Consider the following 57,671-nt stretch of genomic DNA (forward strand, 5'->3'; position numbering starts at 1 on the left):
CCACTTCCAAACTTTATTCATCCTTTTTTTTAAAGTATTTTCGATTTAAATCGCAACTACCTACTATAACGCCTCTTACATCGAAAAGTTTTTTGAGCTTTTTTCAAGGAGTACGGGAACAGTTCGCTTTTTTGCAGTTTTGTAAGTCGCCTTTTTGTACAATACAGCAAATAAAACAAGATTTTCCCCTAGATAGAAAACAGTTTTTTTAACTGTAAACTCGGTTTTGTGGTTTAAAACAGTAGTTTTTTCTGCAATACACCAGGTAAAAAAAGATGATCATTTAAAAAAATGGCCCAATACGGCAATAAATGACACCTTGCTCCTACCTATATATAAGGAGAGCATCAAACAACTTTACAAAAAAGCAAAAAAACCCTTCTATATATAAGGAGAGAATCTAACAACTTTACAAAAAAACAAAAAAGCAAAAAAAACACTCCTAATATATAAGGAGAGAATCAAACAACTTCACAAAAAACAAAAAAGCGAAAAAACATCCCACAAAAAAAGGAGAGCGATGCTCTCCTTTTTTTATATGGAATACTATTAAAGTATTATTTTTTTACAATACGCTCTGTCTTGTCAAAGCCATTGCCTTTTATCTTCACAAAATAAGTACCTGAAGATAATCCTTTCATATCTACTTTCACTTCATTAGAAGAAAGCGTTGGTAAACTTTGTACCAAACGACCTGTCATATCAAATACTTGAATAGACATACCTTTCACATTAACCTCTTCTGGAATCGTTACATTCAACTGATCCACTACCGGATTTGGCCAAACAGCAAAAGATAAATCTGTCAAATCAAATTCCTCTGTAGATAAATTATTGAAATCACTACGGCTCATAATAATTGAATACTCTTGGCTTCCTCCTCTTAACACACCTTTATGTGTCACTTTTGCAGTATAAATACCAGCTTCTGCTCCCTCAATTTCAATTTTTTCGATATTATCCACGTTATTATCTCCTTTTTGAGCTATTAGATTATTGAAATCTTTATTTAATCTCCAAGGTAAATACTCTACTCCGTCTTTGAATACACGTAAATCTAAATCATTCACTAAAGAAGGATTATTCTTTGCATAATTTTCATCCGAGTTATCGCCATTCGTTAATGAACCTTCTGGATCAGTCCAAGCTATTGTAACGATTACATTAATTCCACTCTCACCTACTGAAAATTGTTTTTCATATGTTGCTCCTTGTACTAATACATTCTCTTCTAAAACAACGCCACTCACTTTACTTCCTTCCAGAATTTGAACACCTCCTTTTGCATTGATTAATCCCCATCCAAATTTATGATCAGGTCCTTTTGCACTTCCAGCTTCATCTGCAGTATGTGCCATTAATGCACGAATTGTAGCTGACTTGAATGCATTATTGTTTTTTTCCATAGCCCATTGTTGCCACAAGGCAATCACACCTGTCACTGAAGGAGCGGCCATGGATGTACCACTAGAATTTGAATATAAATTATTTCTAGGCACTCCTGTTACTGGTGTTGGCAATTGATAAGTACTTGAAAATACTCTTACTCCTTTAGATGAAATATCTGGTTTAATACGAAAATCATTCGTAGGCCCATAGTTACTAAATTCAGACATCACTACACTTGCTGGCCCAGTATAATTCGCTACTTCTTGAACTGCTGCAACAACAATCGTGTTTTTAGCAACTGCAGATCCTGTAAGTAAATCATTTCCATTTTTAGCAGGGTTTATAATTCGATAATTATCTCGATCATTTCCTGCAGCAACAACGGGTTGGTAATATTTATATTCAAACGTAAGATTATCAAAGTCTGCACTCGTAAAATCATATGTCCCAAAATCGCTCACTGCAAGCACTGCATTTCCGCCATCGTCGATTGCTGTGTATCCGTACGAGTGATTCGATACCAATAATGCATCTGTTCTTGCTGCTTGACGCATAAATTGTGTATCTCTATCCCAATCGTAACTAATTATTTTTGCAGCAGGCGCTATTCCTTTTGCTGCAGCATTTAGTCCTTTTGCAGCGATTGTTCCTGACACGTGTGTAGCATGTGAACGTCCACCTTCAAAACGCAAACGGTCATCTTGTGAAGCTGTACCAAGATTGAGCAAAGGCTTTCTCAATGTCATACGACTTCCCCCTGCATCACCTTGAAACTCCACATGGGTATCCAAAGCTGGTTGACCATCCCATACCCCAACAAGCATTCCAGTTCCATCTAAGTTTAAACCTAAACTTCCACCTGGTGCGACATCGTTTACTCTTGTTGTTTTTCTACTTCCTGCATTACTTGTAGTATAGTATATATACGAACCGTTTTCATTAATTCGCTGTAAAGAAAACACTCTACCATCTTCCGTAATTCCTGCAATGGGTTTATTGTTTTCTTTAGCCATTTGATAGGCGAATTCTCTTTCTTGAATTCTCGCTTTTTCAAAGGCCTTAGCTTCTTCTACATTTAACTTATCATAAGTAGAAATAATTTTTTTACGAATTTGTTCCGTTTGTGCATTCATACTCACTCCCCACAAGGAAAACAAGCTGAATAACAACAAGGTATTTTTTTTCATAAACTCTGTATTTGGGTTGTTTCTAATTTTAGGTTGTGAAAGTTAAGCATAAAACCAACAATAATGCTAATTTTAACTAAAAATCTACTTTATTGCAAATGTGATTAAAAAAAGATACACAAAGCTCAAGTTCAACTAACTAAAAAAAGGTTTTACACAAAGAAATCATCGAATATACACGATTTAAATAAAAAAAGGTTCGATTGCGAACAATCGAACCTTTTTATACATTTCTTATAACAAAAAAGAAGAGTATTATTCCTACAAAGAGAAATGCAAACGTATTGCTAAATCCAAATCGTTGCATAAATCTTTTATTCTTCATTATATAGCTTTCCACCAAGAGTACATACATATAGATGATGACTCCTAGATAGAGATATATCAGTTGATTATAATAGAATGCATCTTTAAACTTTCCTTTAATAATAGCGTCAACTGCTCTTTGTCCACCACACCCTGGGCAATCCCATCCCGTATAGTCTTTTATTGAGCACGTTACAACGGCAGGAAAATAACTCAGTCCTTTACTTACAGCTACTATCACTGCTAGAGGAAGTATAGCGTAAAAAAGAATCCGATAAAAAATCTGCATGCTATTAGTCTTACATTCCAGCTGCTTGTCCTTGTCTCATTGCTTCTTGAATAGACTCAATATAAGCATCCCATCCACCTAACTGTTGGATATTGTACCAACTGTAAGCAATGTGAACAACAAAAATAGCTAATACAATAAAGCTAATAATTTTAGCATTTTTTGCAGCTTTTACTGCACCATCATAATCTCCTTGTTCATATTTTTTACCTGACTGTGCAGACATTACAATTGCAACAATACCTAGTAAAAGTCCAATACACGAACAAAAACCTAAAATTGTTGATACGATAGACAAAGCTAAATAATTATTAGGCTTCGCTGGCATTTGATTCTGCTGACTGCTTACAGCATGATCAAACTGTTGGTTAAACTGATTGTGATCCATTTCTTAAAATTTTAACGCAATATACTACTTTTTGGTCTTTCTAAACAAAACGTTTGATATACTGCTCTAATTTTTCTTGATAAGTTGTTTGAGCATGATCAACGACAGCATCTACACCCTCGATTGTTAAGATAGGTTTTAACTTTGCATCTGTTCGCAACCAATCCAAATACTCTGTACAGAATTCAGCAGGATTAAATTCTCCTTCCTCTTCTAAAACTTCTTTATCTTGAAAATAAAATTCATCTTCAAATACGACAGCTTCCACATCATAAGCAGCTATCTGCAATAATTCTTGAATATTTTTAGCAACGACAAAAACACCTCCTTCATCGCCGAATGCAACAATAGGAGCTTGAGTTAAATCATCTACTTCTGTGTTATTAATCCAAAAAGCATAAATACTTCCTGAGCTATTTGCTTCAGCAAAAGGAATAAATGCTTTTAGAAACTCTTCCTCTGTTGAAAAACTTTCAATCAGTGGGGTTTCTTCTGTCATTAAATAAATAGCATTTGAATAATAAGAGGGAATGTTTTCGGATACTTGAAACTCTAATAAGCTCTTTAATTCCTTAGGAATTTTGTATCCTTTAAATAATGCAGTAAATTCTTGTTTTACCATTGTACTGTTCATTTTCGCCCTGGATATAGGCTCTATTTTCAACTTAAATTAAATTAAACTATACAAAACCTCTTCCGTAGTTGAGGATCTTGTTTGATTGAATAAAGATAAAATTTTTTCTTTTACAAAAAACAATTCTGTAAACATTCTTATTTTTTTCTTTATTCATACTATAAAATTATGATTTTCAATTAAAAAAACCCCATACTTCTTCACTTTTAACAAATCTAATGGGGTCATTTCGTGAATATTCATTTAAAACCTTCAAGTAACTTTCTTCTTCTAATGCCCGAATTCCCTTACTTTTGGGGGTAAAATCTATACTATGTCAACTGTCCAAACAATTTATCTTGCTTCAGCGATGATAATTAATACCGATGGAGCACTCTTAACGGTTCGAAAAAAAGGATCCCGTTATTATATGATGGCTGGAGGTAAAATTGAAGCTGGAGAAGAACCAATAGAAGCCTTGCTCCGTGAATTACAAGAGGAACTCAACCTAACCGTCGATGCAAGCGCCATCCATTATCTTGGTACACATCAAACCCAAGCAGTGAATGAAGCAAATACCCTGGTTCATGCGACCATCTTTCAATTAACCCTCACTCCCACACATTTTACTCCTCATGCAGAATTAGAAGAGATTAAATGGCTGACCTATGAAAACTATCAACAAGTTCCCTTGGCTCATCTTTTAGAAGAATTCAGTATTCCCCTATGGTTAAAAAACAAAAAATCCCAGTAACCACTGAGATTTTTTATTTTTCTATCCTTGTTTCTTTACATATTTAGTAAGAATAACAATCATCTGTCCATCCACTTTACCTTCTATATACTCTACGTTATTTGGATCCAATCGAATATTGCGAACAGCAGTACCAATTTTAGCGTTCAATGAAGATCCTTTTACATCTAGATCTTTAATTAAGGTAACGGTATCTCCAGCTGTCAAAATATTGCCATTGCTATCTTTGTGTAATTCAACAGAACCATCTCCTGTATGGTCTCCAGTTGCTTTAGCAAACTCCATCAATTCATCATCCAAATACATCATTTCTAAATTATCCGCAGCCCAGCTTTCTTGTCTAAAACGGTTCAACATACGCCAAGCGACTACCTGAACAGCAGGTACCTCACTCCACATTGACGTCGTTAGACATTGCCAATGGTTGCTATCTAACTCTTGTCTTTTCTCAATTTGATCTAAACAAGTCTCACAAATATAAATTTCTTTATCTGCTTCATTAGCAGCCACAGGCGGAACCTCATAAACCTTTAATGGTCCTGTAGATTCACATAGTTCACATTTATTTCCACTTCTGTCTTTTAACTCCGCTTCTGTTTTCATAATACGTATAGAATATAATTTAAAAGTGCAAATATAACTTTAAATATCTATTTATAAAAACCAATAAAACCCCTTTATATTAAAAATAAATACACTGGAATACCTCTAATTTGATAATCGCGAGGTTTGCTCTTTGTGCTTTGCTCTTTGTGAGGTCGTAAGATTTATCGATTAAAGAAGAAACGTTGTTTTAATTAGAAAATTTACTTCTCTCCCTTTTCTCCTTTCCCCTATCCAATTGCTTTGTGAGGTTTGTGCTTTGCTCTTTGTGAGGTCGTAAGATTTGTCGATTAAAGAAGAATTCTCTTTAGCTAGATAATTTACCTCACCACCTCCCCCACTCACCCACTCACCACCTCATCATCTCACCACCTCATCATCTCACCACCTCATCATCTCACCACCTCATCATCTCACCACCTCATCATCTCACCACCTCATCATCTCACCACCTCACCACCTCACCACCTCACCACCTCACCCACTCATCACCTCACCCACTCATCACCTCACCACCTCATCAAAACAAACCACACCAACTCTATTTCAATATTCTATCAAAAGACTTAACTTTACTCCATAACAACACATTTCTATATACGATGAAAACAGATATTGAGATTGCAAGAGAGAGTGAATTAAAGAACATTTACGAAATTGCTAAAAATATCCAATTACCAGAGGAGTATGTGATTCCTTATGGTAAAAATATGGCAAAAGTTCAACTAGAAGCCCAACAACAAGAGCAACAAAAAAAATCAAATTTAATCTTGGTTACTTCCATTACCCCAACAAAAGCGGGAATTGGAAAAACTACGGTATCTATTGGTCTAGCCCTTGGATTAAATAAAATTGGAAAAAATGCTATTGTTGCGTTGAGAGAGCCTTCTTTGGGTCCGTGTTTCGGAATGAAAGGAGGGGCTGCTGGAGGTGGTTATGCTCAAGTATTGCCGATGGAAAATATCAACTTACACTTTACAGGGGACTTCCATGCGATTACTTCTGCACACAATACCTTAAGTGCCTTATTGGATAACTACATCTATCAAAATAGGGCGGAAGCCAATGGCATCAAGGAAATTTTATGGAAAAGAGTATTGGATGTCAATGACCGCAGCTTGCGCCATATCACAACAGGATTAAGAGGAAATGCCAATGGTATACCCCAAGAAAGCGGTTTTGATATTACGCCTGCATCGGAAATTATGGCCATTATGTGTTTAGCAACTGACATGGATGATCTACGCAGACGCATTGAGAATATCCTTTTAGGGTATCGTCACGATGGCAGTATGTTCACGGTAAAAGATCTAGGTGTAGCAGGAGCTATTACTGTTTTGCTAAAGGATGCCTTAAATCCGAACTTAGTTCAAACAACTGAAAATACCGCTGCTTTTATTCACGGGGGGCCTTTTGCTAATATTGCCCATGGTTGCAACTCTGTACTTGCGACTAAGATGGCGATGAGTTATGGAGATTATGTGATTACAGAAGCTGGATTTGGCGCTGACCTAGGTGCGGAGAAGTTTTTTGATATTAAATGTAGAAAATCTGGCTTAGAACCGAAGTTAACTGTAGTAGTTGCTACGGCTCAGGGATTAAAGATGCACGGTGGTGTTGCCTTAGAAAACATCAAGGATAAACATATTGACGGAATTAAAAAGGGCTTGAAAAACTTGCAAAAACACGTCGAAAACTTGCGTTCATTTGGACAAAGTATTGTGGTCGCGTTTAATAAATATGCAACAGATAGTTCAGAAGAAATCCAATTGGTTGAGGACTATTGTCGTACAAATGGATTAGGTTTTGCAATAAACAATGCTTTTGTTGAGGGAGGTACAGGGGCTATAGCATTAGCAAATGAAGTAATCCAGATGATTGAAACCAATCCTAGTCAGCCTTTACAATTCCCTTATTCAGATGATTTGACGATTGCTGATAAGATTAAAGCTGTTGCAACTAAAATTTATGGAGCCTCTACTGTTACTTTTAGTCCAATTGCCTATAAAAAATTAAATCAGATCAAAGGAACAAAACTAGATTTATTTCCTGTTTGTATTGCCAAAACACAATATTCCTTCTCTGCAGATGCTAGTGCATACGGAGTAACCCATGATTTTACTATTGTTATTAATGACCTTGTGATTAACAATGGTGCTGAATTCATCGTGGCTATTGCTGGTGATATTATGCGTATGCCTGGACTTCCTAAAGTACCACAAGCAACAAAAATTGACTTAATAGATGGATTAGTTGAAGGTTTAAGCTAATACTCATCCTTTATATCCTAGTTAAAAAAGCGAAAAATTGAATTTTTCGCTTTTTTTATTCTCTAAACTAGGAATTAAACAAATAACCCATACTCTTATTTATAATTTAATTTCTAACAAATTGTCATTAACAATTAAAAACTATATTCATTATATTTGAGAAAATTTAGAAAAAATAGCGTATAAAAATACGTATATCACCTATTTTTAATGAAAGATATAATTCACCACTTATTTCTCCCTATTTCTAATGCTATCATAACCGTTTTGATGATTATATCAGTCATCTATTGGTTATTTTCAGCCCTTATGGGGGAATTAGATGGAATCGGTCTAGATACCCAACCGGATGTAGACGTCAATGTTGATATAGATACTGATTTTGACTTACAGCAAAACCACATAGATATCCTACAGTATAAAAATGCTGATTTTGACGAACCTACCTTATCCTCTAAGTGCCAGTATGGACAATGCGTATCGTACAGAACCGGCTTTTAAATTACAAGGTTCTTATCGCGATATGAATAAGATGATTAGCAAAATCATTCCATTAATGAATGAGAAAGAAATTGAGGAATTGATATTGACCCATTATGAAAACGAATCGCAGACCTTAACGTCAGATACAGAAGCGAATTTATTAAAATTAAAAGAACTGGCAAATCAACTTTCCGCAACGGAGCGTGAACGTTGGGAGAACATTAAAACTATATTCATCAAGCAAAACAAATTGAGTCTTGCAGGTCCGGATAATCAGGCGGCCCAAGTAGTTGATCAGCTAATGGATTTCAACCAAAATTTAGCTAGCATTGCTCAAGCAATCAAAATAAAATAATACAAGAACGATCTGAACTACAGGTCGTTCTTCTTTTTTATACCTTTGTCACCTAAAACAAACGCTTTTACAATCCTCTAATTCAAATTTATGTCCAAACATTTGGCTCGAATAGCTGTCACCGTTTTATTCTTCTTTTTTGGTGGTATATCTGCCTCATGGGCTTCGCGAATACCTACCATTAAAGAATATTTTGAAGTAAATGATTCAGCATGGGGTTTTGTCCTATTGTATATTTCAATCGGAACGTTGATTTCTTTGCCTTTTGCAGGTTCCATTATTGCTAAATTGGGAAGTAAACGCTCTACGTTGTATTTCTTACTTTCCTATTTTGTCCTATTGGTTGGTATTGGTTATTGGGACATCCTTTGGCAATTGAAAATAAACTTGGTTCTATTTGGTGTTTTTAGCAACCTTACAAATATTTCCATCAACACCCAAGCGATTAATGTATCCAAACAATATAAAGGACAAATTATTGGATCTCTTCACGGTACTTGGAGCATTGGCGGTTTTGCGGCTTCTTGGTTAGGTGCTGAAATGATTAGCAGTTACGTTCCGCCTCTCGACCATTTCATCTATTTTTCATCCGTAGGTATTGTAGCTTCGCTATTCCTGTTTAAATTTTTGACCCCTGATGCAGCTCCTTTAGAAAAAGAATCAACTACACCACAAAAAAAATGGCAGTGGCCCGATAAGAATTTAACCGTTCTAGGTTTACTTGCCTTCTTTTCAATGGTCACAGAAGGTACTATGACCGATTGGTCTAGTGAATACATGAAGCATATCGCTTTAGCTCCTATAGAATTAGTGGGATATGGATTAACAGCTTATATGTTTACTATGGCAAGTGGTCGTTTTATCTCGGATTATACGGTACGAAAATATGGAGAGCGCAAAACATTATCTGTTTGTGGTTTACTTATTTTTATTGGTTTAGGTGCTGCAGTTTTATTTCCACATGTCTATACAACTATTTTATCGTTTATGATTGTTGGATTTGGCGTTTCGGCAGTTGTCCCTATGGTTTATCATTTAGCTGGAAATAGCACAATAATGCCCCCGCAACAAGCGTTAACATTAGTAACAAGCATTGGTTTTATCGGATTCTTTTTAGGGCCACCCGTGATTGGTTTTATCGCTCAGCAGGCTTCCTTACAGACTGCTTTTGCCATTATCGCTCTTTTCGGTTTGTCCATTACACTTTTAAATCGTTTTATCAAGCTAGATACTTCGAACTAAATTTATAAATTCTGTAACAATTGAATCACTAAACCTCATACGATTGTTCATTTTTATTTTTATATTTGATCATATTTTAAACTATCATTAATGTTTACATTTTTGCAAGCTTCACCAGATGCAATTACTACTGCCGTAACTGATTTAAACGAAGTAGTAACTCAAGAAAGTCAAATTTCTGCGTTAGATTTTGTTCTTAAAGGAGGAATCTTTATGATTCCTATTATCCTTCTGTTTATCTACACGATATACCTTTCCATTGAGAGGTATTTGTATATTAGAAAACAGACAAAATACGATGCAACTGTACTTCCCAATACGCTCAACCTATTGGAGAAAGGTCAAATAGATTCTGTGGATTTAACCTTGTCAAGAGACAATAATTCGTATACGAAAGTCATTCTAGAAGGTACACATTCCATTGGAAGACCCATTACTGAAATCGAAGCCAATATGGAACGCTTAGCGACTATTGAAATTGGAAAAATGGAGAAGAAGATGAGTCACCTGGGATTAATTGCTGGTATTGCTCCTACTTTAGGTTTCGTTGGAACAATTTTAGGGGTTATCCGTATTTTTTATAATATTAGTATTTCAGAAGATATTAGTATTGCTAATATTTCAGGAGGACTTTATGAGAAAATGATTAGTAGTGGTTCTGGTTTAGTAGTTGGTATTATCGCGTATGCAGCGTATCACTTGCTGAATTCATCTATTGATACTTATTTGTTGAATACACAACAAACGATTCTAGATTTTATTAATGCAATACAAAGACCAAATGGCAATCAAAAGAAATAAACGCTTTAAAGCGGAAATTGCGACTTCCTCTTTAAGTGACATTATGTTCTTCTTGCTTTTATTCTTTCTGATTTTATCAACATTAGCAAATCCCAATGTGATAAAAATGATGCTTCCAAAAGCAGCATCCAATGAGAAGACGAATAAACAGCACTTGACCATATCGGTTACAGAAGATAAACGTTTTTTCATTAATAAGACTGAAGTCCCATACGAGGAATTAGAACAGACTTTATTAGCAGAATTAGGAGGAAATACAGACCAATCGGTTGTTATTCGAATCCCATTTAATTCGCAGATTCAAGAACTTGTAGACGTTTTACAGATAGGTGTAAAAAACAACATTAAGTTTGTAATAGCTACACAAAAACAATAAAAAAAAGGAGCGATAAAATCGCTCCTTTTTTTTTTTATGTTAGTTTAAACTGATATACTATTTTTCCTACTTGTTTCGCAGGTGCCTTATCATTGGCTTGCCATTTCGTTTGTAAAGCAGCAATCTTTGCTTGTTCTAATAAACAACTAGCTGTATTGGTTGTTCCCTTTACTCCTGCTCTAGCTTCTACTGTATTTCCCGCTTGATCTACCCAGACTTCAACGACTACTGTTCCTATTTCATTACAAGTGTATTTAGGAATGGCTTTTACTGTTGCACTTCGTCCATCCAGTGAATAACCAATACCATCTCCTCTACCATCTCCATGTCCGTTTCCTACTCCACCACCTGATCCACTTCCGATACCTGATCCTGTGCCACTTCCTATACCACTTCCACTTCCTGTGCCATTACCAGTCCCTGTACCATAATACCCTCCATTCGTAGATAAGCCACCTTTTCCAGAACCAGTTGTTCCTCCACCTCCAGAACCAGTTCCTCCATTCATAAAGCTACTAATCGCATCTTTTGTCGTGTTGGAAACATCTGTTTTAGCTGGTGCAGTCGCTTTTTTCTCTGTTGTCTCTACTTTCTTTTCGGTCGTCTTTTTGGTTACATTCTCCACTTGTTTTTCAACAACGGGTTTCGCTTTTTTCGTTTCGTCCTTTTTATTTACAACAACCGTAGTTTCCTCTCCTTTTTCATACGCCAACACCTTATTGTCTTCTACTGGTTCTACTTTTGCAATTTGTTGTTCTTCTTGTACAACCTCAACGGGTTTCGACGAAGTTGTCAAATGATCTCCTGGAGTTCCCTCTAGTGAAATAGCAACACCATCTCCACCACCTCCGCCTCCACCAAAACTGGTATACGACGTGTGACTATCCATAAATTTGATAAAAAATAAAAGAAGGAAAAACAATAGGGTAATTCCCAAGGTTATAACGATCGACGTCTTTTCCTCTTTTGTATATTTTACATTCATATCAATTACTCGATGCTATTAATTCATTCATTTGTTCTAACAAATGTACTTATTTTTTTGATTCTACTCCTTTTCTTCACTTCTTTTTACGAAGTTACGACCCTACTTCCTTTTTCTTCATCTTTCACAATGGACAAAGACAGCGGAATTCGCTCTTGCAATTCATCCACATGAGAAATGATTCCAACGATGCGATTCTCTTTATGCAAGCTACTCAACGTTTCAAAAACAATAGTAACTGATTCTGTATCTTGTGTTCCAAAACCTTCATCAATAAAGAAAAAGTTCTTATTGGATTTGGATAAACTCTGTACACTTTCCGCTAATGCTAAAGCTAACGATAGCGATACTTGAAAACTTTGTCCTCCCGATAAAGTCTTTACGCTACGTGCTTTTCCATTATTTAAATAATCAATAATTTCAAAATCATTATTTTCATTCAATTGCAAACTCAGTTGATTATTCGTTAAACGATGAAAACGCTGATTGGCTATATCACAAAGATTACTCAAATAAATACTCGATACATAGTTGACAAATCCTGCACCTTTAAACATATTATCCAATAGATTGATATTTTTCAATCGCTTTTCCACTTGATCAAACGCTTGCAGTAAAGTACCTTTCTCTTTATACTCTTGTTCCAATCGTTCAATCTCGCCCCCTAGTTTTACAACCAAAGTTGTATGTTCCTTCACTTGTTGTTCTAAGGTAGCTACAACTGTCATTTGGGTTTGAAAACGCACAGGATCAAAAGCAAGTGATTCCAATTTAGCAGCTAATTGCTTTACTTGATTACGCAACACTTCTAGTTTTAATATAAACGCTTGAATCATGGTTCTTCTTGCCTGTATGTCTATATTTTTAGTGAGAATTTTTTCTACTGCTGTTACCTCCTCTAAATTAAACGTTTGAAGCAACTGAAAAATATGTCCTTCTATCCCTTCTACTGTTTTAGTCAACTCCTCTATTGCCTGTTGACTATTCTTCTGTTCGGTTTCTAAAGAAGCTAAAACGGGGGTTAGTTGCTGCACTTGCTGTGTTAAGGAACGGTAACTTGTTTCTACTCTTGCAATCGCTTCTTCTTTACTATGAATCTCTTGGGCAATCTTTTCTTTCTCTTGTACTAGGATTTCGTTGAGGTTCAACAATTGAATTTGCTTCGCTTTGGCCTCAATCTCTGCTTCCATTCTCGCCTGATCCAATTCGATCGCAGCTAATTTTGCGGTGTATAAGTCTACATTCGCGCGAGTGCTTTCTGCCTTTTTTATTTCTTGTTGTTGTTGACTTTCCAACTGTTCAAGCATTCCGTTCACTCGAATTGCTTCTTGTTTGACTTGCTCTAGTTGTGCTTTATTGCCTTTTTCAATTTCAGTCCAAACAAAGGTCATTTCCAATTGCTGTAATTGGTTCTGCTTTTCTCCTATTTGCTGGTTGATTTCTTGTTCTTGCACCATCAAAAGATGTCGCTTATCCACTAAGGCTTGTACTTCTCTTTCTCGTTGGTTTAGCTCCAGCGCTTCTTGTCGAAGTTTCTCTTGTTTACGTTCTAATTCTGCAATTAAACTCGATACATCTTCGCTCGTTAGAATTGTAGGATGTTCTAAAGCACCACATAAAGGACAGGCTTCCCCTTCTTTTAAAGTAGTCGCATAATGCGCCAATTGTTGAGACACGCGCAATTGATCCAATTCCTGAGTAAGCAGCATTTGAATTCCTTGACTGAGCTCTCTTTGTTTAGCCAAGTTGATCCGCCATTCTTCTTCTGTGGTAAAATCCAGCTTTTCCAAGGCACTACTCAACTGTTTAATTTCTCCTTGTACTAGTGCCTTTTTGTTTTGTAGTTCTTGGCTGTTTTGTTGTAAATACGTCCAATCCGTAAACCATTTATCCAAAGCCATCAAACGCATGGCATCCATTCGATTGGCTTTTAAACTTTGTATTTGTTGCTCAATTCCTACAATCGCCTGTTGAATTTCTTGTAGTTCTTTTTTGGTCTGCACCACAACTTCATTGCCCTTTTTCAAGCGTTCACCTAAGGCTTTTTGAGATTCTTCCGTCTCTTTAATACTCTGAATTAATTGCAGCTCTCGGAGTCTTGCCTTTTCTTGTTCAATCGTTGTATATTGTTTTTCAACGGCTACCAATTCCCCAGCAATCTGGGTATGCTGTGTTTTCTTTTCTTGAAAAACCTTGATTTGTTCTACTAAGAGTGTCTGTTTCTCAACTAACTTCGCTTTGTATTGTTGTTGCTCTTTTAATACGGAGCGAAAGGCTTTATCTACTTGCTCATATTGATCTAATTCCTTTTGTTGTGCCTGAATTTGAACTTCTTGAGCGTTTAATACTTCTACTTCTTTTTTACTTGTTTCTAGCAGTTCAAAGTCACTCTTCACAGCTTTTAATTGCTGAAAGAGTTCTTGTTCTGTTTTAAACGTTGCTGCCAGTTGTGTTAGTTGTGCTTCTTCTGCTTGATGTTGTGTCTTTTTCTCTTCAATCTGTTCTACTGTCAGTAAAGCGAAACGCTGCAACTGACCTTGTAAATGATCATAGCGCTGACGAGTTTCACTATATAAGGCTTTGGTCTTGCCTGTTAAATCAAAACGATCCAAACCAAAGATTTCTTGCATCATCTTCGTTCGATCCTTTCCTCCTAATTCTATAAACTCTTTGAATTTTCCTTGCGGAATGATGATGGTGCGTTTGAAATTTTCATAGCTTAATCCAATAACCCCTTCCATATTTAAATCAGGTAATGGAATCCACTGCTCCTCCTTCCATTGATATAAGACTGCGTCTCCGCGTTTTACATCATCAAAACGCTTAGAATTACGTCTAAACTCTCTGTAGATACGGTATTTTTCTTCTTTAAAATTCAGAAACTCAAAATCAATACTCATGCGGTCTGATTTTAAATTCATCATATTATAAGCCCGATTATCGCGGGCATTTAATCGTTCACTTTCGCCATATAATCCAAAAGATATGGCTTCTAAAATAGAAGATTTACCTGATCCTACTTTTCCGAAAATTCCAAATAAACCAGCTTGAATTAACTGAGTAAAATCAATAACTTGCTTTTCTTGATAAGAATAAAAACCTTCTAAAGTTAATTTAATGGGTATCATGAATCTTCTTAATTTATAATTTCATTGAACAAATCCATAATTTCATCATTGGGTTCTTGTCCATTGTTTTTTTGTTTAAAATAATCTGCAAAAAGTCCTTGAATATCTTGTTCTAAGTTGACTTGTTTTCTTCTATTCTCATCGGATTGATTGGCTAAATTCACCACGGGAATGATTGTAATAATTCCATCGTGCGCTTGGTGAATTCGCTTGATATCATCCGCCTGTAAGAACGTATCACTAACAAGCGTCAGTTCTACTAGGTGATGTGGGTGTTGTTGTAACCAAGCAACCGCATCATCTACGCTAGTGCATTTTTTTCGCGTTAAAGGACGTCCTTTTGTCAAGGGTATTTTCTGATAGGTAGCTGGTTGATTAGGTTCTACCTCAACCAGCATTGTATACTTTTCTTGTCCTGCCTCGCTAAAACTATAGCATAACGGACTTCCTGCATACACTACCGGGCGATCTGCTTCGCCAATTTGATGGGCACGGTGCAAATGTCCTAAAGCGGTATATTGAATTTGTATTGGAATACTGTCACTGTAAATCAAATCCGCATTTCCGATTTTTAACGGTTTTTCTCCATCAGGTTCTTCTAATTCTTCCCCTCCTTTTTTCATCATATACAAATGGGAAATCAACAAATTGACTCCTGCTGTATCACAATATTCATTGGCTAACGTCTGCCAATTACTAGCCAAAACTTCATTGAGAGCCGTTGTTTTATCCGCTACATTCAAGGCTTTTTTCAATCGTACTTCATTGGCATAAGGGGTGTGAATCACACGAATCGGAAAAGGAAGATGAGCCAGCTTTAGCTCAATAAATCCTTCTACTGAATGCGTTAATGTGAAAGCCTCATGTTCCTCTATGGGTTGTACTACAGTGTTGGGTAAACCAATCAAAAGGATTCCACAAGCACGGGCCAAAGGATCTGGTGCATCAATTCGCTCAGGGCTATCGTGATTGCCTGCAATTGCCAAAACGGGGCGCTGTCCATTGCGGGTTAAATGGCGAAGAGTTTTATAAAATAAATCTTCTGCTTCAATGGGAGGGTTAAACGCGTCAAATAAATCACCTGCAATCAAAATAATATCTGCTTGTTGTTCATCTGCCACTTGGCAGATTTCTGCTAATACTTCTTTTTGCTCTTCTATTCGTGAAAAATTATCTAATCGTTTGCCTAAATGCCAATCTGCAGTATGTAATATCTTAACTTTCATGCTTCCCTTGATGTTTAACTATCAAAGATACAGGTTAAATTAGGTAATCACTAATGTTTTTATTTCATTTCGACGTACCAAGGGAAGGGCAATAAAACACTACTTTTGTTTCAAACACCCAAAAAATGAAAAAACTAGTATTTTTAATTATTAGCCTGTGCTCTTTACTCTCTTTTATTTCTTGTAAAAATAAGGTGGAAGAAGCCCCTTTGCTAACTAATCCAGATGAAATAAACGCTCATAAAAAGATTTTTACCTCGCTTATGGACACCGTATATTATGCTTTTAAACATAGCGATGCTTCTTTACTCTATAATCATTTAGATCAAGAATCGATAGCCTACTATAACCGTTTACTCCAAAACACAAAAACAAAAAAAATACAAGGCTCTTATATGGAAAAGAGCGATTGTATAGTAGCTCTTATGTTTCTGTACGATGCTGAGTTACAAAGGATTGATGTCAAACAGTTCCTTCAAGTCATAGTAGACTATTATAAGCAACCTGAGTCAGACTCTAAACCAAAAAAAGAAAACAAGTCCATTGATTTGGAAGACCTCGAAGTCCGTGGTTCCTTAGCCACAGCAAATACTTCAACACTATCTCCCCTAAAATTCATTAACGAAAACAATCAATGGAAATATAATATCCTCCTGCGTTTAGAGCGAATGAGTGAAATAACGGTAGATTTAAAGAAAGTAAACAATACCAATGAAAAACAAACGATATTCAATATTATTACAACTGGTCACTATGAGAATAATCCGAATATAAAACGATCATTCGACGAGGTCTGGTTATTGATAAACAAATAATAATCACGTTTATATAATAAGAAATTCCTTTTAATCTGGGTGCATCATCCGCTGCTAATCTCCCGAAATAAAACAAAAAAAGACGAATTTTCATTCGTCTTTTTTGTTTTATTTTCATTGGATAGTCAACCGTGAACGGTCAACTGTTAACTAAATCTCACATCCATCAGGACCGCAAGCATTTGCATCTTGATCTCCTTTCATTTCGAATTTAGGCTGACTTTCTTCGTAAGCTTGTGTTAGTGCTTCTGCAAAAGTATCAATAGGTTGTGCACCCGAAATACCGTATTTGCGATCTACAACGAAGAATGGAACACCTGAAATCCCCAATGCTTGTGCTTCTTCAATATCATTTTTCACTTCTTGTGTTTGCTCTTCACTTTGCAATAAAGCAACTACTTCATCTTTATTTAAACCAATACTCATGGCTAAATCCGTCAATACCTCAAGATTCCCTACGTTCTTCCCTGCTGTAAAATGAGCGAAAAACAAAGCTTCTTCCATCTCATTTCCTTTGCCTTTACTTTGTGCAAAGTGAATCAAACGATGAGCTCTAAACGTATTTACTGGAATAGCAATATCTTGTCTAAACTCAATTCCTACTGCAGCTCCTGATTGATCTAAGTGATGCATCATCCCTTCGATTTGCTCTTTTGGCATTCCTTTTCTATTCACTAAATAATCAAGCGTTGATTGGGAAGCACCTTCTACAGGTAACGTTGGATCCAATTGAAAACTCTTCCACTCTACTTCTATTTTATCTTTAAAAGGCAATTGTGCTAAGGCATTTTCAAAATGTTTCTTTCCAACATAACAAAAAGGACACATCACATCGGACCATATTTCTACTTTCATGTCTATACTTTTTTAAATTAATACAAGGGAATTTTTAAACACCCTATTCTTCAAAGATACAATTTAAGTAGGACTATCCCCTACACATTTAACAGATACTACGGGGTTCTTGCCATCAATTCTCCTATAATAAAATAATTACCTTACAAATTGCCCTCATTTAATTTAACACAGCCTACTGTTGTTAACATTTTTTTAATACTTTTAATCCACCAAAATAACTGCAAATTATGAAACATTTTTACCTCCTTTCCTGTTTCCTATTGACTGTAATCATGTCCTACAGTCAGGTACGAAAATCGGTTTACTTTCTTGGCAATAGTTATACCTACTATAACGATTTACCGAGTTTAATACAAAAAACGGCACAGTCTGTTGGAGATGTCCTAGAGTACGAATCTACCACTGGTGGAGGTCTTTCTTTACAAGATCATCTCTATAACCCAGCAGTAACTGCAAAAATAAATAGTAAAGCTTGGGACTACGTGGTTTTACAGGACCAAAGTCAACGTCCTGCCTTAGATGATAGCTATACTTTTCCCTATGCAGCTGTCCTAAATGATCGCATTAAAAATTCTTCTCCTTGTGCTAAAACCTTGTTTTACATGACTTGGGGATACAAAACAGGAGATGAACGCAATTGCAATGCTGGTTTAACTTATATGTGTACGTATGAAGGCATGGATGACAAAATTTACGATTCCTATATGCGTTTAGCTCTTGAAAATCAGGCGCATGTTTCGCCGGTAGGAAAAGTATGGAGAAAAATACGTCAACAATACCCTGCTTATGAATTGTATAATCAAGATAAGTCACATCCATCCCCTCTAGGTTCGATGGTAGCAGCTTATACTTTTTACACCGTTATCTTCCGAAAAGACCCTACTTCCATCACCTTCAATGGATCCCTAACTTCAGAACAAGCACAAAACATCAAACGCTTGGTGAAAGAAATTGTGTACAATGATTTTGAAAAATGGTACATTGGTGTACACTACAATAAATCAGGGTTTACGTATGAAATCGTAGATGCTCCAAATGTACAGTTCAACAATACAACGCCTAATGTACAGCAAATTAGCTGGGACTTTGGTGATGGCACCACTTCAACAGAACTCAATCCACTACATCGCTACCAGCAATTAGGCGAATTCACTGTAACCTTAACCGTAACAAGTTGTAAGGAAACCTTCACTGTAAAAGACACTGTAAATATTGAAACTTTAAGTAGCACTTCTTTTGAAGAACGAAATTTTGCTATTTATCCCAACCCAACCAGTGACCATCTCTTTGTTCAGATGGAATCCGAAGCGTCTTTTACTGTTTTTGATCTAGCAGGAAAAAAGCAAACAAGTTCCGTAATCCACCAAAATGGGTTATATCAAATTGACGTTCATCATTTGCCAAAAGGAACTTATTTACTGTCTATCAAAACCTCGAAAACGCAAGAACATTTTAAATTTATAAGAAAATAATCAAGTTATTTAAGGTGAAAAAATAAATCTTTCAATTATTTTGTCTAGATTTACCCCTGTGTATAAATTAATTATTAATTCACCTTATACCTTTTTTATACCACATCTATTTATTACCAACCCATCAACTTTATAGATTAAAAAAAGGAAGCTGATTAGCTTCCTTTTTATCTATTTTTCTTCTTTATTTCACCCAGGTATCTTTTCCGGCTATAATTCCAGAAATTAAAAGCGTTGCGGACATGACTAACAAAAAGACTAAAGAATACATCCAATCTTTAGACAAGTCAAATAATGCACCAAAAATAGGAGGTCCACAAGCAGCAATCAGATAACCAAAAGATTGAGCCATTCCGGATAATTCTGCAGATTGTACTGTACTTCTAGTACGCAAGACAAAAAGCAACATCGACAAGCTAAAAGCTAAACCACTTGCTAATCCAATAAGGACACACCACAAGATGATATATTCTGTACGGAAGATTAGAATTCCGCTAATACCGACCATAAACAACACTCCAACAACAAGCGCCAACAATTTTTGATTGTTCATTTTACTCGCGATAATTGCCCCAATAAACGTCATGGGCAATTGTGCAAATTGTACATAAGACAAAATCCATCCCGAATCCTCTACAGACATCCCCCAAGTTTGCATCACTTTAGGTAGCCATGCTGCTAAACAGTAAAATAAGAGTGATTGTACTCCCATAAATACAGTAACAGCCCAAGCTAATCCTGATTTATAGAGATTCACGGTTTGTTCTTCAACTGCAAAATTCCCTTTGATTGGATCTTCTTTCTTTTTCTTGACTTGTGGAATCCACACAAAAATAGTCACCAGAGATAGAACCAACCAAATACCGATGGATCCTTTCCAACCCATTGTGGTATAAGAGCCTAAACTGATACTAAATCCCGCGGCTAAAGCAGCTGTTAAATTCATGGCTACGGAATAAATCCCCATCATGCTTCCTACTTTATGAGGAAAATTATTTTTAATAAAAGCTGGCATTAGCACATTTCCTACTGTAATAGCCGTTCCTACTAAAGCAGCACCTAAAAAAAGAGAAACAATAGTTCCTAACGGACGGATAAACAAACCAATACTCAACAGTACTAAAGAAAGTAGCAATACCACTTCCATTCCATATTTTCGAGAGAATTTAGGCACAATACCTGATAAGAAAGCAAAAGCCATCAAGGGAATAGTGGTTACTAAACCTGCTGTGGTATTAGACAAAGCTAGGGACTTACTTATCTCACCAATAACAGGCCCTACAGAAGTTAGTGGAGCACGGAGATTAGACGCAATAAATATAACCCCTAGCAGCATCAAGATTTCTTTCGTTTTTGAAACTTTTTCGATCTCTTTATCAATTGAATTACTCATATTAATGTTGTGCGTTTGTTTTACAAGGGCAAAATTAAACGGAATTAAATGATTATATTCGCCATATATCATAACTAAAACGACAAGTATGTATGGACCCGAATTAGTCGATCAAGTCAAAAAAAATGGATTTGTTTGGCATGCAGAAAATTGGAAACACAACAATGAATTCCACCAGCACCACAAAGCACAGCTTGTTTTTGTTGAATCGGGATATCAATACTTACACACCACAAACAATCAATTCTTATTGCCCCAATATCATGCTGCTTGGATTCCATCGGATCTTCCCCATAAAACCACCTCTGCATCGGAATCTGTTTCGTTGCGAACACTTTATTTTAATACCGATGGTATGCCTTCTTTTTATGATGATTTGTATTTATTTTCTGTTCCTGCTGTACTGCGAGAGATGATTATGTATACAGAAAAATGGTCGCTGAATATGGAATACCGTCAAAGTGAGCAAACCTTTTTACTTGCTATTTTAGAGGAGCTTCCTTCTTTTATCCAAGAATCTATTCCCTTAATTACGCCAGTGCCTAAATCGACCAATTTACTAGCTGTAACCGCTTATATCCATCAAGCATATAGCAAGCCAATTGCTATTGAAGATTTAGCTGCCAAAGGTTTTGTGAGTATCCGCACCTTAGAGCGTCAATTTAAAAAGGAGACTGGAATCAGTTTAGCAAAATACATTCAGATGGTCCGCATAATTAAATCGCTAGAACTCCTCAGTGAAGGAGACCTCAACATTGGTGAGATTGCCTTTCGCGTTGGGTATCGTAGTGCCCAATCATACAGCAATGTTTTCACCAAATTACTAGGCAAACGCCCGAGTGAATATTTTGAATCAAATCTGAAATAAGCATATAAAAAAAGCCAACTCAATTGAGTTGGCTTTTTTTATATGCTTTAGTTTACTGCAGGTAAGAAATTGTATTCTTTCGTGTAGTATAACATTTGCTCTTCAAAGGTTTTAGGTTGTTTAATTACGTAATCTGTAACTTCTCCTTTATCATTTGTAACAGGTACAATATAAGGGTTTACAAATCCTCTATATGGAGCTGAATTAAACTTCGCATTGCGCTCTAACACTTCTTTGTGAATCGCTTGATCTACTTTTACACCGTAGTTTTCAACCAACTGTTTTGCTGCATTGTAATCTCCTTCTGATTTGATTCGTTGCGTTTCTTTCAACAATTCACCAAACAAAGCGTGTAATTTTTCGTAATCCGTGATATTGAAATATGTTTTTCCATCGCGAACTACTTTTTCAATTACATTGTCTTTCTTTCCTTTTTCAAAAACCCATGCACTTACCCATTGGCGGTTTCTCATGTGTGCTTCTTCAATATCAGCTCCTGGCTCTAAACGCACTAATTGCGTCATTAAACCATTGCGGATATACCCATCGTAAGCAGCCATTCCTACAGCTTTCCAATCATCTACCAATCCTATTTCTTGTAATTTAGGATTGTATAAATAGAATAAACCAACTAAGTCAGCACGTCCTTCTTCTAAAGTAGAAGCATAACTTTTTAGCGTTTCTTTTGGTTGACCGATTCCTGGGTTGATTTGTCCAGAAGCATGTCCAATTACTTCGTGTAAAGCAGTATGTAACTTATCTGCTAATTCGCCATATTGTTCTTCTAGTTTCACTTCTTCCTCATCATGTGCAAACTCTTTTAGTTTACCTGATCCACCTGCATGGTTGTATGAGTCAATGATATTTCCTAAAGAGATTGATTTTGAACCATGTTCTGCTCTAATCCAATCTGCATTTGGTAAATTCACTCCAATTGGTGTAGAAGGCGATGAATCTCCAGATTCTGAAGCTACAATTACCGTTTTATACGTCACCCCTGTCACATTTTTCTTTTTGTGTTCAGGCATTAACGGAGAATTATCCTCAAACCATTGCGCTTCTTTAGATAAAACTTCCATTTTCTTAGACATATCGAAATCTTTGATCTGCACCACACTTTCATAAGAAGCTTTGTGTCCTAATGGATCGTTATATACTTCAATAAATCCATTGTTATAATCAATATTTCCATCCGTTGCTCCAACCCATGCTACATTGTAATCGTCCCATGTTTTTAAATCTCCCGTTTGGTAGTATTTGATTAATAATTTTAACGCATCTGCTTGTTTTTGATTTTCAGCAACTGTTACTGCTTTTTCTAACCAGTAAATGATTTTGTCAATCGCTTGACCATACATTCCACCGCTTTTCCAAACTTTTTCAACTAGCTTTCCGTTCTCTTTTACTACTTTCGAGTTTAACCCTGTTGAAAGTGGACGTAAAGGATCTGGGCTTTTCATTGCATTGTAAAAAGATTCTACTTCTGCTTCTGTAATTCCATCTCCATAAAAGTTTACTGCAGATCCTTCAACTAAACCTTTCGCTAAGTCTAAGTTTACTTTTTTACTGTCAACATCATTGAATAAAATAGCCACAATACCCGCATCTAATTTTGTTTTAGTTGCTTCTAACAATGTATTGAAATAAGCTTCTGTAAAAGCAGGCTTGATTTTATCATTTGAATAATGGTGGTGAATACCGTTAGAGAACCACACTCTTTTCACATAGACTACGAAGTTTTTCCAGTCTTCTGTTTCCTTATCACCTGCATAGTTTACATAAATGCTTTCTAATGCTTGACGGATTGCTAAGTTGTGCTTGTAGTTTTGATCCCAAATAATATCGCGCCCAGCATATCCTGCTTGACTCAAATAGTACACCAATTCTTTTTCTTTTAATGTCAAATCTTCCCAACCAGGAATTTGATATCTCAATACTTCAATATCAGCAAATTGATCTACACTATATTCAAAATTCTCAACTGCTCCCACCGTATGTTCTCCTTCTTTTTCTTTGTTTTTTCCACATGATAATGCCATTGCCGAAGCCAATACAATACATGCCATTGTGTTTAATTTCATAATTAATACTTTATTCGTCTTTCAACAAATATATAAAATATGGATATACCCTCCATCTTTTACCTCCGTCAAAAAACCTAATTCTATTTTTTTTCTTCTATTTTTTTAAATAATCGTCAGTAAAATGCGTGTCTGAATTTGGATTATTAAATTTTTCTTGGTTGTAATCCTTGGATTTATTGCGGGGAATAGACAAGGATTGCCAAGCTTCATTTTTGATGAGTTTTCCAATAAATACAATTTGACCAATATGATAAGGATAATGAGCCAATTGACGGTATAACGCTTCTCCAACAGTATGATCTTGGTTTCTAATTTTCACCACTGCTTCTACATTTTCTGCGGTAATCGAATCTAAAACGGTAAACAAAATGGTCCAGCTTTTATCCCAATTCGTAATTAACTCATGTCTATTGTAAACGCCTGTTGCAAATTCACCATCACGATCTCTCCATTCTTTTTCTCCATCTTCTGTGAAAAAATTTGTAAAACGAGAGGCTAAATTTCCAGTTATATGACGCATCAACATAGCAATAGAATTACTTTCTTCATTGTATTGCCAATTCAATTCTTCTTGAGAAAGAAGTAATATCGTTTTGTCGGCTAACGTACGATAGTACTCAAATTGTTTGCGAATGCCTTGTACTTCTTGTATAGTCATGCTTTATTAGGTTTTGTTCTTTCTAAATGTACTTCATTTTATAAAAATATCCATTAATTTACTCAAAAAAATGACCTCTTTTATACCAACGCCAGTCAAGTATTTTAACGCGATAATCATCCTTTTACTTTTCTTTTTTTGTTACAAATAAAAATTTGGCACAATAGTTGTATTTCTATTAGAAACTTTTTTTCATACTACTTTTGCCCTATACGCCCCCCAAATTTCGTATAGGGCATTTTTTAGACTTCATTTCATCCATACTTTCAATACTTTGTACCCTTGGTCGAAATAAAGAACAATACAAACGAATAATTTCATTTAGAAATACCGAACTTTGTAAGAAACACCCATTCAAATGAAACTACTAGAACTAGAGCGAACATTTTTTCGCCTATTAAACTCAGCAGATAAAGAGGCTTTATTTGAGATTTACTCTGATAAAGACGCTATGCAATATAGAACAACCGCTCCCTTTGAGACGTTAGAAGAAATTGACACCTACTTAGAACAAGTCGAACAAGAAAATCTAAGCGGAAAAAAATTTCGCTGTGCTATTGTACACACAGACACCAATCAATTAATGGGAACTGCTGTTTATACCCTACTTGATACAACCTCTGCAGAAATTGGTTTTTCCATTGGTCGATCGTTTTGGAAAGGAGGATATGGAACAGAAGGAACCTTGGGGTTACTTGAGCTTATTAAACAAAGAGAACCGCAGATTCAACGAATCGTAGGAATTGCTCAAACAGCTAATGAAAAATCGGTGCGCATGATGGAACGTATGAATTTCACTTTTGTCAAAGAAGAGGGAAATAAAACCCATTTTGAATATCTACTGTAGGAAAAGGATGAGGTGGTGAGGTGGTGAGGTGGTGAAATCGAAACGTAGTGAAGATTCATCGAACACCAAAAAAAATATAAAATAGGTGAGATATATTCATCAAACACCAAAGCAAATATAAAAACAGATGAGATGGTGAGGTGGTGAGATTGGTGAGGTGGTGAGATGGTGAAATCGAAACGCAGTGAAAATCGAAACGTAGTGAAGATTCATCGAACACCAAAAAAAATATAAAAACAGATGAGATGGTGAGGTGTTGAGATTGGTGAGGTGGTAAGGTGGTGAAATCGAAACGCAATGAAAATCGAAACGCAATGAAAATCGAAACGTAGTGAAGATTCATCAAACACCAAAACAAATATAAAATAGGTGAGATATATTCATCAAACACCAAAACAAATATAAAATAGGTGAGATATATTCATCGAACACCAAAAAAAATATAAAATAGGTGAGATAGATGGTGAGATGAAAGAACAAAGAATAAACCTCACAAAAAACAACGAGCAAAAAACAAAAAAAAGAACAAAGAACAAAGAACAAAGAACAACGAGCAAAGAACATCCCTCACAAAGCATCAACTGTAAACCAAAAAAGAATAAACCTCACAAAAAACAAAGAGCAAAAAACAAAGAACAAAAAAAAAGAACAACCCTCACAAAGCATCAACTGTAAACCAAAAAAGAATAAACCTCACAAAAAACAAAGAGCAAAAAACAAAGAGCAAAAAACAAAGAACAAAAAACAAAGAACAACGAGCAAAGAACACCCCTCACAAAGCATCAACTGTAAACCAAAATAATTGCTCATCCCGATTTATTCGAATAAATTTGCAGCAATTGAATTCAACTATGTCTTTACTCTCCCGCTCCGTGCACCCCATATACAACCTACAATTCCTGTTGGTTTGTTTAAGTTCTTTATTATTTTCTGCTAGTTTTAATATGCTAATTCCTGAATTACCTGATTATTTATCGAGTTTAGGTGGAGCAGAATACAAAGGATTAATTATTGGTTTGTTTACGATTACAGCTGGAATTTCAAGGCCCTTCAGCGGAAAATTGACGGATAAAATTGGTCGAGTCCCCATTATGGCTATTGGATCAATTGTTTGTTTCATTTGTAGCTTGCTTTATCCGATTTTAACAACTGTTTCTGGTTTCTTATTTTTGCGATTACTGCACGGTTTTTCAACGGGATTTAAGCCTACAGCGACTGCAGCGTATGTTGCTGATATTGTTCCAAAAGAACGCTGGGGCGAAGCCTTGGGGTTACATGGCATTTGTTTCAGTACAGGTATGGCTATCGGTCCAGCTATTGGAAGTACCATCAAGATTTATACTTCAATGAACTTCTTGTTTTATACTTCTGCTTTATTTGCGCTCTTATCCATCCTTATCTTACTCAACATGAAGGAGACATTAAAGGTCAAAGAGAAATTTTCTTTTTCCCTCTTTAAAATTTCCCGTCAAGATTTATTTGATTTCAATGTTTTACCAGCCGCTTTGGTGACCTTTCTGTCTTATATTGCGTATGGAGTTATTCTAACATTAATTCCAGACTGGACAGGACATTTAGGATTGGAGAACAAAGGAATCTTCTTTATGATTTTCACCATATCGTCCTTGTTGGTTCGCTTCTTTGCGGGGAAAGTATCTGATCGCTATGGGCGCGTACTAATCATTACTATCGGATTGGTTTTACTGCTTATATCTTTACTTATCATTGCTTTCTTTCAAACGGTGAATGGTTTGTATTTAGGCGCTTTTATGTATGGTATTGCCTTGGGAGTTTTATCTCCTGCGTTAAATGCTTGGACCATTGATTTCAGTACACCTGATCAAAGAGGAAGAGCTGTTTCTACCATGTATATCGCCTTAGAAGCAGGAATCGGTGGTGGTGCCTTTGCTGCAGGTTGGTACTACAAAGATCATCTTGAGCACATCCCAACCATTATGTATATCAGTTCGGCGATCATTCTGCTGAGTTTATTCTATATGTTTTCTAGAAAATTCAAAACAAACTAACGGGGGGTTTGCTTTTTTGTTGGTTGCTTTTTTGTGGGGTTTGTTTAGAACACATTTACAACGAGCAAAAAAACAAAATAGCGAAATAGCGAAAGAACAAAAAAGCATCTAGCAAAAAAACAACCTACAAAAAATACTTCGCGGGTGTTGTACCTGTATGATTTTTAAAGAACTCAATAAAAGCACTATTGGAAGAGAATTCCAATTGATAGCTAACTTCTGAAATACTAGTATTTTCTGCTAGGAGCTCTATCGCCCGATAAACACGCCATTGCTGACGCCAAGCTTGATAAGTCATATTGGTTTCTCGTTTGAATATGCGCGTAATAGTCTTCTCACTCGCTCCTACATATTGTGCAAATTCATGTAAAAAAGGAGGCATTTTTTTTTCTAACATAAAGGACATCATGTATGCTTGCAAACGATAATCTGAAGGAATATCCAACGCATACGATTCTTCTTTTGCTTCCCGAAATTCATCCCAAAACACTGCTAAAACATGTTGTTGTTTTTGCGTAGGTTCTCCCTCCCACTCCCACCAGCAAATACGTTCAATTATCTGTGCTAATAAAGGAGACACCACTCGTACTTGCAGCGCGATAGGCTCTAGTTTAAGCTTGCGTATATCCAAGTAAATCGAACGGTAGGTTACGACATTGCGAAAGGTAACACGATGTTCTAATCCTGCAGGAATATAAAGCAATTTTTGAGGAGGTAAAATAACCTGATGGTTACGCGTCAATAACGTCATACAACCACTTGGAGCATAGAGAATTTGCGCGTGTTCTAGATGTTGGTGAAATCCCGAATCATGTTGAACCAAATCGGAAGCTAAACCAATTACTTCTTGGTCGATTTGCCCTAAATTCAACTCTTGTTCTTTATTCAAATACGCCATTTGTCCGATTTTTGGTATTTTTTGCTTTTATACTGTTATAAAGATAATGGAAATTCATCAGAATTTTGCACGACAAATAACAATAGAAATGAAAACAAACGTACAACTGAGTTTTATGGTGCTCTTAATGATGTTTCCGCAATTTGTTGAAACCATTTATAGTCCAGCATTACCCTCTATTGCTCAATATTATCAAGTAACAGATACACAAGCATTACTTACCATCAGCACTTATTTTATTGCTTTTGCATTGGGTGTAATTTGGTGGGGGATTCAAAGTGATTACATCGGAAGAAGAAAGGCGATGATTTGGGGCTTAACTACCTATATGATTGCTTCTTTATTGGCTTTACTGGCTCCAACTTTCGAACTGGTATTGGCTGCGCGTATTCTCGCTGCCTTTGGTATTGCTGTCGGATCTGTGATTACCCAAACCATGATGCGCGATGTATATACAGGTGTAGAGCTGAGTAAGGTATTTTCAATTATGGGTATTGCGTTATCCATCAGTCCGGTTATTGGATTATTATTAGGAGGAATAACCGTTTCTACTTTTGGGCATGTTGGCGTTTTTGCTCTACTTGCTCTACTCGCCCTATTTTTGGTTATCAAAGCCTATTATCAATTGCCTGAAACCAAACAAACACAAGATAAAATTACGGTTCAAACGGTTCTTCAACTCGCCAAACAAATGTACACCGATCGAGATATTTGGCGTTATGCTTTGTTAGTGATGAGCTACAATGTCTTGCTCTTTAGCTACTATTCGTTTGCTCCTTTTATCTTTGAGTCTAATGGATATGATGCTTCCGTTTATGGCTATAGTGGTATTGTATTAGCTCTAGGATCATTTGTGGGAAGTTACTGTACTAAGATTTGCATCAGCAAGGGGATTTCTAGCAATAGACTAATTCTTGCCTCCGCAGCATTAGCTTTAGTGAGTGCCCTATGTGTTTGCCTCTTGCTTCATTCAATGTGGTTTTTGCTTCCTGTTTCATTGGTTGTAGTTGCATTTGGTATCGCAATTCCCACTATTTTAAGTCAGGCCTTAATATCCTACAAAACAGCCATTGGATCAGCAGGAGCTTTATTTGGTTTACTATATTATATCTTGATTGGTATAGGGTTATACAGCAGTAGTTTACTCCACCACTTTGGATGGGTATTGGTCTTATTTTCGAGTATTGCTTTTATTCTAGCCTTAACTATGACCCAAAAACGATAGTTATCGCTCGTTTAAAGCTAAACGCGTAACAATCGGAAAGTGATCAGAATTTTTAAAATCACTATAGGTTTTAAAGGACTTCACTTGAATACTTGGATCAACAAAAACGTAATCAATACGCATCGGATAATACGGAAAATCATAACTTTTTCCAAATCCACTTCCTGCCTCAATAAAGGCATCCTTTAAATCTCCCTTAATATTACTATACACATACGAAAAGGCGCTATTATTCATATCACCGCAAATTACCTTGCGGTGTGTGGCGTCTTTCATATGAGACTGAATCAACTCAGACTGCATTTGCTGCTCCTTGAAAGCACTAGCAATGCGTTTGAAAATGCGTTTTGATTTTTCCTCATCTAACTTTTCATGTATATCGGGACTAATACTTACCGATTGCAAGTGAATGCTGTATACGCGAATTGTATCTGCTTGTATCAATACATCAGCAAAAATGACGTTATTATTGGAATTAGGAAGATTAATTTCTCCTTTATCAATGATTCGATGTTTAGAATAAATGGCTTGTCCTGTTTTAATTTTATCTCCATGAGAAACCACATATTTATAGGGATATTGTTTAAAGTTTAATCCTGCACTTTTAGAATACTCTTGCAGACACAAAATATCGGGGTCTTGTAGATCGACAAATTCCTTAATTTTTTGCGGAACAAATTCATCGGGAATCCACTTAAACAAGTTAAACAAGCGAACATTATACGTCATCAATACAATATCATGTTGTTCCGTAGCTTCTTCTTTTCCTGTTATTTTATAGAACTTCGTAATAAAGGTAAAGCCGAGTAATAGAATCACCACAGATAATATAACCTGTTTTTTTACTTGAATGGCCCAATACAATAAGAAGAAGAAATTCAACAACAAAAGAGAAGGTAGAATCAGCGTAAAAACAGATAGTAGAGGAAACAACTTGGGTGCTAAAAAAGGCAATACATAGCCCAATAATGTTCCTATTGCAACGAGAACATTAAAGAAAAATATAACTCTATTAAACCAAGATAGTTTCTTCATATTTACTTATTTCCTTGACGAAAAAGAAAATCCTTTTCTTCTTTACTCAAACTTTCATATCCTGACCTACTGATCTTATCCAAAATGGCATCTATTTCCTTTTGTGCGGTCGCTTCCTTAGTAACGTTTTTCTCTACTGTTTTATTGACATAAACCTTTTTAAATGTTGATTTACTTTTTGCAGTGCGTTTCATCGGTTTAGCTAAATCCGTGCCTCTTTTTAGCAAGAAGATATAACCAAAGCCTACTAGGGCGCCACCAAGATGGGCTAAATGCCCCCCAACGTTGCTCGAAGACAGTTGAAACAAATCAATAAGGATAATAAACCCCGCAATATAAATCATTTTTATACGTCCTAAAAGTGCCAAACGCACTTCCATTTGTGGAGCAAAACTAGCCACAGCAATAAGTGGAGCCATAACCGCGGCTGAGGCTCCGACAAGTCCAGCCCCCATCGCGAAGAAAAAAGCACTCAAATAATATATGATACTTCCTCCCAATGCCCCTACCAAGTAAACAAATAAAAATTGTCTAGTCGTAAAAAACGTAAAGAATAGATTGCTGACAAAGAACAGCATGATCATATTCAAGAGCAAATGCCAAATGGTTGCATGTACAAAAGAATAGGAAATAAATGTCCAAAAGCGTCCCAGTGATGCAACTCCGTCTGCTACAAAAGCAAGATAAGGGAATACGCTGTGGTACACACTGGAAGAAACAACAGAGAGTCCGTATAACAAGATAAAGACAACAATATTGAGGATGATCAGTAGTTGTACTTTATCCCCCAATTTAATGTTTCGTTTTAAATCCTCTAATCCTTTCATTTTACAAATCCCAACGATTTTGTTTGAACTGGTTTTGTTTCCAGTACCTCACCAATAAGAAGCCTGTTAATGCACCACCTACGTGAGCAAAATGGGCAATTCCAGTTCCACCTCCAAAAATACTGAATCCGCCTGTTAATCCACCGATTAAGTCAATGGCTAAGATTCCAGGTACAAAGTATTTCGCTTTGATTGGCACAGGAATAAACATCATCATCAATTCCGCATTAGGAAACATATAAGCAAACGCAACTAGAAAGCCATAAACAGCTCCAGAAGCCCCTACTACAGGATTGTTGAATGCAGAAAACATCGATTCTACATTAGAAGGTCCAATTATAGAATTCCAGTGAACTATATATTGTCCACTAGGTAACATCGCATAAATATCTGCTTTGTTATAACCAGCTGCTACTAGTTGATTGACATTGGATACTACTGTATAATAATTCACTCCCATGTGTAATAAAGCAGCTCCTAAACCAGACAATAAGAACAAGACATACAATCGCTTCGTTCCAAAAATCATTTCTAATGTACTTCCAAAAGAAAACAACGCAAACATATTGAAAAAGATATGCATATACCCACCATGCATAAACATATAAGTCAGCGGTTGCCAAAATTGAAATTTGGCATTTTCAAAATAGTACATCGCTAAATAATCATAGGTAGCAGGTACAAACTGGCTCCCTATAAAAAATAGGATATTTATAATCAATAACTGTTTTACTCCTTCTGATATTCTCATTACAGTATAAATTTTCGTTCAATATCTTCTACTTTCATGGTAATAAAAGTAGGTTTCATAAATGGTGAGATGTTGGGTTCTTTACAGCCGAATAAAGAATTCACAATATCTTCTTGTTCTGTTTCATTTAAAATCGTTCCTGATTTTACGGACAAACTTTGTGCCAGTGTTTTAGCAATGCGTTCCGTTTGAATATAGTTCGTTTCAGGAATTCCTTCTTGGAAGCTCATAATCAAATCGTCTAACACAATTTGCGCTTCACTTTCGGCTACATTTACTGGTAATCCAGATAAAATTACATGATCCTCACCCATATCTTCAAAATCAAAGCCCATTTGTTTGAGTGAATGTCGAATTTCCTTCAACAAGACCACTTCATATGGAGCATAATATAAGGTTAAGGGAAAGAGTAGCTGTTGAGAAACGGCATTGGATTTGGCAATATTTCCAATGAACTTCTCATAGAGAATTCGCTGGTGTGCTCGTCCTTGATTGATGATCACCATCCCAGATTTAATTGGGCTGACAATATATTTTCGCTGAATCTGAAACGTACGAGAGGCCAAGGTGGTTTCTGTACTTTCATCAAATAAACTCCCAGTAACCTCTTCTTCTTCGAATGTCAAGCCACTAATATCAATATCACTTCCTTTGCCTTTCAATCCCTCAAAAACTTCTTGCCAAGCCCCTACTTCCGTAGCTGAAGACTTTTTAATTTCTGTTTTATTGGATTTACTAGCAAAGAAAACAGCTTCATCTGCTTTTCTCCCTTCTTGTTTAAACGAAGAAAAATCAATCGTTGATTTAGCCGTAGTCAATTTACTTTCGAATACCTCCGCTTGCTCTTCTTCATCTGGTGCTATCGGTTCTTCAGCTTCCTCTTTGCGCAAAAAGGAACTCTCTTCAAAAGGATTGAATCCCCTTGCTACAAAATCCGAAGGTAGACCATTTGTTGTACTTGCGGGCGTTTGTTTGAAGGGATTAAAAATCTCTTCTTCAGGGTTTAGCAATTCATTGCTAAATGGATTATAATGTGTGTCGATTTCAATCAAAGGGGTTTCTGCCTCTCTATCTTTAAACTCATAAGGAACATCTAGTCCTTCATCTCGATGAAAATCGAGCACAGGAGCCACGTTAAACTGCCCCAAGCTATGTTTAATTGCAGAGCGCAAAATACTATACAGCGCTTGTTCATCATCAAACTTAATTTCCGTTTTTGTCGGATGTATGTTGATATCAATGGAACTAGGAGGTACAGACAAATAAATAAAATAAGTTGGCTGTGTGCCATCCTTTAACAATCCCTCATAAGCAGCTAAAACAGCATGATGCAAATATCCACTTCGGATAAAGCGATCATTGACAAAAAAGAATTGTTCTCCTCGACTTTTTTTTGCAAATTCAGGTTTCCCGATGAATCCGCGAATCGTTACAATTTCAGTAATTTCTTCAATTGGAACTAACTTTTCATTCGTTCTCGTTCCAAATACATTAACGATGCGTTGACGCAAATTCGAGCTCGGTAAGTTGAATACTTCACTGCCATTGTGGATCATCGTAAAACCAATCCCCGGATGTACCAAGGTAATGCGTTCAAATTCATCCACAATATTGCGAAATTCAACATTATCTGATTTTAAGAAATTTCTACGAGCAGGAATATTAAAGAATAGATTTTTCACGGAGAACACCGTTCCTGGAGGTGTTACTGCCACTTCTTGTGACATGACTTTAGACCCCTCAATCACGAGGTGTGTTCCTAATTCACTATGATGCAAACACGTTTTTAAGTCTACATGTGCAATAGCAGCGATGGAAGCTAATGCTTCTCCTCTAAATCCTTTTGTACTTAAGGCGAATAAATCTTCTGCTTTGGATATTTTAGATGTAGCATGGCGTTCAAAAGCCATTCTAGCATCCGTTTCATTCATTCCCTTTCCATTATCAATTACCTGAATCAACGTTTTTCCTGCTTCTTTTAGCACCAACTTGATTTCCGTTGCCCCCGCATCCACCGCATTTTCTATCAATTCCTTCACAACAGAAGCTGGTCGTTGAACCACTTCTCCTGCGGCAATTTGATTGGCTACGTGATCTGGTAATAATCGAATAATATTAGACATTTAAAAAAGGAAGTTTTTTTTTTGATTAAAACGTTGAACTCTATCCATACAAATTTAATTAAATAAATAGGGGAATTACTTCCTTAACTATTTTTTCACTTTTCAACTTCGTATGATAAAAAAAAGCCTGCTTTTACACAGGCTTATCTTTTTTCTTTTATAGATTATTTAAAGCAATCATTTTCAAGGCAGTGACCGCGGCCTCAACCCCTTTATTTCCCATATCACCTCCGCTTCGAGCGAGTGACTGTTCTATTGTGTTATCTGTAAGTACACAAAAAATCACAGGGATATCTGCTATTAAATTTAAATCTTTAATTCCGTGTGTAACACCTTCACAAACAAATTCAAAATGCATGGTTTCTCCTTTGATTACGCAGCCAATTACGAGAACTGCATCTAAGTCTTCAAACCGTTCTATCATTCGTTTTGCACCAAAAACCAATTCAAAGCTTCCTGGTACATCCCAACGAATTAATCCTTCTTCTTGTAAACCACAATCTAAAAGTGTTCTTTTGGCACCCTCAAATAATCCTTCTGTAATCGTATCATTCCAATTTGAAACGACGATTCCCACTTTCATATTTGTTGCCGAAGGTAATGTTGTTTTATCGTAAGCCGATAAGTTTTTATTCGCTGTTGCCATATTATTGAGCAAGACCGATTAAAGACTCTACTAACGTTGCTTCTGCAGCCGTTGAATAGTTATTCTTAACCTCGTTAAACATTTTTAAAGCTTCTGCTTTTTTCCCTTCTTCTAAAGCAGCAAGTCCTGCTTTATATAAAAATCTAGGTGTAGTGAAGCTATTTTTATTGTGATCTGCTGCTTTTTTATAGTAATCAAATGCATCTGCATGTTGCCCTAATTCAGAGAAAGCATCTCCAATAGCACCTAATGCTGAAGCACCAATAACTGCTTCTGATCCTAATTTATATTGTTCTAATTGCTCAATTGCTTTTTTAAACTCCCCTTGGTTTAGGTAAGTCGTTCCTGCATAATAATGTGCTAAATTAGCAGATGCAGTACCTTTATAGTTATCGATGATTCCTAAAAATCCTAATTTACCTTCTCCACCATTCAAGGCTAAGTTAAATAAATTTTGTCTTTCTGCCTCATTAGTGAAAGCGTCATTGTAGTAAGATTGTGCCTGAAACATCTCATTTGCTGCTTCTTCGTTTTTAGGCTCAACTACAAACTTATTATATCCAACATAACCAATAGTCACTAAAGCAATGGCTCCAACGATACCAAAAATTGCTTTTTGATTTCTCGCTACCCAACCTTCCATTTTATTTGCTCCTTGATCTAAGGAATTAAATACCTCTGCCGTAGTACTCTTAGAAGTATCAACTGAACCATACTGATCAAATTCGTTATCTACCGTTTCGTCTTCCGGTTTTGGAGCTTTATAACCTCTTTTATTATAAGTTGCCATGTATAAAAAGTTTAATGAAAGGCAAAAATATGATTTTTATTGTAATATAAAAGTGCTTACTATTAATATTTTTGATAATTTGCAACCAAATTAGATAATACTATCACTCACTCGTTAAAAACACCTATATTCTCGTGTATTTAAAAAAATTAGATCTTCTCAATTTCAAAAATATTGAAGATAAATCTTTTGAATTTAACGCTAAAATCAACTGTTTTATTGGATTAAATGGCGTTGGTAAGACCAATATATTAGATGCAATCTATTATATTGCCTATGGACGTAGTTATTTTAATCCTATTGCTGTTCAGAATATCAAACATGGGGCTGATTTCTTTGTTATCGACGGTCTGTTTGAAAAAAATGAGCAGCGTGAACACATTTTATGTAGCTTAAAGAAAGGACAAAAAAAAATACTCAAACGCAACAACAAAAACTACGAGCGTTTTTCAGATCACTTTGGTTTTATTCCGCTCGTTATTATCTCTCCTTCCGATAGTGATTTAATCATTGAAGGAAGTGAAACTAGACGCAAATTTTTAGATAGTGTTATTTCTCAAATGAACAGCAATTATTTACAATTGCTGATTCAACATCAAAAATTGATTACACAACGCAATGCTTTATTAAAGAGTTTTGTCAGCAACAATTACTTTGATCGAGATACACTTGAGATTTACAACGAACAAATTGAAGCAATTGCTCAACCTATATACGAAACGCGTCGTGATTTTTTGCATGAGTTCATTCCTATTTTTAACCAATACCATCAATTAATTACGGGAAATAAGGATGATGTCCATTTACTATATGAGTCGCAATTGGAACATCATAGTATGCGAGAACTTTTTGATCAACATATCCAAAAGGATCGTGCTTTGCAATATACGTCCGTAGGGATTCACAAAGATGATCTCGTTTTTTTACTCAAGGGAAGTCCAATTAAAAAATTTGGTTCGCAAGGGCAACAGAAATCTTTTTTAATTGCCCTCAAACTCGCTCAATTTGATTTTTTAAAGAAACAGCATAACATAGCGCCTATTTTGCTATTTGACGATATCTTTGACAAATTAGATGAACTACGAGTACGTCAAATTTTAGAGCTGGTTAACTTGGATACTTTTGGGCAAATGTTTATTACGGATACCCATTTAGATCGAACAGAATCACTCTTAAATTCGATTAATCAAGATTTCAAAATCTTTACCATAGAATAACAAACTGCTTTCAATTCATACGCTATGATTCAAGAAAATATTTCTTTAAAACCATACAATACCTTTGGCATTGATGTTCAAGCAAAGCGCTTTACACAAGTCAATTCGATTACAGAACTTCAACACCTGATTCAATCCTTTCCACAAGAACCTTACTTTGTGTTAAGTGGAGGAAGTAATATGTTATTAACGCATGATGTTGAACAATTGGTCATCAAGTTAAATATCAAGGGGATTGAAGTTATAAAAGAAGAGGAAGATTTTGTTTGGGTAGAAGCTCAGGCGAGTGAAGTATGGCATGATTTTGTGCAATGGACACTTGCAAAAGATTATGGAGGATTAGAAAATTTATCGTTAATTCCTGGACATGTAGGTACAACACCTGTTCAAAACATTGGCGCTTATGGCGTTGAGATTAAAGATACGATGGTAAGCTGCAAAGCTTTACACATTGAGACATTGGAAATTGTAGAATTTACCAATGCCGCTTGTCAGTTTGACTATAGAGAAAGTATCTTCAAAAAAGCAGCGAAAGATCAATATATTATCCTTTCTGTGGTTTATCGATTAACCAAGAAAAATCACGTTTTACATACCAATTATGGTGCAATTAAGGGAGAATTAGAGCAAATGGGCATCACTGCTCCAACCATTCAAGACATTAGTCAAGCGGTCATTGCTATTCGCAGTAGTAAATTACCTAATCCAGCAGAATTAGGCAATAGTGGTAGTTTTTTCAAAAATCCAATTGTATCCAAAGCATTATTTGATATCCTATTGAAAAAATATCCAACAATGCCTTCGTATGCGATTGATGAGGATCATGTTAAGATTCCTGCAGGTTGGTTAATTGAAACGAGTGGATACAAGGGCTATCGAATTGGCGATGCTGGTGTACACAGTAAACAAGCCTTAGTTTTAGTTAACTACGGTCATGCACAAGGCATCGAGTTAAAAAAATTATCCGAAACAATTCAGCATGAGGTTTTTAAGATTTTTAATATTCACTTAGAAGCTGAAGTGAATATCTTTTAGATGTATTGCACAAAAAAGCGATTATTGATACCTTTGCCTCTTGCTTAATATAGTTCACACACCATGCTAACCATCTTATTTTACATACTGATTGGTATTCTATTATTTCATGCGCTTTATTATGTTGTTTTATACAGCAATATTGCCTTTAATAGCTCCTTAAAGAGCAAATCCAACGAACAGCAACTAGCTGTTTCGGTCGTGGTGTATATCAAAGATAATGAAGCAGAACTACCTCAGTTTCTTGAGGCAATGCTTTTACAGGACTATTCTTCCTATGAACTGATCCTCATAAACAATGCTTCCGAAGATGAGAGTTTACCTCTTTTAGAACAATTTGTTGCACAACATCGTTTTGCTAAATTGGTCAATGTAGAGAATAATGAAGCCTTTTGGGGAAATAAGAAATACGCTTTAACCTTGGGAATTAAGACAACGTCCTATGACTATCTCTTATTCACAGAACCGAAAGCACTTCCTGATTCACCGCATTGGATTGCTAGTATGACGGCTCTTTTTACAACCAAAAAACAAGTTGTTATTGCACATACCTCACTGGCAAAAAAGAAAAAAAGCCTCAGCAATAAATACGAAAGATTTCAACTGTTTCTCCATACACTCCACAACTTCATTTGGACAGAATTGGGTAAACCGTTATATGGCAATAGCTTAAATCAAGCCTACAAAAAAACGCTATTCTACCAAGTGAATGGCTTCATCAAAGAGATGAAAATCAGTCAAGGGGAAGAACAAGAGTTTATTAGACAGATTGGAACAAAATCAAATACTGCCATCACCCTTGCTCCTGAAAGTATGAATACGTTGCACCAACAGACTTCGTGGAAATCGGCTTTTCAACTCCAGCGAAAAAACGATTTACTTTTTAAGCGAATTGGACTTTTCAATCAGTTAAAATTGAGATTCTACCATTTCAGTGTACTCGTATTTTATATCCTGCTTGCACTTCTCCTTATCAATTTACATCAGTGGGAAATTGTATTGGGGGTATTTGTTTTCCGATATTTTATCACTATCTTCTACTTTGCAAAACTTTTGAAGAATTTCAATGAAAAAGACTTGGTGTGGTTCATTCCATTTTTTGAATTTACTCACATACTATCGGGTCATTATTTTGCGTTTAAACACTTTATCACACGTAAGAAAATTTGAAAACAAGCTCAACAAGTCACACGATAGAAGCTGCTAAAAAAGGAGATCAAACTGCTTTTACTTCGCTATTAAATCAATATTGGTCGGAAGTCTATCATTTCATTCTCAAACAAACGGGAAATGAAACGGACGCCGAAGATATCACCATTGAAACTTTCTCGAAAGCCTTTAGTAGTATTGAGTCTTATGACAACAAATTTGCTTTTAATACTTGGTTACTAACTATTGCAAAAAATACGCATATCGACTTAATTCGCAAAAGACGAAACCTGCACTTCGTGGATATTACGGATGAAGAACAAACATACAATAATATTATTGACGACTCTGAAACCATAGAAGACGAGCTAATCCGTGAACAGAATTTACAAATCTTCAAAAACTACATCCGTCTTTTAAAACCTCATTACCAAGAAGTAATTGAATTGAGGTTTTTCCAAGAACTTTCCTATAATGAAATCGCCAGTATTCTCAATGAACCGCTGAATAATGTGAAAATCAAAATTATGCGTGCGAAAAAGTTATTGGCAGAAATTATCCTGAAACAAATCGATCAGAATTTTTCGATTTAGTTGTACCGTTGTTTTTTTGCTTCTTTGCTTTTTTGAGCACTACTCTTTTTTGCTATCCTATCTCTTGAAATTCCTTTTACCTACCCCATACACTCTGTATGTCATACTGACAAAGGAAACATCGCATCTGTTACCCAACGCTTGTTAGGAGAAAATCTATATAATAGAACGTTTTTTCTTTTGTGAAGGCGCTTTTTTGTTTTTTTGCTATCCTGTCTATCCACACCTTACCCTACACCCAGTATATCATACTGACGAAGGAAATATCACATCTGTATAATAGAATGTGCTTTCTTTTTTGAAATCGCTTTTTGCTTTTTCGAAAGATTCTCTTTTTGAAATAGCCCTCTCTTTTACGAAGGTGATAACCTTCAATGGTAGACCAATAAAGAATCACACTTTCGATTCATTGTCTATTCAAAAAAAAAAGCAAACACACACAAAACAAAAAATCCCGCTCTCAAAAAAACCTGATAAATATCAATATAAAAGACAAAAATGTCTTCTATATTTGATAGACTAAAATGAACTAACACAGTGATGATTATGGATACAAAATCACGAAATTTAAAAGGAGGGCTTGGGGCAATTGTTTTGGCTTTAGGTCTACTAAGTTTGGGTGGATGCTCTCAAAAGGAAACTAAGAACTTGGTCAAGGATGCTGATTGGGCAGAACGCGTAATTGCGCATGGAGAACGAGAGGCAGAATTAACCGCGCCTCCATTTGTACCTAAACCAGTAGGAAAAAGAGCAGCAACTAAACTAAATGTCAATTTAGAAATTCTTGAACAAGAAGGTGAAATGGTAGATGGTGTAAAATACATGTATTGGACTTTTGGCGGTACAGTACCTGGTAGTTTTATTCGTACACGCGTAGGGGATGAAGTTGAGTTTACCCTTAAAAATCACCCTGACAATAAACTACCTCACAATATTGATTTACATGCAGTAACAGGTCCAGGTGGTGGGGCAGCTTCTTCTTTGGTAGCTCCAGGACACGAAGTAACATTTTCGTTCAAAACGCTTCATCCAGGTCTTTATGTTTACCACTGCGCAACGGCTCCTGTAGGTATGCATATTGCCAATGGAATGTATGGACTTATCCTCGTAGAGCCTGAAGGTGGACTTGCTCCTGTTGATCGAGAATACTATATTATGCAAGGAGATTTTTACACTAAAGGAAATTACGGAGAAAAAGGACTACAACCTTTTGATATGAATAAAGCCATCAAAGAACAACCTGATTATGTTGTATTTAATGGACATGTTAATGGCTTGGTTAATGACAATGCCATCACTGCTAAAGTAGGTGAAACCGTACGCTTATTTGTTGGAAATGGAGGTCCTAACCTAGTTAGCTCTTTTCACGTCATTGGAGAAATTTTTGATCGCGTACAGGTAGAAGGAGGTGATTTAATCAATGAAAATGTACAAACTACCTTGATTCCAGCAGGTGGTGCTGCCATTGTAGAATTTAAAGTGAATACTCCAGGTACTTTTGTCTTAGTTGATCATTCCATCTTTAGAGCCTTTAACAAAGGAGCATTGGGAATGCTAAAAGTTGAAGGAGAAGAAAATGAAAAGGTTTTTGCTGGTAAGATTAAAGAAGGTATTTATTTACCTGAAGGAGGAACCATCCAAACCATGCCGACCGATACGAATAAAAAAGCGCCCATTGAAAATAAAACACTGGCTCAGCAAATGGCAGATGGAAAAAACGTATTCACCAGAACGTGTTTTGCTTGTCACCAATCAGAGGGCCAAGGAATTGAAGGGATCTTCCCTCCTCTTGCTAAATCTGATTATTTAAATGCGGAGGTCAACCGAGCGATAAAAACAGTGATTAATGGTTTAGAAGGAGAGATTACGGTAAATAAAATTAAATACAACTCCATCATGACTAGTCAAAATCTAAGTGATCAAGAAATTGCGGATGTATTGACTTATGTATACAATAGTTGGGGAAATAATAAAACTGTTGTAACCCCTCAAATGGTTCAAAAAAATAGATAATATGATGATTACTCATCCCCTTCACTTTTTACTTTGTTTGTTGAGCATTTTGTCCATACAGCTGGCAGATGCTCAGCAAGCAATACCCATGCAAACCATTCGCGCTGGTGTATTTATTCCACTCTATGGCAGTACGGAAGAGGGTAATGTACGGGTAGGTTCCTTTCAATTGGATCGATTTGCAGTGACTAATGCACAGTATTTGGATTTCTTAAAGTTAAATCCTTCCTATCAACGCTCACAAATCAAAGCTCTATTTGCTTCAAAGAGTTATTTATCGCATTGGAAGAGCGATTTGGATTTTGGGGATTTAAATCCGCAAGCCCCCGTAACGAATATCTCGTGGTTTGCAGCTAAGAAATACTGTGAATGCCTAGGAAAACGGCTTCCAACTTTAGACGAGTGGGAGTATGTAGCCATGTCGGATGCACAGCAACTGGATGCAAGAGAAAAAGAAGCCTACAACCAATATATCTTGGCGTGGTATGAAACACCTAAAACCTACCTCAACCCCGTTGGAAGTACACAAAAAAACTACTGGGGCGTTTACGATATGCACGGTTTAATTTGGGAATGGGTATTTGATTACAACTCTATTTTTTTATCTGGAGAAAGTCGAAAAGACAAAGGCAATGACGAGAATCTATTTTGTGGTAGTGCCTCTATCAACGCTTCCGATTTAATGGATTATGCCGCCTTTATGCGCTATGGTTTTAGAGGGAGCTTACGAGCTAATTTTACAACTAAAAACTTAGGTTTTAGATGCGCGAAAGACCTTTAAAAAATGTACTTATGAAAAAAATTTCCTTCCTATTACTCGCTTGTATCGCGTTATTGTTTTACAACTGTAACAAAGCCAGCACAGTGGAACAAGATTCCATTAGAACAACCAACACCTCAACAGAAAAAATATCTGATTTATCCATCTATAATCTTCCCTCTACCTGGACAACCCAAGAAGGAAGGACAATGGAACTCAAAGAACTTCAAGGAAATGTCTTGGTCATGGTGATGATTTACACCTCGTGCAAAGCTGCTTGTCCTAGATTGGTGGCAGATATGCGTCATATTGAGGAAAAAGTAACGGGTAAAAACAAAGAGAAAGTAAAATATGTTTTGGTGAGTATTGACCCCGAAGTGGATACGCCAGAACGATTAAAAGCATTTGCCAAGGAGAATAAAATGGATGGTAATCAATGGATTTTCCTCCGTTCTTCAGCAGATAATACACGAGAATTTGCCGCTACTCTAGCTGTTAATTACAAGAAAATATCACCTATTGATTTTTCTCACTCTAATATTATTAGTGTATTTAACACAAAAGGCGAACTAGATTATCAACAGGAAGGTCTTGGTATTGATTATGAACCGACAATTAAAGAAATTGAAAAGCAAATTGCTTTAATTCCATAAGAAGTTAATTATTAAGTTGAAAATATACTGCTCTACACTGCTATCTATACAGCAAGAGCAGTATTTCTATTTTTATTTGTTTTTCCTATAGACTAACAAGATAAAAAACAGACTTATTCCTGCAAATCCAAGCATGACTAAGGGCAAATCATGCAGTTCATAGTTTGCTATAACCTTTCCGCCTACAAAAGTTCCTAGCGCAATACCTAAATTTCCCAAAGAGGTAGAGAGACTACTACCTAATTCGAAAGGGATAGAAGTTGTCCGTTGTAAAAAAGCGGTAACCTGTAGAAAAACAGGCGTATAAAACAAACTCCAAATAACGATTAAACCAGTTACAACAAATAAATTACTCCCTGACACATAAAGCAAGATTGCTATACAAGCAGCACCTAGTACATAAAACGCATTACTAAATACAACTCCTCTAGTCAGTATTTTACCCCCAATATACATCGCTACTACCCCCACTACACCGAAAAGTAAAATCATACTACTTACCTCAAATCCGGACAATCCTTTTTCTTTGTTGAGGTAATCCGCAAAATAACTATATACGCTAAACCACATCGCAATAACAAATAAATTTACGAGCGCACTACGCAGAAAGGAAGCTTGTTTCAAAACGCGTAATGTTCCGACAGTACTCTTCTTTTCCTCTCCTGCAACAGCAGGCAAGACAAGATAGATAGCGACAAAGGCAAGGATACTAATGATCGTTTGAATCATAAAAATGGCTTGTAAGCCAACTACATTGGTCCAATAGGTAGCTAATGGTATTGTAGTAAATGAGGCAATTGTTATACCACTAAAAACGATACTCATTCTATTACTAGTTTCTTCTTTTGGGCTAGTATTTACTGCTACAGCTAATGCATTGGCTATATATACTGGTTGAAGTAACGCTGGAATCATCCGCAAGAGCATTAAAATTCCAAAAGAAGGCAAAAAAATAGAAAAGAAACTAGTACTAGCGAATAGCCCAATAGCGAATAACATCATTTTCTTTTTATCTATACGAGCGGTAAGAATAGTCATCAAAGGCCCAAACAAGGCAATAACTAATGCGAAACCACTCAATAACCAACTGGCTTGATCAATCGAAATTTGATAATAGGTTGCAATCTGCGGCAATACTCCAATTACACCAAATTCAGTTGTAATAATACTCCATAAACCCAGAGCTCCTACGTAAGCATATTTTTTCATAAAAATAATCGTTATACTTTTGTACTGACAAGGCCATTCACATATTAGTTGCCTTGTATTGATTTTGGACAAAAGTAAAACGAGAAGGATTTGGAAGCTAGCCCATCCTCTAATGTGAGTAACGAACAATTTTGTAAGTCATGGCAAATAGAAAAGAAAATTCAACCAATAGCATCAATCGAGATTTCATCACCTCGAATTGTGATGCCATCTATACGATTTGTAAAATAGGCGGTCGTTGGAAAATGATGATTTTATTCACGCTAGCGGAATATGAAGTATTGCGCTTTAGCGAATTAAAAGAAAAAGTTCATGGGATCACGGATCGCATGCTTACGCTTCAATTAAAAGAATTAGAAACGGATCAGCTTATTCATCGACAAGTATTTGCTGAAGTCCCACCGCGTGTAGAATACACCTTGACTTCCATCGCACAAGATTTACTACCGATATGGCCAGCCTTAGAACAATGGGGAGCGAAACACCGAGCGTTTCAAGAAGAAACTAAATAAGTAATTATGCAATCCCCCCGTATCGCACAAAACTGCCCAAGATTAACATCGCTAAACTAATCAGGGTTACTGTAATCATATGAAAGGCCATTAACGGCAATTTTTTAATATCCGTTTTCAAGCGAGGGAGTACGTAAAACTGGGCGCTTAATGCAAGTATAACAATACCGATTAACAAGCTTAATTTAAGTGAAATAACGCGTTCAATTGGGGCTTCAAAAGCGAACCAATTTGCTATTTTCACATTGTAGAGGTACGCCATACGCACACCTGTAATCAACATCACCAACAAGGCAGGCATACCAATCCATTCATATCTACTTTCAAAAGCAAATAGTTTCTCCACAGCTTGTTCCTTCCAAACTTGAGGTAATATAATGACACATAATAAAATATGTCCACCTACCCAAATGGTAGCACCGAGTAAATGGAGAATTAATAAAAGATGGATTTCACTCATACTGTATGCTTTACAACTAAACTACTCCTACTAAAATAAGGAGAATATTTTATTTTTAAAACAAGAAGTGCCTCGTTTTAGGGAGACACTTCTGCTGCTATTTCATTTATTTGTTAGTTCATTTTATGTTCTAATACAATTGCACTAGGAAACAGAATATTATTTTCTAAGTGAATGTGTTTGTGTAGATCTTCTTCAAACTCTTTCAACATGGCATACGTTACCTTGTAGGTATTACAAGCATCTGCTGGAGGGGTATAGTTATCGGACAAAGCGGCAATTTTTCTGAATCGTTCGCCTTCCCCATCGTGTTCATGCATCATCATCGCTACTGGATTTTCAACAGTGCCAAAATGAGGAGCTTCAATCGGTTGTCCCGTAATCGTTGCTGATACCATTTTACGTACAAAAGGGAATAATACCAATTCTTCTTTTTTCAAATGTTGACTTAGTTCTTGCGCGCAGCCTATAAACAATTCGTTGATTTCATATAGTTCTGGATGTCGCTCCCCGTGAACCTTGCTTAACTTATTTAAAAACTGTAAGAGCACAGGAATCTTTTCTTCCACATAACGATGATGTGTTTTTTCAATATAATCCGCTAATAAATCTAACGGCCAATGTCTAAAATCAATATTGTTTTCCGCTTGTTGGCTTAATAGACGTTCTAATTCGCCAATCAATTCTTCCGCATCCACTGCTTTTTTCTCACATACTTCATCTAGGGTACGTCCACCTTTACAGCAAAAATCAATTCCATATTTGTTGAAAACTGCTGCTGTTCTAAAATCTTCTGCTACAAATGAGCCTATTGTTCTATTTTTCATGCTTGCTTTTTTTTAATGTTAATTTAAATATGAATAGGACGATTGCAAAAATTCCTATAGTGAATAGTACATCTCCAATTGTTCTTAACCATTTTAGGGTATTCATCGCAGGTAATTGCATTAACTCACTTGAACGCGCATACCACATACCGTGTTGAATACTTTCGATTGCCTGCCATATACCAATAGGCAACAGGCTTAATAGTGCCATGAGCAATAAACCTAAATTCAACCCCCAAAAGCCTATTTTCAATAATTTATCATTCCATTGTACTGTTCTGTACATGCTGCGTAAGACAAATAGCATTAATCCAATTCCCAACATACCATATACTCCAAATAAAGCCGTATGTCCATGCAGTGGCGTTGTATTCAATCCTTGAACATAGTACAGTGCTATTGGGGGGTTAATAATAAATCCGAACACTCCTGCACCCAAGAAATTCCAAAACGCTACGGCTACCATAAAGTAAATAGGCCATTTATAATCTTGTAACCATCCTTTATGCGTTGAGATTTTATAATTTTCATAAGCCTCATATCCAATGAGGGTTAATGGCACTACTTCCAAAGCACTGAATGTTGCTCCTAATGCCATCACTGCCGTTGGAGTTCCAGAGAAATACAAGTGGTGGAACGTTCCAATAATTCCCCCTGACATAAAGATAATCGTAGAAAACAGAGCCCCATTTGTTGCTGTTTTGGTTTTAATCAAGCCCATTCGCACAAATAAGAAGGCCAGTACAACCGTTGCAAATACTTCAAAAAATCCTTCTACCCATAGATGTACCACCCACCATCTCCAGTATTCTGCTATTGCTAGGTTGGTTTGTCTTCCCCACATTAATCCTGCACCGTAAAACAACGCAATTGCGCCACAAGAAATAAGAAACAGTACAATGAGGTTACGTTGACTTCCTTTCGCTCTTAAAACAGGGATTAAAGGTCGAATCATAAGTGCTAGCCATAAGAAGAGCCCCACAAATAAGAAGAGTTGCCAAAAACGACCTAAATCAACATATTCATACCCTTGATGCCCAAACCAGAAGTTTTGTACGAGATCCAATTTTTGCATAATACCAAACCACTGCCCTATCATAGAGCCTACTACAATAATCAGCAAGGCAACAAATAAAAAGTCTACGCCAAACACTTGATACTTGGGATCTTTTCCTCCTACCGCTGGTGCAATATACAATCCTGTACCTAACCAAGCGGTTGCAATCCAGAAAATAGCCAATTGTGTATGCCAAGTTCGCGTAACAGAATAAGGCAATATTTGATCCAAAGGAATACCATACAAACCTTGTCCTTCTACCCCATAGTGTGCCGTGATAATTCCCAAACCAACTTGAAGTAACATCAGCAAGCTTACAACCCAAAAATACTTTTTGAGTCTTGTCATACTCTTTGTGGTTACTCCATTAGAAACAGGATCATCTACAGGTATTAATTCTTCCTCTTCTCGTTTTGAAGCTACGTGATAGTACACCAGAACCCCTACTGCGAAAATTAGAAGAATAATACTCACCCCAGACCAAGCTAATAAAGGCGTTGTCGCTTTATTTCCCACTAAATCATCTGCAGGCCAGTTATGCGTATAACTTACCTCGCTATCGGGTCTATTGGTTACCGTTGCCCAAGTTGCCCAAAAGAAGAAAGCATTCATCTGCTTCATTCGAGTGACATCTTTAATCAAGTTATTGGGAATTGCATAATCTTTGCGCAGCTGATCAAAAGCAGGATCATCTGTAAACAATTTGCTATAGTAGTCTTCCAAATACAAGCGCGCTTGATTTCTTTCGGGTGTGATTGTTAGCACGCCTGTCGTTTTATCATACGTATTTGAGCGAATCATGCCTTGTAAACGCGCTTGCAGGAACGCTTGTTCCTCTTTGCTTGCCGCTTCATATGTTTTACCATATACCTCTTGTGCATAGTAATCCAACAAAAACAGCGCTTCTCTATGCAAATAATCGGCGGTCCAATCAGGAGCAACGTAGGCTCCATGTCCCCAAATAGAACCTACTTCTTGTCCTCCAATACTTTGCCAAACATTTTGGCCATCTTTAATATCACTTGCCACAAACACTACTTGTCCATCATTCGTTCTAACTTCTGTAGGCACCGGAGGTGCTTCTTGATAAATTTCTATACCAAAATAACCGAGTACCCCGAACGAGAATAGCATTACTACCGTAAAGGCTATCCATAATTTTCTTTGACTTATATTCATACCATTAAAATAGAAGACTTTTTTATCCTTTATTTAGTTTTAAAAAAAGGGAATCACGTTCCCTTCCTACCCTTATAGCTTCAAAAAAGTATCACCAGATTTGGTACCATTGGCTAACTCTTTCAAAGAAGTTGTTTCTAACATTTGCTTTAGCTCGTTGCGAATCGACTTGAATTTAAAATGCACTGGACAAGGATGTGTCTCGGAACATTGTGCTAAACCTAATCCACAACCTTTATAAATAGAATCTCCATCTATAACATTGACGACTTCACATAGCATAATGTGCTCCAGCTCTTGCACGGGTATTTCAAATCCCCCTCCTGCTCCTTTGATGGATTCAATGATTCCGCCTTTGACTAACTTCTGTAAAATTTTCGCAACAAATGCTTCTGGAGCATCTATTTCTTTTGCAATTTCTTTAAACCCAACACGCGTTTCTTCCAGTGATGATACTGCAATAAACACAACAGAACGAATCGCGTATTCACAAGCTTTTGAAAACATACCTTCAATTTTACTATACAAAGATAAACTATTTTTTCAAATAAAAGACAAAAATGTCTTTTATTTGAAATTTAAAAAAGCGACAAAGAATTTTCATCTTTATCGCTTTGTTTTTTATCTCAATACAATAGCTGTAATAAGCTCTCGTTTCAATTCTTCATTTAACATCTTCATAATTTTGTCTTTTCCGTAACTCAATTCATCACGGACAATAGAAGACGATAATTTGACATACAACGTTCCTCGTTTAAAAGCTACATCTTGGGTATATGAAATAATACCAGGACCAAGAACAGCTTTCCAAGCTTCGTATACGTCAAACTCATTCAATCCTTGATCCAAGTTGTTCTCTGTTCTAAACAGCTGTAACAATTCAGATATCCCCTTGCCCTCGCGAATACGAGGACTAATTTTATTGCGGTTGTAAGGATTGTTTTTATTCACGGTTATTCTTTAATTTGAATCGGATGTGCTCTTTTATAAAAGTACTTGATTTTATTTTCGTTTTCCATCACCATATTGTCTTTACTCACTGTAATGACGCGTTCTTCCCATGTTGCAAAATCCGTTTTATACTGCAGCCAAACTGCCCCCTCTTTCTCTTGCATCACAAATGATTCTGGCATATCATTCGTCAAATACTCCCCATTAAATTGAGGAACAACTTTAAAGCGAACACCTGTCTGATCTTCTTTCCATTCAAAATAATCGATGGTCGAATTGATGGTATAATCTTTTTCTGTTCCATCAGGTAGTTGAGCTTTTTCAATTTCCCAATATCCTGAGATGTGTTGTTTGACAGCTTCTGTATCTGCTTTAGATTGACAAGCTTGTAAAACAATAACAAGGCATAAGCTAAAAAAAACGTGTAAACTGCGCATTCTTTCTTTTATTTAAAAAACGAATCTACGAACTCGTATTTGTTGAACACTTGTAAATCTTCAATTCCTTCACCAACACCAATATAGCGCACAGGAATTCTAAATTCATCTGAAATACCGATCACTACTCCTCCTTTTGCTGTTCCATCTAATTTAGTAACGGCTAATGAAGTAACTTCTGTTGCGGCAGTAAACTGTTTTGCTTGCTCAAAGGCATTTTGTCCAGTAGAACCGTCTAAAACTAGCATGACATCATGAGGGGCATCTGGAATTACTTTTTGCATGACGCGTTTCACTTTAGAAAGCTCATTCATTAGATTCACTTTATTGTGTAAACGTCCTGCTGTATCAATAATTACAACATCGGCTCCTTGTGTTACTGCTGATTGCAACGTATCAAATGCTACAGAAGCAGGATCACTTCCCATTTGCTGGCGAACAATAGGTACACCTACTCGATCTGCCCATACTTGTAATTGGTCAATGGCAGCGGCTCTAAAAGTATCTGCTGCGCCTAAAACCACATTCAATCCCGCTTTTTTAAATTGATATGCTAATTTTCCGATGGTTGTAGTCTTTCCTGCACCATTCACCCCAACAACCATAATAACATAAGGTTTCTTATCTTTTGGAATTTCAAATTCTGTCGATTCACCCAAGGCTGTTTCAGATAACAATCCTGCAATTTCCTCTCTTAAAATTTGATTTAATTCCTCTGTTCCAACGTATTTATCACGGGTAACTCTTGCTTCAATGCGCTCAATAATCTTTAATGTTGTATTTACTCCAACATCAGAAGTAACTAATACCTCTTCTAGATTATCTAAAACATCGTCGTCTACCTTAGATTTCCCGGCTACTGCTTTGGTTAATTTAGAGAAGAAAGACGTTTTAGATTTCTCTAATCCCTTATCTAAAGTTTCCTTTTTTTCTGAAGAAAATATTCTTTTAAAAAAACTCATAATGTTCCTATTAGTTTGTACAAATATAAAGAATAAAAGTATATCATCTTATAGCGGTTGCTATAACTAAACTAGATAAAAATGAAAAAAGCTACCTGTATCAGGCAGCTTTTTTTCAAGATATTTAATGGTAAATTACTTTTTACTCAAGAATTCATCTACAAAATCAGGAGCCATAACAGACTCAACAAATGTGTAAGCACCTGTCTTTGGAGATCTAACCATTTTAATTGCTTTAGTCAACTTCTTAGAAGTTGTTCTTAAACTAGCTACGGTTTTCTTTGCCATGACTTAATTATTTAATTTCTTTATGAACTGTTACTTTTTTCATGATAGGATTGAATTTTTTAATTTCCAATCTATCTGGTGTGTTTTTCTTGTTCTTAGTTGTGATGTATCTTGAAGTACCTGGTAAACCAGATGCTTTATGTTCAGTACACTCTAAGATTACTTGGATTCTATTACCTTTCTTTGCCATCGTTTTCCTTGTTTTTTATGGTCTGAATTATTTTACTAATCCTTTTACTTTTGCTTCTTTCAAAACAGCAGTAATACCTTTCTTATTAATTGTTTTTAATGCAGTGGTAGACAATTTTAATGTTACCCATCTGTCTTCTTCAGCAATGTAAAAACGTTTTTTAATTAAGTTTACAGAAAACTTTCTTTTAGTTTTATTCATCGCGTGAGAGACGTTGTTTCCAACCATCGCTCTCTTTCCGGTAATTTCACAAACTCTTGACATTATATCTAATCTTTTATTTCAATATTCAAAATCAGGGTGCAAAGTAAAGAAAAAGAAATTTATTAAACAAAATGTTTTGACTATTTTTTTAATATTTCCTTATAAACCAACTCTAAAGCCCTACTAATTGTGCGTTCAATCACTTGTTCTCTAGGTTGACCTAATTCATACTTTACGGCATAGGTGCCCTGTTTAGAGGCAATCCCTACATATACGGTACCTACAGCTGCTTCGGAATCCCCTTTCGAAGGTCCTGCATTTCCTGTAGTAGCAACAGCAATATCCGATTGAAATTTTTGACGGGCTTGTTCAGCCATTTCGCAAGCAACTTGTTCACTTACTACACTATACGTCTCAATCGTTTCTTTTTTAACACCCAACACTTCTATTTTAGATGTTGTAGCATACGTCACCACACCTCCTTTAAAAAACGCCGAAGCGCCTTCTTTTTCACTAAACAATACAGCTAAACGCCCACCTGTACAACTCTCTGCACAAGCAATTGTCTGACCTTCTGCTTTTAATTTTTCAATCACCACATCTGAGCGACTTAAATCCTCATATGCGCGAATGTTTTCTTTCACTAACGAAGGGATGGCTTCAATCTGTTTATCTAATAGTTGTTCCATCGACAATTTGTCCGTCCCTGTAGAAGATAAACGCAAACGTACTCTTCCCCTACTAGGTAAATAGGCTAATTGCACCGTTTCAGGTAAATTATCTTCCCATTCTGAAAGGTATTCGGCTAACAAACTTTCTCCAATACCATAGACCACGATGGTTTTGTGTACGTTAAATCCCAACGTGAATCGCTCTTTCAACAGCGGGGTTAACTCTTTCTCCACAATTCCCTTCATTTCAAAAGGCACGCCTGGCAATGAAATGAAATAGGTTTTATCGCGCTGTAGCATCATCCCTGGTGCAGTTCCCAATGCATTAAAGAGAACCGTTGCTTTCGATGGCACTAGGGCTTGTTTGCGATTAAGATCCGATATTGGTCGTTTAAAATAGTCTTCTATCAGCGCTTTAACGTGAACAAATACGGCTTCATTTTCAACCAAAACATCGTCAAAGAAGTCACAAAATACTTGTTTCGTCAAATCGTCTTTCGTTGGACCAAGTCCTCCCGTAATCACCACAACATCGACGCGATTCAACTGTCTGTTCATCGCCTCTTTGATTGCTGCTTCTGAATCAGAAATTGACAGCATTTCAACAATTTCAAACCCTAGTTTATCCAAATACTTGGCTAGATAAGTAGAATTTGTATCGATGATTTGTCCAATCAATATTTCATCGCCAATGGTTATGATACTCGCTTTCATTGTACTACAATATGATAGTCTTTTTTAATCTCTTTTACTGCTGAACGGATGTGTTTACGCAACGATTTATACACTTCTTTAATTTCCTTGGTCTTCCCTTTTTGCTCAATCCAATGCTGAACACTATTAAATTCTTCAAATGCTTGATCCATGCCTAGCGTTTCTACCATCGGTTGTAGCACCTTTACGTGTTTTTGAAGCTTTTCATAATTTTTAGCATCAATGTGCTTTTTCATCTTTTCTAATCGCTTTGTCATTTGTTCTACATAAAAAACAAGCTCATCTGCAACGAGTTCCCCTGCGTTATTATGCTTTTTGCATAGCGATCTCACATCATAAAAGAGGGCCATAACTAACTATTTTACAGTTAAATAAAAAACTTTCTTATCTACTAAAAATCCTTCTAATGTATCTCCAGGGTTTACTTTTCCTACACCAGCAGGTGTTCCTGTAAAAATCAAATCCCCTTTTTTCAGCATAAAATACTTGGAAACTTCTGCAATTAATTCATCAATATTCCAAATCATTTGTGCCGTAGTAGCTTGCTGTACAACTTGTCCATTTTGTTGAAGCGAAAAAGGCAAATCCACCAAGGATTCAAACGCTGTTTTAGGAAAAAAAGTTCCTACTACAGCTGAATTATCAAAAGCTTTTGCCTTTTCCCAAGGCAGTCCTTTTTCTTTTAATTTCGTTTGGATATCACGAGCAGTAAAATCAATCCCTAACGAAACTTCATCATAGTATTTATGTGCAAATTTAGGATCAATATACTTCCCTACTTTCGTGATTTTCACCACGACTTCAGCTTCGTAATGAATATCTTGAGAAAAATCTGGAATAACAAACGGAAAATCTTTCGCTAACAGCGCTGAATCTGGTTTAATAAACAATACCGGTTCATCTGGTCTTTCGTTGTTTAATTCTGCGATATGCTCGACATAATTTCTTCCTACACAGATAATTTTCATCTTCCTTTTCTTTTATAATTTATTATTGAGTTTTCTCAACTTAAGAGCAGTCAAAACCTTTTTGGTATACAAAGGAAAATCCGCATTTTGAATCCAACCGTAATATCCTGGTTCATTTTCAAGTACTTCGTCTACCAAAACTCCTTTGTGTTTTCCAAAAGTAAAAACCTCTTGTCCGTCTTCATTCAAAGCAATAAAACCAGCAAAATCAACACTTTTCTTTCTTGTTGTAAATTCAGACAACACACGCATATCATTTTCTAAATCGTCATAACGATCCAATTGAGCTTTTAATATTTCATAGGTTGCATTTGTATCTGCTGCTGCTGAGTGTGCATTTTCTAAGCTTTCATTGCAGTAAAATTTATACGCTGCACTTAGTGTACGCTCCTCTTTTTTGTGGAATATGGTTTGAATGTCTACGGTCACGCGATTGCCTAAATCAAAGTCGACTCCTGCGCGTAGTAATTCTTCCGCTAGTAAAGGAATATCAAATCGATCCGAATTAAATCCAGCTAAATCTGAATCTTTAATCATCTGATAAACCAAGGGTGCCAATTCTTTAAATGTAGGTTCATTTGCCACTTTTTCATCCGTAATTCCATGGATTTTAGAAGATGCTTCTGGAATTGGGCGCTCTGGATTGACCAACCAGGTTTTACTTTCTTTATTTCCATTAGGAAAGACTTTCAAAATAGCTATTTCTACAATTCTATCCCTTGCAACATCTACTCCTGTTGTTTCTAAATCAAAAAAACAAATAGGTCTATGTAATTTCAACTCCATATTTCTTGGTTTATTTATCTACAAATATAACAAATGTAAAAGTTTAGCCAATACAAATCCATGGGTTTAGTTTTAATTCCCTTCCATTAAAAGAACCTAACGTACAGATAAAGAGGCTAAAACTAGCTAAAAAAGCAAAAGCTGCTCTAGAATAGAACAGCTTTTGCAACCTACTTTAACCAAAACACAAAACGTGCACTACTACCTAAAACGGTGATTTTTTCACCTCTTCTGGGATATCACTAGACAAACTACCTAAAAATACGGTGATATCCTCTATTTGTTCTTGGCTCAATTTTATATTCGTTTGTAAACTCGCCATTATGCGAACTGCTTCTTTTAAATCTTGAACCGATCCATCGTGAAAATAAGGCCCTGTATGCGCGATATTTCGCAACCCAGGTACTTTAAAGAAATAATTTTCCGTTTCCTTTTTACTTAAATCAGCTAATCCTTTATCAACTTTCTCTGATTTTGTTTCTATCCAATAGTCACCATAAAGACCGAATTTCTGAAACATTTGACCACCTAAAGCTACTCCGCTATGACAAGTCGTACATCCAACTGTCATAAAGGCTTCTAGTCCTTTTTGTTCTTGGGCAGTTAATGCATCTCGATCTCCTTCTAAATAGGCATCAAAACGGCTTGCTGGCATAAGTGTACGCTCAAAAGCCCCGATGGCATTGGTAATATTTTTAAAAGTGATGGGTTGTTGATCGGTTTGATACACTTCCGCAAACATCTTCTTATACAATTCGATTTTACGCAAGCGTTCTTCTAATTCCTTTTCATCTTTGATGTTGTGCTCTACAGGATTTAAAATTGGTCCGCCTGCTTGTTCTTCAACATCTTTCGCACGACCATCCCAAAATTGCATGCTATGAAGTGCAGCGTGAAAAACGGTTGGTGAATTACGCCCTCCTAAAGAACCATCATCCCCAGGAGAAAAAGCAAGATTATCTACTCCATAGGTATTCAAATTATGGCAAGAATTACAACTGATATTCCCTTCTTTAGATAAACGGGTATCAAAATATAAATGTTTTCCTAAGGCTACTTTTGCCGAATCTAAAGGCGGTACTTCTACTGATGAAAGGGGCTGAAAAAACGTTTTCGCTTGTGTAAACAATTCAGTATTACCTTTTTGAACAAATTCAAACGCATTTGATTTATCCTTTTTACACCCAATAATCATTGATAAAACAGCAAATAAAATAACTTTTTTACTCATAATTCACACTACTTTAATTTGTAGTATTAAATTACATCTCATTTTTTTGATAAAGCCTGACATATATCACTTCTATCCAAAAAGTAGTTTTTAGAAATTTATCACCTTTTTCATCCGAAACACTCCTACTTTCGGACAAAAAATAGCCTAAAAACTAATATTGTTTAAAAAATATTTTGTTTTATTGAATTATTATTCTATTTTGGTCTTATAGAATTACACCAAAGCTTATGAAAAAACTATTTCTTCTTACCCTATTAGCCTTGGCACCTCTTGTACAGAGCTGTCAAACTACTGAAACTATAGTTTCTTCACCTTACACTTTAGATAAAAGCAAAACAAAGGTATTTACAGCGAAAACCTTTATGTTTAAAAACTACTACTTTACTTATAAAGACGGTAAAGCAACGTTAGTTTATCAACAAGATACTAAGTTAAATGGAGTACAAGCTCCTGTTTTTTTAACGTTAGAAGAAGATCAAACCTCGAAGCGCCATCAACTATTTGTTGATTCTTCCAGACAAATCTCCGTAAAAGTCATCAACAACGCTAAAGTAAAGTTACGTTTAGATAAAGTTACCTATACGTTGTATACAGAGAATTACTTAGAAAGCGTTCATTCTGATACAGATAAAATTCTAGCAGATGTAGCTGTTTGGCGTAAAGACAATTATTAATCATCAACTAAAAAATAAAAGTTCCTTTGCTTACTGAACGAAACAGGATGTTACAAAGGACATACTACAAATAAAAAAAGGTTCTTGTTGTACAAGAACCTTTTTATTTGATACAATTAATTCACTTATTAATCCAAATATTCTTTTTGGTGATGATCTGCATAATTTACAATTTCATCATAATTGTCGTTGTTAAAATCCTCTTCTCCTGAATCGAAAAGAACAACATTCAATCTTTTAAATAACAAACCTAACATTTGTTTTTGGCCTTCTGCATCAAGATCAAATTGCATTTTTACTAAATGATCTTTAAATGGAGTGCTTTTTTCTTTATCAACACAAAGCATCGTTAATTCAAAATTTTGAATTCCTTGTAGAGAAACCCCTACAACTCTAAAACGCTCTTGATCTACACCGAAGTACTCCCCAATACTGCTGATGTAATTTCCTTTGTTAACTGCAATCATATCTGATATGTCTGCAGCTACAGTACCTTTGAAATCGTTATACTGTACTTTTGCTTTCATAAACAACAAATTTTAATTTTTTCCTATGTGAATTTAAGCATTATTACCCAAGTTAAAAAACAGTCTCTAATTTTTAGCAATCCCACAGACTTATAAGAATCAATCATCCATTTCTTTATATTTTATATTAAATAATGAAATATACGTTAAAAATAACAAAAATAAACAATTATAAAATCAAAAAATTAACACAGTAAAAAGTAACAAACTAAACAAATAATTCAAAATTTTATGATATTCACCTATAAATAGAAATTTATGAACATATAGTATTCATTTTTCACTGTTTAAATAGGAGTAAAACAAGATAAAAAACTCTTTTTCTAGTTAATAATCACTCCATTTCTTCTAACCTTTGAGCCAACCCAAAGACATAAAAAAAAGGAAAGCGTATGCTTTCCTTTTTTTTCAACTTTTTCTATAGCAATATGAACATCAGTTGATACTCTTTTTCATAGCTAATAAATTTCGTATTTCCTGCTGTTCTATACTTAAGACAAGAGATTGAGGGAAAAGTCACTTAATTAAGTTTTATTTAACACATCGCCTCTCCTCGTACAAATAAATTCAAGGTATCTGGAGATAGATAAGGGATGTTTAACCCCAAGCCTCTTATAATAAACAACATTCCAATAATCACAATTACAACGGGATAGTATTTCATAATCCCTCTTCTAAATCTGTCAGAG

59 protein-coding genes (1 of these 59 running past the window's edge) are annotated in these 57,671 nt (G+C 35.9%); 22 read left to right on the forward strand and 37 right to left on the reverse strand.

All coding sequences use genetic code 11. From position 1 onward, the window contains the following. Nucleotides 1-557: 557 nt before the first annotated feature. From AWV75_RS00010 to AWV75_RS00025, 4 genes are all read right to left on the reverse strand, one after another. Complete coding sequence (locus AWV75_RS00010) at nucleotides 558-2,576, reverse strand: S8/S53 family peptidase (protein ID WP_060872436.1); 2,019 nt, start codon at nucleotides 2,574-2,576, stop codon at nucleotides 558-560. A 223-nt stretch (nucleotides 2,577-2,799) separates the two neighbouring features. Further along, nucleotides 2,800-3,123: a DUF2752 domain-containing protein gene (locus AWV75_RS00015; RefSeq protein WP_060872437.1), complete on the reverse strand. Its 324-nt coding sequence runs from the start codon at nucleotides 3,121-3,123 to the stop codon at nucleotides 2,800-2,802. Nucleotides 3,124-3,181: 58 nt separating this feature from the next. Then, the gene (locus AWV75_RS00020; protein ID WP_060872438.1) at nucleotides 3,182-3,559 is read right to left on the reverse strand and encodes a CD225/dispanin family protein; all 378 of its coding nucleotides are present in this window, start codon (nucleotides 3,557-3,559) and stop codon (nucleotides 3,182-3,184) included. Between the two features lie 40 nt (nucleotides 3,560-3,599). Further along, the gene (locus AWV75_RS00025; protein WP_231737915.1) at nucleotides 3,600-4,193 is read right to left on the reverse strand and encodes a cell wall assembly protein; all 594 of its coding nucleotides are present in this window, start codon (nucleotides 4,191-4,193) and stop codon (nucleotides 3,600-3,602) included. A gap of 313 nt (nucleotides 4,194-4,506) precedes the next feature. Between AWV75_RS00025 and AWV75_RS00030 the strand changes: the two genes are divergently transcribed. Beyond that, a complete protein-coding gene (locus AWV75_RS00030) occupies nucleotides 4,507-4,926 on the forward strand; it encodes an NUDIX hydrolase (RefSeq protein WP_060872439.1) in 420 nt (139 codons plus the stop codon). Nucleotides 4,927-4,947: 21 nt separating this feature from the next. Here AWV75_RS00030 and AWV75_RS00035 read toward each other — a convergent pair whose 3' ends face one another. Further along, nucleotides 4,948-5,529, reverse strand: a complete 582-nt coding sequence (locus AWV75_RS00035) for a PhnA domain-containing protein (protein ID WP_002990373.1) — start codon at nucleotides 5,527-5,529, stop codon at nucleotides 4,948-4,950. Nucleotides 5,530-6,131: 602 nt separating this feature from the next. Between AWV75_RS00035 and AWV75_RS00040 the strand changes: the two genes are divergently transcribed. The 6 genes from AWV75_RS00040 to AWV75_RS00065 all read left to right on the forward strand — a co-directional run bounded on the left by AWV75_RS00040 (nucleotide 6,132) and on the right by AWV75_RS00065 (nucleotide 11,056). Then, nucleotides 6,132-7,799 carry a formate--tetrahydrofolate ligase gene (locus AWV75_RS00040; protein ID WP_060872440.1) on the forward strand — a complete coding sequence of 556 codons (1,668 nt, stop codon included), beginning with the start codon at nucleotides 6,132-6,134 and terminating at the stop codon, nucleotides 7,797-7,799. Between the two features lie 210 nt (nucleotides 7,800-8,009). Beyond that, complete coding sequence (locus AWV75_RS18640; protein ID WP_156424156.1) at nucleotides 8,010-8,300, forward strand: hypothetical protein; 291 nt, start codon at nucleotides 8,010-8,012, stop codon at nucleotides 8,298-8,300. Beyond that, nucleotides 8,266-8,637, forward strand: coding sequence for a hypothetical protein (locus tag AWV75_RS00050; protein WP_231737917.1), 372 nt, complete (start codon nucleotides 8,266-8,268; stop codon nucleotides 8,635-8,637). Before AWV75_RS18640 ends, AWV75_RS00050 begins: the two co-directional genes overlap by 35 nt. 90 nt (nucleotides 8,638-8,727) lie before the next feature. Then, the gene (locus AWV75_RS00055; RefSeq protein WP_060872442.1) at nucleotides 8,728-9,879 is read left to right on the forward strand and encodes an MFS transporter; all 1,152 of its coding nucleotides are present in this window, start codon (nucleotides 8,728-8,730) and stop codon (nucleotides 9,877-9,879) included. Between the two features lie 90 nt (nucleotides 9,880-9,969). Continuing rightward, complete coding sequence (locus tag AWV75_RS00060; protein WP_060872443.1) at nucleotides 9,970-10,680, forward strand: MotA/TolQ/ExbB proton channel family protein; 711 nt, start codon at nucleotides 9,970-9,972, stop codon at nucleotides 10,678-10,680. Continuing rightward, nucleotides 10,661-11,056, forward strand: coding sequence for an ExbD/TolR family protein (locus tag AWV75_RS00065; RefSeq protein WP_060872976.1), 396 nt, complete (start codon nucleotides 10,661-10,663; stop codon nucleotides 11,054-11,056). The genes AWV75_RS00060 and AWV75_RS00065 overlap by 20 nt, the downstream gene beginning before the upstream one ends. A 34-nt stretch (nucleotides 11,057-11,090) precedes the next feature. On the opposite strand, the gene AWV75_RS00070 is transcribed toward AWV75_RS00065, so the two are convergent. From AWV75_RS00070 to AWV75_RS00080, 3 genes are all read right to left on the reverse strand, one after another. Continuing rightward, nucleotides 11,091-11,945: an energy transducer TonB gene (locus tag AWV75_RS00070; RefSeq protein WP_231737919.1), complete on the reverse strand. Its 855-nt coding sequence runs from the start codon at nucleotides 11,943-11,945 to the stop codon at nucleotides 11,091-11,093. Between the two features lie 182 nt (nucleotides 11,946-12,127). Further along, entirely contained in the window at nucleotides 12,128-15,169 is a 3,042-nt protein-coding gene (locus AWV75_RS00075; protein ID WP_060872445.1) for an AAA family ATPase, read from the reverse strand. An 8-nt stretch (nucleotides 15,170-15,177) separates the two neighbouring features. Then, a complete protein-coding gene (locus tag AWV75_RS00080) occupies nucleotides 15,178-16,395 on the reverse strand; it encodes a metallophosphoesterase family protein (RefSeq protein ID WP_060872446.1) in 1,218 nt (405 codons plus the stop codon). Between the two features lie 125 nt (nucleotides 16,396-16,520). Between AWV75_RS00080 and AWV75_RS00085 the strand changes: the two genes are divergently transcribed. Then, nucleotides 16,521-17,210: a hypothetical protein gene (locus AWV75_RS00085; protein ID WP_060872447.1), complete on the forward strand. Its 690-nt coding sequence runs from the start codon at nucleotides 16,521-16,523 to the stop codon at nucleotides 17,208-17,210. Between the two features lie 150 nt (nucleotides 17,211-17,360). On the opposite strand, the gene AWV75_RS00090 is transcribed toward AWV75_RS00085, so the two are convergent. Continuing rightward, nucleotides 17,361-18,065 (reverse strand): DsbA family oxidoreductase, encoded by a 705-nt coding sequence (locus tag AWV75_RS00090; RefSeq protein ID WP_060872448.1) that lies wholly within the window; start codon nucleotides 18,063-18,065, stop codon nucleotides 17,361-17,363. A 230-nt stretch (nucleotides 18,066-18,295) separates the two neighbouring features. Between AWV75_RS00090 and AWV75_RS00095 the strand changes: the two genes are divergently transcribed. Beyond that, entirely contained in the window at nucleotides 18,296-19,540 is a 1,245-nt protein-coding gene (locus AWV75_RS00095) for a DUF4886 domain-containing protein (RefSeq protein WP_060872449.1), read from the forward strand. Between the two features lie 184 nt (nucleotides 19,541-19,724). On the opposite strand, the gene AWV75_RS00100 is transcribed toward AWV75_RS00095, so the two are convergent. Then, nucleotides 19,725-20,933: a CynX/NimT family MFS transporter gene (locus AWV75_RS00100; protein WP_060872450.1), complete on the reverse strand. Its 1,209-nt coding sequence runs from the start codon at nucleotides 20,931-20,933 to the stop codon at nucleotides 19,725-19,727. Between the two features lie 88 nt (nucleotides 20,934-21,021). On the opposite strand from AWV75_RS00100, the gene AWV75_RS00105 reads away from it, so the two are divergent. Then, on the forward strand, nucleotides 21,022-21,801 hold the full coding sequence (locus AWV75_RS00105) for an AraC family transcriptional regulator (protein ID WP_060872451.1): 780 nt from the start codon (nucleotides 21,022-21,024) through the stop codon (nucleotides 21,799-21,801). Nucleotides 21,802-21,848: 47 nt separating this feature from the next. On the opposite strand, the gene AWV75_RS00110 is transcribed toward AWV75_RS00105, so the two are convergent. Further along, nucleotides 21,849-23,882 carry a dipeptidyl-peptidase 3 family protein gene (locus AWV75_RS00110; protein WP_060872452.1) on the reverse strand — a complete coding sequence of 678 codons (2,034 nt, stop codon included), beginning with the start codon at nucleotides 23,880-23,882 and terminating at the stop codon, nucleotides 21,849-21,851. Nucleotides 23,883-23,979: 97 nt separating this feature from the next. Further along, nucleotides 23,980-24,543 carry a DUF1572 family protein gene (locus AWV75_RS00115; RefSeq protein WP_060872453.1) on the reverse strand — a complete coding sequence of 188 codons (564 nt, stop codon included), beginning with the start codon at nucleotides 24,541-24,543 and terminating at the stop codon, nucleotides 23,980-23,982. 358 nt (nucleotides 24,544-24,901) lie between these two features. Here AWV75_RS00115 and AWV75_RS00120 point away from each other — a divergent pair, with 358 nt between their 5' ends. Together AWV75_RS00120 and AWV75_RS00130 are read left to right on the forward strand one after the other, a co-directional pair. After that, entirely contained in the window at nucleotides 24,902-25,390 is a 489-nt protein-coding gene (locus AWV75_RS00120) for a GNAT family N-acetyltransferase (protein ID WP_060872454.1), read from the forward strand. Nucleotides 25,391-26,241: 851 nt separating this feature from the next. Further along, nucleotides 26,242-27,417 (forward strand): MFS transporter, encoded by a 1,176-nt coding sequence (locus AWV75_RS00130; protein ID WP_060872456.1) that lies wholly within the window; start codon nucleotides 26,242-26,244, stop codon nucleotides 27,415-27,417. A gap of 124 nt (nucleotides 27,418-27,541) precedes the next feature. Here AWV75_RS00130 and AWV75_RS00135 read toward each other — a convergent pair whose 3' ends face one another. Then, a complete protein-coding gene (locus AWV75_RS00135) occupies nucleotides 27,542-28,315 on the reverse strand; it encodes an AraC family transcriptional regulator (RefSeq protein ID WP_060872457.1) in 774 nt (257 codons plus the stop codon). Between the two features lie 88 nt (nucleotides 28,316-28,403). On the opposite strand from AWV75_RS00135, the gene AWV75_RS00140 reads away from it, so the two are divergent. Next, entirely contained in the window at nucleotides 28,404-29,540 is a 1,137-nt protein-coding gene (locus AWV75_RS00140) for an MFS transporter (protein ID WP_060872977.1), read from the forward strand. Here the strand turns inward: AWV75_RS00140 and AWV75_RS00145 are convergent, their stop codons facing one another. The 6 genes from AWV75_RS00145 to AWV75_RS00170 form a co-directional block, all read right to left on the reverse strand. Beyond that, nucleotides 29,541-30,575 (reverse strand): endonuclease/exonuclease/phosphatase family protein, encoded by a 1,035-nt coding sequence (locus tag AWV75_RS00145; protein WP_060872458.1) that lies wholly within the window; start codon nucleotides 30,573-30,575, stop codon nucleotides 29,541-29,543. 2 nt (nucleotides 30,576-30,577) lie between these two features. Continuing rightward, nucleotides 30,578-31,402 carry a rhomboid family intramembrane serine protease gene (locus AWV75_RS00150; protein ID WP_060872459.1) on the reverse strand — a complete coding sequence of 275 codons (825 nt, stop codon included), beginning with the start codon at nucleotides 31,400-31,402 and terminating at the stop codon, nucleotides 30,578-30,580. Nucleotide 31,403: 1 nt separating this feature from the next. Beyond that, nucleotides 31,404-32,153: a rhomboid family intramembrane serine protease gene (locus AWV75_RS00155; RefSeq protein ID WP_060872460.1), complete on the reverse strand. Its 750-nt coding sequence runs from the start codon at nucleotides 32,151-32,153 to the stop codon at nucleotides 31,404-31,406. Continuing rightward, on the reverse strand, nucleotides 32,153-34,276 hold the full coding sequence (gene mutL, locus AWV75_RS00160) for a DNA mismatch repair endonuclease MutL (RefSeq protein WP_060872461.1): 2,124 nt from the start codon (nucleotides 34,274-34,276) through the stop codon (nucleotides 32,153-32,155). Before mutL ends, AWV75_RS00155 begins: the two co-directional genes overlap by 1 nt. A 157-nt stretch (nucleotides 34,277-34,433) precedes the next feature. Then, nucleotides 34,434-34,922 (reverse strand): 6,7-dimethyl-8-ribityllumazine synthase, encoded by a 489-nt coding sequence (gene ribH / locus AWV75_RS00165; RefSeq protein ID WP_060872462.1) that lies wholly within the window; start codon nucleotides 34,920-34,922, stop codon nucleotides 34,434-34,436. Between the two features lies 1 nt (nucleotide 34,923). After that, nucleotides 34,924-35,712, reverse strand: coding sequence for a tetratricopeptide repeat protein (locus tag AWV75_RS00170; RefSeq protein ID WP_060872463.1), 789 nt, complete (start codon nucleotides 35,710-35,712; stop codon nucleotides 34,924-34,926). A 134-nt stretch (nucleotides 35,713-35,846) separates the two neighbouring features. Between AWV75_RS00170 and recF the strand changes: the two genes are divergently transcribed. The 7 genes from recF to AWV75_RS00205 all read left to right on the forward strand — a co-directional run bounded on the left by recF (nucleotide 35,847) and on the right by AWV75_RS00205 (nucleotide 43,132). After that, a complete protein-coding gene (recF, locus tag AWV75_RS00175) occupies nucleotides 35,847-36,929 on the forward strand; it encodes a DNA replication/repair protein RecF (protein WP_060872464.1) in 1,083 nt (360 codons plus the stop codon). Nucleotides 36,930-36,953: 24 nt separating this feature from the next. Next, entirely contained in the window at nucleotides 36,954-37,964 is a 1,011-nt protein-coding gene (murB, locus tag AWV75_RS00180; RefSeq protein ID WP_060872465.1) for a UDP-N-acetylmuramate dehydrogenase, read from the forward strand. 63 nt (nucleotides 37,965-38,027) lie between these two features. Beyond that, nucleotides 38,028-39,134 carry a glycosyltransferase gene (locus tag AWV75_RS00185; protein WP_060872466.1) on the forward strand — a complete coding sequence of 369 codons (1,107 nt, stop codon included), beginning with the start codon at nucleotides 38,028-38,030 and terminating at the stop codon, nucleotides 39,132-39,134. Beyond that, nucleotides 39,131-39,706, forward strand: a complete 576-nt coding sequence (locus tag AWV75_RS00190; RefSeq protein WP_060872467.1) for an RNA polymerase sigma factor — start codon at nucleotides 39,131-39,133, stop codon at nucleotides 39,704-39,706. The genes AWV75_RS00185 and AWV75_RS00190 overlap by 4 nt, the downstream gene beginning before the upstream one ends. 540 nt (nucleotides 39,707-40,246) lie before the next feature. Continuing rightward, nucleotides 40,247-41,719, forward strand: a complete 1,473-nt coding sequence (gene nirK, locus AWV75_RS00195; protein WP_060872468.1) for a copper-containing nitrite reductase — start codon at nucleotides 40,247-40,249, stop codon at nucleotides 41,717-41,719. 1 nt (nucleotide 41,720) lies between these two features. Next, on the forward strand, nucleotides 41,721-42,500 hold the full coding sequence (locus AWV75_RS00200) for a formylglycine-generating enzyme family protein (protein WP_060872469.1): 780 nt from the start codon (nucleotides 41,721-41,723) through the stop codon (nucleotides 42,498-42,500). 11 nt (nucleotides 42,501-42,511) lie between these two features. After that, nucleotides 42,512-43,132 (forward strand): SCO family protein, encoded by a 621-nt coding sequence (locus AWV75_RS00205; protein WP_060872978.1) that lies wholly within the window; start codon nucleotides 42,512-42,514, stop codon nucleotides 43,130-43,132. Between the two features lie 72 nt (nucleotides 43,133-43,204). On the opposite strand, the gene AWV75_RS00210 is transcribed toward AWV75_RS00205, so the two are convergent. Next, a complete protein-coding gene (locus tag AWV75_RS00210) occupies nucleotides 43,205-44,341 on the reverse strand; it encodes an MFS transporter (protein WP_060872470.1) in 1,137 nt (378 codons plus the stop codon). Nucleotides 44,342-44,481: 140 nt separating this feature from the next. Between AWV75_RS00210 and AWV75_RS00215 the strand changes: the two genes are divergently transcribed. Continuing rightward, nucleotides 44,482-44,853 (forward strand): winged helix-turn-helix transcriptional regulator, encoded by a 372-nt coding sequence (locus AWV75_RS00215; RefSeq protein WP_060872471.1) that lies wholly within the window; start codon nucleotides 44,482-44,484, stop codon nucleotides 44,851-44,853. Between the two features lie 4 nt (nucleotides 44,854-44,857). Here the strand turns inward: AWV75_RS00215 and AWV75_RS00220 are convergent, their stop codons facing one another. The 15 genes from AWV75_RS00220 to AWV75_RS00285 all read right to left on the reverse strand — a co-directional run bounded on the left by AWV75_RS00220 (nucleotide 44,858) and on the right by AWV75_RS00285 (nucleotide 55,778). Then, complete coding sequence (locus AWV75_RS00220) at nucleotides 44,858-45,313, reverse strand: CopD family protein (RefSeq protein WP_060872472.1); 456 nt, start codon at nucleotides 45,311-45,313, stop codon at nucleotides 44,858-44,860. A gap of 113 nt (nucleotides 45,314-45,426) precedes the next feature. Continuing rightward, complete coding sequence (gene ric, locus AWV75_RS00225) at nucleotides 45,427-46,140, reverse strand: iron-sulfur cluster repair di-iron protein (RefSeq protein ID WP_060872473.1); 714 nt, start codon at nucleotides 46,138-46,140, stop codon at nucleotides 45,427-45,429. Next, nucleotides 46,130-48,376 (reverse strand): nitric-oxide reductase large subunit, encoded by a 2,247-nt coding sequence (locus AWV75_RS00230; RefSeq protein WP_060872474.1) that lies wholly within the window; start codon nucleotides 48,374-48,376, stop codon nucleotides 46,130-46,132. The genes ric and AWV75_RS00230 overlap by 11 nt, the downstream gene beginning before the upstream one ends. 72 nt (nucleotides 48,377-48,448) lie before the next feature. Continuing rightward, complete coding sequence (locus AWV75_RS00235; protein WP_060872475.1) at nucleotides 48,449-48,883, reverse strand: RrF2 family transcriptional regulator; 435 nt, start codon at nucleotides 48,881-48,883, stop codon at nucleotides 48,449-48,451. A 114-nt stretch (nucleotides 48,884-48,997) separates the two neighbouring features. Then, nucleotides 48,998-49,327 carry a DUF721 domain-containing protein gene (locus tag AWV75_RS00240; protein ID WP_060872476.1) on the reverse strand — a complete coding sequence of 110 codons (330 nt, stop codon included), beginning with the start codon at nucleotides 49,325-49,327 and terminating at the stop codon, nucleotides 48,998-49,000. Between the two features lie 2 nt (nucleotides 49,328-49,329). After that, nucleotides 49,330-49,764 (reverse strand): hypothetical protein, encoded by a 435-nt coding sequence (locus AWV75_RS00245; RefSeq protein WP_060872477.1) that lies wholly within the window; start codon nucleotides 49,762-49,764, stop codon nucleotides 49,330-49,332. 8 nt (nucleotides 49,765-49,772) lie between these two features. After that, complete coding sequence (gene ftsY / locus AWV75_RS00250) at nucleotides 49,773-50,726, reverse strand: signal recognition particle-docking protein FtsY (protein ID WP_060872478.1); 954 nt, start codon at nucleotides 50,724-50,726, stop codon at nucleotides 49,773-49,775. 135 nt (nucleotides 50,727-50,861) lie between these two features. Further along, on the reverse strand, nucleotides 50,862-51,014 hold the full coding sequence (locus AWV75_RS18350) for a DUF4295 domain-containing protein (RefSeq protein ID WP_082711008.1): 153 nt from the start codon (nucleotides 51,012-51,014) through the stop codon (nucleotides 50,862-50,864). 7 nt (nucleotides 51,015-51,021) lie between these two features. Further along, a complete protein-coding gene (gene rpmG / locus AWV75_RS00255) occupies nucleotides 51,022-51,204 on the reverse strand; it encodes a 50S ribosomal protein L33 (protein WP_006260303.1) in 183 nt (60 codons plus the stop codon). Nucleotides 51,205-51,231: 27 nt separating this feature from the next. Then, entirely contained in the window at nucleotides 51,232-51,468 is a 237-nt protein-coding gene (gene rpmB / locus AWV75_RS00260) for a 50S ribosomal protein L28 (RefSeq protein WP_060872479.1), read from the reverse strand. A gap of 80 nt (nucleotides 51,469-51,548) precedes the next feature. Then, nucleotides 51,549-52,793 (reverse strand): competence/damage-inducible protein A, encoded by a 1,245-nt coding sequence (locus AWV75_RS00265; RefSeq protein WP_060872480.1) that lies wholly within the window; start codon nucleotides 52,791-52,793, stop codon nucleotides 51,549-51,551. After that, entirely contained in the window at nucleotides 52,790-53,143 is a 354-nt protein-coding gene (locus tag AWV75_RS00270) for a hypothetical protein (protein ID WP_060872481.1), read from the reverse strand. The genes AWV75_RS00265 and AWV75_RS00270 overlap by 4 nt, the downstream gene beginning before the upstream one ends. A 6-nt stretch (nucleotides 53,144-53,149) precedes the next feature. Next, nucleotides 53,150-53,761 carry a fumarylacetoacetate hydrolase family protein gene (locus AWV75_RS00275; protein ID WP_060872482.1) on the reverse strand — a complete coding sequence of 204 codons (612 nt, stop codon included), beginning with the start codon at nucleotides 53,759-53,761 and terminating at the stop codon, nucleotides 53,150-53,152. A 12-nt stretch (nucleotides 53,762-53,773) separates the two neighbouring features. Next, the gene (locus tag AWV75_RS00280) at nucleotides 53,774-54,547 is read right to left on the reverse strand and encodes a 3'-5' exonuclease (RefSeq protein ID WP_060872483.1); all 774 of its coding nucleotides are present in this window, start codon (nucleotides 54,545-54,547) and stop codon (nucleotides 53,774-53,776) included. Between the two features lie 205 nt (nucleotides 54,548-54,752). Next, a complete protein-coding gene (locus AWV75_RS00285; protein ID WP_060872484.1) occupies nucleotides 54,753-55,778 on the reverse strand; it encodes a cytochrome-c peroxidase in 1,026 nt (341 codons plus the stop codon). A 230-nt stretch (nucleotides 55,779-56,008) separates the two neighbouring features. Here AWV75_RS00285 and AWV75_RS00290 point away from each other — a divergent pair, with 230 nt between their 5' ends. Next, complete coding sequence (locus tag AWV75_RS00290) at nucleotides 56,009-56,455, forward strand: hypothetical protein (RefSeq protein ID WP_060872485.1); 447 nt, start codon at nucleotides 56,009-56,011, stop codon at nucleotides 56,453-56,455. A gap of 128 nt (nucleotides 56,456-56,583) precedes the next feature. On the opposite strand, the gene AWV75_RS00295 is transcribed toward AWV75_RS00290, so the two are convergent. Together AWV75_RS00295 and AWV75_RS00300 are read right to left on the reverse strand one after the other, a co-directional pair. Beyond that, nucleotides 56,584-56,982, reverse strand: a complete 399-nt coding sequence (locus AWV75_RS00295) for a hypothetical protein (protein WP_060872486.1) — start codon at nucleotides 56,980-56,982, stop codon at nucleotides 56,584-56,586. A gap of 535 nt (nucleotides 56,983-57,517) precedes the next feature. After that, a protein-coding gene (locus AWV75_RS00300) for a sulfite exporter TauE/SafE family protein (RefSeq protein ID WP_060872487.1) crosses the window boundary here: on the reverse strand, nucleotides 57,518-57,671 show its final stretch. The gene runs 542 nt beyond the window's last position; the window shows 154 of its 696 coding nt (coding positions 543-696); its start codon lies beyond the right edge, outside the window; its stop codon occupies nucleotides 57,518-57,520.

Origin of the sequence: Myroides odoratus (assembly GCF_001549985.1) — a bacterium.
GTDB classification, from domain to species: Bacteria; Bacteroidota; Bacteroidia; order Flavobacteriales; family Flavobacteriaceae; genus Flavobacterium; species Flavobacterium odoratum_A.

Coding starts and splice junctions, on each gene's coding strand:
- AWV75_RS00055 (WP_060872442.1), top strand. CDS start 8,728: ATGTCCAAACATTTGGCTCGAATAGCTGTCACCGTTTTATTCTTCTTT.
- AWV75_RS00080 (WP_060872446.1), bottom strand. CDS start 16,395: ATGAAAGTTAAGATATTACATACTGCAGATTGGCATTTAGGCAAACGA.
- AWV75_RS00050 (WP_231737917.1), top strand. CDS start 8,266: ATGGACAATGCGTATCGTACAGAACCGGCTTTTAAATTACAAGGTTCT.
- AWV75_RS00170 (WP_060872463.1), bottom strand. CDS start 35,712: ATGGCAACTTATAATAAAAGAGGTTATAAAGCTCCAAAACCGGAAGAC.
- AWV75_RS00185 (WP_060872466.1), top strand. CDS start 38,028: ATGCTAACCATCTTATTTTACATACTGATTGGTATTCTATTATTTCAT.
- AWV75_RS00025 (WP_231737915.1), bottom strand. CDS start 4,193: ATGAACAGTACAATGGTAAAACAAGAATTTACTGCATTATTTAAAGGA.
- AWV75_RS00095 (WP_060872449.1), top strand. CDS start 18,296: ATGAAACATTTTTACCTCCTTTCCTGTTTCCTATTGACTGTAATCATG.
- AWV75_RS00070 (WP_231737919.1), bottom strand. CDS start 11,945: ATGGATAGTCACACGTCGTATACCAGTTTTGGTGGAGGCGGAGGTGGT.
- AWV75_RS00110 (WP_060872452.1), bottom strand. CDS start 23,882: ATGAAATTAAACACAATGGCATGTATTGTATTGGCTTCGGCAATGGCA.
- AWV75_RS00245 (WP_060872477.1), bottom strand. CDS start 49,764: ATGCGCAGTTTACACGTTTTTTTTAGCTTATGCCTTGTTATTGTTTTA.
- AWV75_RS00215 (WP_060872471.1), top strand. CDS start 44,482: ATGGCAAATAGAAAAGAAAATTCAACCAATAGCATCAATCGAGATTTC.
- AWV75_RS00075 (WP_060872445.1), bottom strand. CDS start 15,169: ATGATACCCATTAAATTAACTTTAGAAGGTTTTTATTCTTATCAAGAA.
- nirK (WP_060872468.1), top strand. CDS start 40,247: ATGATTATGGATACAAAATCACGAAATTTAAAAGGAGGGCTTGGGGCA.
- AWV75_RS00155 (WP_060872460.1), bottom strand. CDS start 32,153: ATGAGAATATCAGAAGGAGTAAAACAGTTATTGATTATAAATATCCTA.
- AWV75_RS00135 (WP_060872457.1), bottom strand. CDS start 28,315: ATGGCGTATTTGAATAAAGAACAAGAGTTGAATTTAGGGCAAATCGAC.
- AWV75_RS00030 (WP_060872439.1), top strand. CDS start 4,507: ATGTCAACTGTCCAAACAATTTATCTTGCTTCAGCGATGATAATTAAT.
- AWV75_RS00290 (WP_060872485.1), top strand. CDS start 56,009: ATGAAAAAACTATTTCTTCTTACCCTATTAGCCTTGGCACCTCTTGTA.
- ftsY (WP_060872478.1), bottom strand. CDS start 50,726: ATGAGTTTTTTTAAAAGAATATTTTCTTCAGAAAAAAAGGAAACTTTA.
- AWV75_RS00210 (WP_060872470.1), bottom strand. CDS start 44,341: ATGAAAAAATATGCTTACGTAGGAGCTCTGGGTTTATGGAGTATTATT.
- AWV75_RS00115 (WP_060872453.1), bottom strand. CDS start 24,543: ATGACTATACAAGAAGTACAAGGCATTCGCAAACAATTTGAGTACTAT.
- rpmB (WP_060872479.1), bottom strand. CDS start 51,468: ATGTCAAGAGTTTGTGAAATTACCGGAAAGAGAGCGATGGTTGGAAAC.
- AWV75_RS00280 (WP_060872483.1), bottom strand. CDS start 54,547: ATGGAGTTGAAATTACATAGACCTATTTGTTTTTTTGATTTAGAAACA.
- AWV75_RS00220 (WP_060872472.1), bottom strand. CDS start 45,313: ATGAGTGAAATCCATCTTTTATTAATTCTCCATTTACTCGGTGCTACC.
- AWV75_RS00235 (WP_060872475.1), bottom strand. CDS start 48,883: ATGTTTTCAAAAGCTTGTGAATACGCGATTCGTTCTGTTGTGTTTATT.
- AWV75_RS00085 (WP_060872447.1), top strand. CDS start 16,521: ATGAAAAAACTAGTATTTTTAATTATTAGCCTGTGCTCTTTACTCTCT.
- AWV75_RS00060 (WP_060872443.1), top strand. CDS start 9,970: ATGTTTACATTTTTGCAAGCTTCACCAGATGCAATTACTACTGCCGTA.
- AWV75_RS00040 (WP_060872440.1), top strand. CDS start 6,132: ATGAAAACAGATATTGAGATTGCAAGAGAGAGTGAATTAAAGAACATT.
- mutL (WP_060872461.1), bottom strand. CDS start 34,276: ATGTCTAATATTATTCGATTATTACCAGATCACGTAGCCAATCAAATT.
- AWV75_RS00285 (WP_060872484.1), bottom strand. CDS start 55,778: ATGAGTAAAAAAGTTATTTTATTTGCTGTTTTATCAATGATTATTGGG.
- rpmG (WP_006260303.1), bottom strand. CDS start 51,204: ATGGCAAAGAAAGGTAATAGAATCCAAGTAATCTTAGAGTGTACTGAA.
- ribH (WP_060872462.1), bottom strand. CDS start 34,922: ATGGCAACAGCGAATAAAAACTTATCGGCTTACGATAAAACAACATTA.
- AWV75_RS00065 (WP_060872976.1), top strand. CDS start 10,661: ATGGCAATCAAAAGAAATAAACGCTTTAAAGCGGAAATTGCGACTTCC.
- AWV75_RS00265 (WP_060872480.1), bottom strand. CDS start 52,793: ATGAAAGCGAGTATCATAACCATTGGCGATGAAATATTGATTGGACAA.
- AWV75_RS00035 (WP_002990373.1), bottom strand. CDS start 5,529: ATGAAAACAGAAGCGGAGTTAAAAGACAGAAGTGGAAATAAATGTGAA.
- AWV75_RS00120 (WP_060872454.1), top strand. CDS start 24,902: ATGAAACTACTAGAACTAGAGCGAACATTTTTTCGCCTATTAAACTCA.
- AWV75_RS00150 (WP_060872459.1), bottom strand. CDS start 31,402: ATGAAAGGATTAGAGGATTTAAAACGAAACATTAAATTGGGGGATAAA.
- ric (WP_060872473.1), bottom strand. CDS start 46,140: ATGAAAAATAGAACAATAGGCTCATTTGTAGCAGAAGATTTTAGAACA.
- AWV75_RS00145 (WP_060872458.1), bottom strand. CDS start 30,575: ATGAAGAAACTATCTTGGTTTAATAGAGTTATATTTTTCTTTAATGTT.
- AWV75_RS00230 (WP_060872474.1), bottom strand. CDS start 48,376: ATGAATATAAGTCAAAGAAAATTATGGATAGCCTTTACGGTAGTAATG.
- murB (WP_060872465.1), top strand. CDS start 36,954: ATGATTCAAGAAAATATTTCTTTAAAACCATACAATACCTTTGGCATT.
- AWV75_RS00020 (WP_060872438.1), bottom strand. CDS start 3,559: ATGGATCACAATCAGTTTAACCAACAGTTTGATCATGCTGTAAGCAGT.
- AWV75_RS00200 (WP_060872469.1), top strand. CDS start 41,721: ATGATGATTACTCATCCCCTTCACTTTTTACTTTGTTTGTTGAGCATT.
- AWV75_RS00270 (WP_060872481.1), bottom strand. CDS start 53,143: ATGGCCCTCTTTTATGATGTGAGATCGCTATGCAAAAAGCATAATAAC.
- AWV75_RS00130 (WP_060872456.1), top strand. CDS start 26,242: ATGTCTTTACTCTCCCGCTCCGTGCACCCCATATACAACCTACAATTC.
- AWV75_RS00090 (WP_060872448.1), bottom strand. CDS start 18,065: ATGAAAGTAGAAATATGGTCCGATGTGATGTGTCCTTTTTGTTATGTT.
- AWV75_RS00100 (WP_060872450.1), bottom strand. CDS start 20,933: ATGAGTAATTCAATTGATAAAGAGATCGAAAAAGTTTCAAAAACGAAA.
- AWV75_RS00205 (WP_060872978.1), top strand. CDS start 42,512: ATGAAAAAAATTTCCTTCCTATTACTCGCTTGTATCGCGTTATTGTTT.
- AWV75_RS00010 (WP_060872436.1), bottom strand. CDS start 2,576: ATGAAAAAAAATACCTTGTTGTTATTCAGCTTGTTTTCCTTGTGGGGA.
- AWV75_RS00105 (WP_060872451.1), top strand. CDS start 21,022: ATGTATGGACCCGAATTAGTCGATCAAGTCAAAAAAAATGGATTTGTT.
- AWV75_RS00295 (WP_060872486.1), bottom strand. CDS start 56,982: ATGAAAGCAAAAGTACAGTATAACGATTTCAAAGGTACTGTAGCTGCA.
- AWV75_RS00140 (WP_060872977.1), top strand. CDS start 28,404: ATGAAAACAAACGTACAACTGAGTTTTATGGTGCTCTTAATGATGTTT.
- AWV75_RS00275 (WP_060872482.1), bottom strand. CDS start 53,761: ATGAAAATTATCTGTGTAGGAAGAAATTATGTCGAGCATATCGCAGAA.
- AWV75_RS18350 (WP_082711008.1), bottom strand. CDS start 51,014: ATGGCAAAGAAAACCGTAGCTAGTTTAAGAACAACTTCTAAGAAGTTG.
- AWV75_RS18640 (WP_156424156.1), top strand. CDS start 8,010: ATGAAAGATATAATTCACCACTTATTTCTCCCTATTTCTAATGCTATC.